Consider the following 57,671-nt stretch of genomic DNA (forward strand, 5'->3'; position numbering starts at 1 on the left):
CGGTGGCACCGCCGCCACCACGGGGCCGGGTGCGGGGATCCCGGGCATGTCCCGGTCGGTCTACGTCTCGAAACCGTCGGCGACCGATCCGGACGTCGCCCCCGCCGGCCACGAGAACCTCTTCGTGCTCGTGCCCGCCGCCGCGGACGTGGGGACGGGGCACGGGTCGGCCTACGCGGCGTCCGGAACCGGATCGGACCGTGTCGAACAGATCGCGGACGCGGTGGTGGAGCTCATCGCCGAGCGTGCCGGAATCCCGGATCTGGCGGAGCGGACCGTCGTGCGGCGGACCCTCGGGCCGGCGGACTTCGCCGACCGCTACCACTCGTGGCACGGCTGGGCCCTCGGACTGGCGCACACCCTGGCCCAGTCGGCGTTCCTGCGCGGAACGAACAACTCCCGGGCGGTGGCGAACCTGTACTACGCAGGATCGACCACCACACCGGGAGTCGGGGTGCCGATGTGCCTGATCAGCGCGGAGAACGTACTGGACAGGCTCGGCTGAGACCAGTGGAGACTAGTAGATGAAGACCTCGTCGCCGGGCTGGAGCTGGTCGAAGAACTCCTCCGAGTCGCCGTAGGAGAGGTGGATGCAGCCGGCGGACGGCACGTTGGTGTCGTCGGCGTGGAAGGCGTGGCCGGACCAGGTGAAGTACACGGAGTTCGGCATCGGGGCGTCGTTGAACTCGTGGCTGACCTCCTCCTTCACCTTGTAGGTGACGACGAAGGAACCGCGCGGGGTCTCGGTGTCCGGTCCGGGGCGGCCGGAGGAGATCGCGACGGGGCCGTAGTAGGCCTTGCCGTCGGACTGCAGCCAGGTGCGCTGACCGTCGATGTCGACACAGGCCTTCGCGGAGGCCGGGCACGGGGTGTCCGTGGTGTTGCTGAAGGCGTCCTGTGCGGCCTGGGCGGCGGCGGCCTCGGCCGCGGCCTGCTCGGCGGCGGCCTTCTCGTCGGCGCGCTGCTGCAGGGCACCCGGGGCGACGGCGTTCGTCAGGTCGGTCACGCCCTGCTCGAACTGGTCGCGGAACTGCTCCGGGACCTCGCCCGAGCGCAGCAGTGCCGCGTCGTGCGCGTCGAGGGCACCGTCGTGCACCATCTGCTGGATCTCCGCCTCGGACGGGATCTGCGGCTGGGACTCGTCCGCCATGGCGGCCGGGGCGCCGAGACCGGCGAGTGCGGCGGCGGAGACGCCGGCGACAGCGAGGTGGCGCCGGGTACGGGAGGTGCTGGCGGCGCGGTGACGACCGCGGTACTTGATGGTGGTGTGCATGTTCACGGGAGGTTACCTTAGCGGCGGGTACCGCCGGTGACCAGTTACGCCGCCGGGATGTCGGCGATCCCGTGCGGCAGATCAACGGAGAGTCACAGGTAACCTACAGGTGGACAGCACTGCATTCGCGGATTCGTACACCACACTCGGAGGTCATGACCGTGCCGCACCAGAACCATACGGCGAGCACCACGAAGGTGCTCGTCGTCGACGACGAAGCCAACATCGCCGACCTCATCAAGGCCCGCCTGGAGTTCCAGGACTTCGACGTCCGGACCGCCAATGACGGACCGACCGCACTGCAGATCGCGAAGGATTTCCGGCCGGACGCCTACATCCTCGACGTCATGATGCCCGGAATGGACGGATTCACCGTGCTGACCCGGCTCCGCGAATCCGGTGACGACGCCCCCGTCCTGTTCCTCACCGCGAAGGACGCCGTCGACGACCGGATCCACGGACTCACGATCGGTGCCGACGACTACGTCACCAAGCCGTTCGCGCTCGAGGAGGTCATCACCCGGCTCCGGGTGATCCTGCGGCGGTTCCAGCCGGAGGAGAGCGAGGACGAGTCGCTCATCAGCTACGCGGACATCACCCTGTCCGACGACATGCACGAGGTCACCAAGGCCGGTGAGGTCGTCGACCTGTCGCCGACCGAGTTCAAGCTGCTGCGCTACCTGCTCGTCAACGCCGAGGTGGTCGTGAGCAAGGCGAAGATCCTCGACGCGGTGTGGGAGTACGACTTCGGCGGGGACGGCAACGTCGTCGAGTCCTATGTCTCCTACCTGCGCCGCAAGATCGACACGCAGGAGCCGCACCTCATCCAGACCGTCCGCGGTGTGGGCTACGTGCTGCGCAAGCCGCGCGGCTAGCAGCGACAGGCAGCGACAGGCAGCGACAGGCAGCGACAGACAGCGACAGGCAGCGACAGACACAGGGTGATCACGAGGTGAATTTCAGGCCGGGCACGATCTCAGACCGCCTGCCGGGTCGCCGGCAGGGCCGGCGGAACCCCCGCAGCGGGCGTCGCCGCTACCCGGGTGTCTTCCTGTCCCACTTCCCGCTGCGCGTCTCCCTGGTCATGGTGATGACGGGGCTGGCCGCCCTGGGACTGGCGGTTTCCGGGCTGGTGGTGACCGGGCTGACCCAGCAGTTCCTCACCGACCGGGTCGACAGTCAGCTGCAGGACACGGCCGGCACCCTCGCGCAGAGTGACTCGTTGACGACCTGTACCGCGGCCTCGGGGGCGGCGTCCGGTGACGGGTCGTCACCGGAGATCGGGCTGGACCGGCCGCCGAGCAACGCCTTCACCGCGATCATCGTGCGGGGGGCGCCGGTCGTCTGCTATTCGCCGGACCCGGCCTCGGGGCCGGACATCTCCGCGCTGACCGACCCCACCGACCCGGTGACCGTCCCCGCCCAGGGCGGATCGGGCTCCTCGGTGCCGTGGCGGGCCGTGGCGGTGGAGAACTCGTCGGGGCAGACCGTGGTCGTCGCCCAGCCGATGAAGGGCGAGGCGGGGATCATGCACAACCTGATCACCGCCCTCGTGGCCATCACCCTCGGCGTGCTGTTCCTGCTGGTCATCGCAAGTTTCTATCTGGTCCGGCGCGCCCTGCAGCCGTTGAACCAGGTGGAGCAGACCGCCGGCCGGATCGCCGAGGGGCAGCTGGACCGGCGTGTCCCGGACTGGTCGCCGACGACCGAGGTCGGCCGGCTCTCGGTGGCGCTCAACCGCATGCTGGAGCAGATCCAGGGTGCGTTCATCAAGGTCAACCAGTCCGAGCAGCAGGCCCGTGAGGCCGAGCAGCAGGCGCGGTCGGCGGAGTCCTCGATGCGCCGCTTCATCGGGGACGCCTCCCATGAACTCCGGACGCCGCTGACCAGCGTCCGTGGCTACGCCGACCTCTACAAGTCCGGTGCCACCGAGGACGCGGACATGGTCATCGACCGGATCTCCTCGGAGGCCGGGCGGATGAGTCTGCTCGTCGAGGACCTGCTCACCCTGGTCCGGATGAACGAGGGGCGGCCGATGCGTTCGGACCTCGTCGACCTGCTGGAGCTGTGCATCGCCGCGGTGGACAACGCGCGGGCGGGGTTCCCGGGCCGGAGTATCTCGGTGCAGAACGAGACCGGCAGTATCCCGCTGACCGTCGGCGACCAGAACCGGCTGCACCAGATTGTCGGCAACCTGCTGACCAACGCGCTGCGCCACGGTGGGGAGGACGCCTCGGTCGTCCTGCGTCTCACCCGGCCGGACGCCGGCCATGTCGGCATCGAGATCGCCGACGACGGGGTGGGTATCGCCGCCGAGGACCTGCCCCACCTGTTCGAACGCTTCTACCGGGCGGATGTCTCCCGGTCGCGGGCCTCGGGCGGGTCGGGGCTGGGACTGTCGATCGTCAAGAGCCTCGTCGAGTCCCACGGTGGAACGATCACCGTGGAGAGCACACCGGGGGAGGGGACGACCTTCCGGATCATCCTGCCGGCCGCCGACATCGACGGCGGGGACGAGGTGGCGGCCGATGCCGCGGAGGACGTCGAGGTCATCGACGCCGAACCGGGTGACGCCGACGCTGACACCGAGGCAGACGGCACCGGCGGCACTGACGGGCCGGGCCCCCGGCACGATCCCGGCGCCGAGGGCTGGGGACGCTAGCCGTACCTCCCGCGGCGCCGCAGTTCAGTTCTCCAGGGCCGCGGCGACGAGGCGTCCGACCACCGGACTGTAGGGCAGCTGTGAGTGCAGCGGCGCCGGGTGGGCGGCGTCCCCGGGGACCGTCACGATGTCCACCGAGCCCCGGTGCGCCGGGGTGCCGGTCAGCGGATCATCGGCGGCCACCGCGCGCAGCCGGTCAGCCGGGATGACCCGGTCGGCCGGTGAGATGAGCTGGGTGACCGGAACCGTCGACCGTCGGGCGTAGATCAGCAGGTCCGCGAGATCCCGGGAGCCGACGAGATTCGTCGCCCACGCCGGCACCGGCCACAGCGGCAGCCGCCGCGGCCGGTCGGAGCCCCGGAAGTTCCCCGCGATACCCACGACCCGGCCGACCTTCCCGACCAGCTCCGGGGTTCCGGACGCGGCGAGGGCGATGAGTCCGCCCTGGGAGTGGCCGACGAGGTCGACGGCACCGGCGTCCTGCACGATGCCGCCGAGCAGCAGCCGGACCTCGTCGAAGTTCGACCGCAGCCGTCGGGTGCCGTGGCGGCCGTAGGAGACCGAGAGGACGGGGCGTCCGGCGGCGCGGAGGGCGGGGACGACCCCGGCGAAGTTGCCGCGGGACCCGGCGGCGCCGTGGATGAGCACCACCGGTCGGGGTCCGGTGCGGGGGTAGGGGCGGCGGTGCGGGGATTCGGGCCAGTCGATGCTCTTCACCCGGTCAACTCTGCCACCGCGGGGGTATGCGCCGGACCCGGCCCCGCCGCTGCCGGCGCTGCGACCAGGGTGCCGTGCTGTTAATGTGGCCCGTCGCACGTTTCACGATGAAAATCTCATAGTCTCGACCAGAAAGCGGGTGTCATGACCGACTTCACTCCCTGGACCCTGTTGACCGATGCCGGCCTGATCGGCCTGCTGCTGGTCATCGGGACCGTCCTGCGCGCCCGGGTGGGCTTCCTCCAGCGCCTCATGATCCCGGCGTCCTTCATCGCCGGCATCCTCGGCCTCGTCTTCGGCCCCTCGCTGCTCGGCTGGCTGCCGTTCTCCGACCAGCTCGGCACCTACTCCTCGGTGCTCATCGTCGTCGTCTTCGCCTGCCTGGCGATGAGCGACGACTTCAACATCCTCAAGGTGAAGGGTCCGGTCGTCGGATTCTCCGCCTACTCGGTGCTGATGTACGCCATCCAGGTCGCCCTCGGCATGGCCGTCGTCCTGGTGTGCGTCGGGCCGCTGCTGGGTGTCGGTGACGAATTCGGGGTGCTGATCTTCGCCGGCTGGGCCGGCGGGTTCGGCTCCGCCGCCGCCGTCGGCCAGGTGTTCAGCGACGCCGGCCAGCCCGAGATGCAGTCCCTGGCCTTCATGTCCGCCACCGTCGGTCTGCTCGCCGGCATCGTCGGCGGACTCGCCCAGGCGAAGTTCGGCGCCGCCCGCGGCCACGCGAAGGAATTCTCCGGCATGCACCGGATCCCGAAGTCCATGCGCACCGGTGTGCTCGATCACGACGACGAGCCGGAGGCCGTGGGCCACCACAAGTTCTCCGGGGCGAGCATCGAGTCGCTCGGTTTCCAGGTCTCGGTGATCGTCGCGGTCTCCGCCGCCGGCTACGGCGTCAGTGAGCTGCTGGGCGGCTGGTTCCCCGACATCGCCTTCCCCGTGTTCTCCATCGCCTTCGTCGTCGGCCTGGTCGCCCGCGGCCTGTTCCGCGCCACCCGCACGACCCGCTACATCGACCGTCGGTCACTGAACTCGATCTCCGGGACGGCGACGGACATCCTCATCGTCTGCGGTATCGCCTCGATCAAACTGGACATGGTCTCGGAGAACTGGGTGGCGATGGTGGTCCTGTTCATCATCGCCCTCGTCATCTGCCTGTTCCTCGGGCTGATCGTCGCGCCGCGTACCCTGCAGGACGGCTGGTTCGAGAAGCAGATCTTCACCTGGGGCTGGGCGACCGGCGGCGTGAACACCGCCATCGCCCTGCTGCGCGTCATCGACCCGAAACTTCGGTCCGGCACGATGGAGGACTTCGCGCTGGCCTATATCCCGGTGGTACCGGTGGAGGTCACTGCGGTGACGTTCGTGCCGAGCATGGTCCTCGCCGGGGCGGCGTGGGCGGTGGTCGGCATCTGGGGTGCGGTCTCGGTGGCGGCAGTCGTCGTACTGCTCGTGGTGGTGCGGGGTGCACGGTCCGCCGGCAGGACGCCCACCGCGGCGTCCTGACGCCACTCAGTCGCGGCGCCGGACGGGTGTCCGGTCGTGCCCGGTGACCAGGCCGACGGCGCCGCCGACGAGCCCGGCGAGCAGCGGCCCCACCAGCACGGTGAGCCCCAGCGCCGCCCACTGGTAGCCGGTGAGGTCGCCGAGTGCGCCGTCGAGTGCCGTGGGCAGGATGCCGACGACCACACCGGCGAGGGTCCCGGTCGCCGCGACCGCCACCGCCTGGGTGGCGGTGAACCGTCGGAGCAGCCCCGGTGCCGCGCCCATGGCGGTCACGGTGGCGAGGTCCCGCCGCGATTCGCCGGCGGCGAGGAGCACGACCAGCAGCACGGTGCCGAGGGTGAGCGCCCAGGTGAACACCACGGGCACGGCGAAGAGCAGGGCCTCCGCGCCGTCGACCGAGGGGGTCGAGACACTGATGAAGGAGGGGGTGGACGCCCGCAGGCTGATCTCCGCCGCCTTCAGGACGCCGAGCGGCCGGTCCCGGACGAAACCGCTGCCCTCGAAGACCGTCTGCAGCCCGGCCTGCTCCGCCATCTCCGGGGACACGGCGATCCCGCCGTGACCGCCGAGCGCGGGCAGGACGACCGCGGGCAGGTAGAGGCTGTCGGTCCGGGCGGGGATGCCCCCGGACCGGGAGGCGGCGGAACGGAAACCGTCGTCGTCGGGGGTCGGCACCGCGCCGTGCAGGACATCCCCGTCGCCGGGCCGGATGTCGAGGCGCACCTTCCCGTCGTGGACGAGGGCGGGGTCGCCGACGACCGCGGTGCCGGCGGCGAGCAGGTCCCGGGCCCGCCGGACATCGGCGGTGGTCACGCCGTCGTAGAGGTCGAGGGCGTCCCCGTCGGTGACGAGGAGCGGACCCCAGCCGACCTCCTCCCACCGTGGCGAGGAGGTGGACTTCCCGGTGGCGGACGCCGCGGCGGGCAGTCGTCCGGAGATGTTCCGGTCACCCGGGACGGTGCCCGCGTACAGGTCCACCCGGTGGTCGGCGCCGATGTACCCCGCGGCGCGGTCGAGGTCGTCGGTGTAGGCGTCACTGTCGCCGACCGCCGAGCCGCCGAGGTTCGCGGACGCGGTGACGACCGTGTCCTTCAGCGCGGTCTCCCGGGCGGTGAACTCCCCGGAGGGGTAACCGAGCAGCAACGTGGCCAGCAGCGTCACTCCGGACACGGCGGCGACGGCGGGGACGCAGCGGTGGTGGTTGCGGGTGTTGTCGCGGACCGCCAGGCGGGCGGCGGCGGGCAGCCGGGACCCCGCCAGACCGGTCAACCGCACGACGAGGCCCGCGGAGCAGATGACCCCGAGGACCATCAGGGCGATGCCGAAGGCGCGCCCCGTGTCATCGTGGGACGGCGGGGACAGCCACACGCCGAGGACGATCAACGGCAGACCGAGGAACGTGCGGATCCGCCACGGCGGAATGACCGTCGCCGACCCGTCGGCGAGGGCCTTCACCGGATCCTCCCGGCCCGCGCGGATCGCGGGGACCAGCGCGGCGGTCACCCCGCACAGCACGGCGACAGGCACGACGAGAGCCGCGACATCCCAGGCCCAGGCGTAACCGCCGGTCGAGAACACCCTGATCCCCAGTGCCCCGACCGCCACGGAGAGGACGAGGCCGACGGCGGACCCGAGGACGCCGACGAGCAGTCCCTCGGCGAGCATGACACGGCGCAGCTGCGACGGCGTCCCGCCGTTGGTGGCCAGCAGGGCGAGTTCGTGGCGGAGCCGGCGGGCGGAGACCGCGAACACCGGGGCGATGACCGCGGAGATGAGGGCGAGCGCGGCGACGGCCAGGGCGGCCAGGAGGAGCAGACCGCCGAGCGCGTCACCGTAGTAGTTGGCTCCCTCGGTCAGCGCGGTGAGGTCGAAATCCTCCCAGGGGACGAGGTGCTTCTCGGCCCGGTTGAGGCTCCCGGAGAAATAGACGTCGCCGCCGGTCTCCACATCCGCGTCGTCGACCGCGGACTGCAGCCCCTCATCATCGGGCAGGTACCAGGACAGGTCCACCGGGCCGTCCGGGCGCAGGTCGGCGGCATTGGCCGTCACCCCGACGTCGGAGCCGCCGTGGATGACGTCACTGACGGTCAGGTCGGTGCCGTCGGACGTGGTGACCGTGTCCCCGGGGGAGACGTCCAGCACGTAGGCGGCCTGCTCGTCGAGCACCGTGGTGCCGGGGGCGACCGACGGATACGCGTGACCGTCAGGACCGGTGGGGGTGTGCAGGGCCCGCATGCTCGTGGTGGAACTGCGGTCACCGGCGGTGACGGTGGTGCGGCCGCGTTCGGCGAGCACCATGCTGTCGGCGCCGCGGCCGAACTCGTCGTGGAGCCGGGCGGACTGGGCGGTGGCGTCCGGCAGCCGGGCGCTGTCGTTGAAGACGATGGAGGAGCGGCCGTTGACCGGGTCGGCGAGGACGGCGCGCTGGTCGGCCTCCTTCACCGAGCAGAACCCGACGATGAGCGCGACCGGCAGGGCGAACAGCAGCAGGGCGACCAGGGTCCGGGCCCGGTGCCGGGACAGGTCGCGCCGGGCGAGGCGCAGCAGGGGTGCGGAACGCATGTCAGGCACCTCCCAGCACGGCACCGTCACGCAGGTGGACCGTGCGGTCGGCGACGGCGGCGAAGCGGGGTTCGTGGGTGACCAGCAGTCCGGCGGCCCCGTCGCGGATCCGGGAGCGCAGCAGGTCCAGCACCGATTCGGCGGTCGCCGAGTCGAGGGCGCCGGTGGGTTCGTCGGCGAGGATGAGGTGGCGGTCGCCGATGAGTCCGCGGGCGATGGCGATGCGTTGGGCCTGACCGCCGGAGACCTCGGCGGGGAACCGGTCGGCGAGATCCTCCAGTCCGAGTTCGGCGAGGGCGGCCAGTGCCCGGCGGCGGGCGGTGCGGCGTCCGACGTGGTCGAGTTCGAGCGGCAGGGTGATGTTCTCCGCCACGGTGAGGGTGGGGATGAGGTTGTAGTCCTGGAAGACATAGCCGACGTGGCGCCGGCGGACCTCCGCACGCCGTGTCGCGGACAGCGCGGACACGTCCACCCCGCCGATCCGGACGGTGCCGGAGGTGGGGGAGTCCAGCGTGCCGGCGATGTTGAGCAGCGTCGACTTCCCGGACCCGGAGGGGCCCATCACCGCCACCAGTTCGCCGGGCTCGACGATCAGTGAGACATCGTCGAGGGCGGTGACCGTGGTCGGCCCGTCGCGGTGGACGCGACTGACGTGGTCGAGCTGCAGCGCCGGTGCGGTGGAGACCGGGGAGTTGCTGAGCTGCTGCGGGGACAGGGGAGAGGTGGTGTTGGGGCGGGTCATGGCTCAGTCCTCCGGGGTGGTGGGTGCGGGCGGCAGGGTCTCGATGTGGTCGAGCCAGCGGATCTGTGACTCCAGGTCGAAGATGCGTCGTTCGAGCAGGAGCCGGTCGGCACTGCGGACGGCCGGGGTGGCGGCCTTCTCTGTCGTCAGGGTGCGCAGTTCGTCGAGGGTGGCGAGGCGTTGCCGGTGGATCAGCAGGGTGAGGTCCTCGGGCAGCTGCCCGGGCGGGGAACTGGCGGCCATGGCGGTCTTGATGACGAGGTCGTCGCGGTCGTTGCGGGGTGGCAGGACGGGCGCCTCCCACCAGTCCCGCAGTTCGGCGAGTCCGGCGGCGGTGGGGGCGAAGAGGTCGGTGTGGCGCCCGGACTGTCCCGCTTCCGTGCCGGTGACCTCGACGAGACCGTCGCGGGTGAGCCGTTGGACGGTCTGGTACACCTGGCCGACGTTGACCGGCCAGGTGTGGCCGGTGCGTTCTTCGAAGGTGCTGCGCAGATGGCCGACGCTCGCGGGTGCCTCCGCCAGCAGGCTGAGCAGTGCGAATTTGATGGACATGTGGCTCGTCTCTGTTGCTTACCCGGTAAGTTGTGCTAGAGATTACCGGGTAAGTTACCGAGTAAGCAAGTGTGGGAGGAACACAAGGGAACCCTCGATCCCGACCACGTGACGGTCCTGCCCTCCTGCCGATGACGGCCGCGGTGCCACGACTTTGCGCCGATAAATCCGGCATTCCCTGCCACGGGATGCCGGATTTGTCGGCGCAGAGTCCGGAGACGGAGGGTGCCGGTCAATCGGCCGGGCCTTCGGGACATGATGCGTCAACATTATGCGTTCTCAACCGAGGCTGCCGACATGAAACCTGCAGGTGAAAGGGATTTCGGCGTTCCGTAGGACGCGCTACAGCACGCATAATGTTGAGGGCCGACCGGGAAAGTCCGGCCAAGACCGAGCAGCCCAAGGCCGGGCAGTGCAGGCCGGGCCCTACTCTCGCCCCTGCTCCAGCCCCTCGACCAGCTTCTCGTGCACGATGCGCTGCACGTCGGCGTCCGACGGCATGTCGTTGTGCAGCACCCGGCCCGCGCCGAGATCCTGCACGTACTCGTTGGTGACGGTCGCGTCCTCACCGGTGTCCGGCCCGAGGAAACCGGACTCCGGCGGCACCACCGTCGTGTCCACCTTCGTCACCAGGCACGTGTACCGCACCCCCGGCCGGATCTCCGGGGACGACGCGATGTCGCGCAGCAGCGGGGAGCCGACAACCTGCTGCATCCCGGCGACACCCATCAAGCGCACCACCGTCTGCTCCGCCACCTTCGCCGCCAGCCCGTTGGCGGTGATGAGGGACGCCAGCTGCGCATTCGTCGTCGTCCCGTGGTGCGGGGCGGAGAGCGTGACCAGATGGTGCACCCGGTCGGCGAAGTCCAGCTCATTGACCAGGTAACGCGCCAGCAGGCCGCCCTGCGAATGGCCGACGATGTCCACCTTCGCCGCACCTGTCGCCGCGAGAACCTGGTCGATGTAGGCGGCCACGTCCCGGGCGGACTGCCGGAACTCCGCGGTGCCGTGGTGACCGTAGTCCGGGGCGAAGACGACGAAACCGTCGTCGCGCAGCAGGGTGACGAGATCCTGCCACACCGTCTTCGAGGAGATGGTGCCGTGGATGAGCACCACCGGGTACGGCCGCCAGGCGTCCGGCCGGGCCCACCACAGATCGTCGACATAGCCGGCGAAACTCTGCCGCGCACCGACCGGCACGGCGTCCTGCCCCGCCGGATGGGGCGCGAGCTTGACCAGCCGGGAGGTGAAACCGAGGGTGTTGCGCAGCCCGTCGGAGAAGGACGCCAGCTGCTCCGACCAGGAGTGCTGGACCGGGTCGGCGCTCTCGGCCGCCGCGGCGGCGGTGAGGGCGTCGACGAACGTCGAGAGGTCCTCCGGTTCGTTCTCCGGCTTATTCGGCGACACGGTGGGTTACTCGCTCACCCCGGCGACACCCTGCGCCCGCAGTCCGGCACGGATCTTCTCCGCGGCGGCGTCCATCTGGGCCGGGTCCGTGTCATCCATCCCCATGATGTTCGACAGGTTGTAGCCCGACATGTCGGCGGCGGGGAAGACGTGGATGTGGGTGTGGGGGACCTCGAATCCGGCGATGAGGTAGCCGGCGCGCGGGGCGCCGAAACCGTCGACGACGGCCTTGCCGACCTGCTGGGCGACCTCGTTGAGATGCAGCCACAGGTCAGCGGGCACATCGGTCCACCTGTCGATCTCCTCGACCGGGACGACGAGGGTGTGCCCGTAGGCGATCGGTTCGATGGTGAGGAACGCGGCGACGGTCTCGTCCCGGTAGACGAAACGGCCCGGCAGCTCGCCGGCGATGATCTTGCTGAACACGGTAGTCATGGCCCCGATGGTAGCCGGTATCATCAGGGGCCATGCGCACACTCGTCATCGGCAACGGAGCCCGCGAACACGCCCTGGCCTACTCCCTCTCGCAGGATCCGGAGGTGACGGAGGTGCACGTCGCCCCCGGTAACCCCGGGATGGCGGGGGTCGCCACCCTGCACCCCGGCGTCAAGGGGGAGGACGCCGCCGCGGTCCTCACCCTCGCCGGTGAACTCGCCGCGGACCTCGTGGTCATCGGCCCGGAGATCCCGCTGGTCGCCGGGGTTGCCGATGCACTGCGGGACGCCGGGTTCGCGGTCTTCGGCCCGTCGGCGGACGCCGCCCGGATCGAGGGGTCGAAGGCCTTCGCCAAGGGCGTGATGGCGGCCGCCGGCGTCCGCACCGCCCACGCCGAGCAGGTCGGCCCGGGAGCCTCCGACGCCGAGATCGAGGCCGCCGTCGACCGGTTCGGCCCCACGTGGGTCGTCAAGGACGACGGTCTGGCCGGCGGCAAGGGCGTCGTCGTCACCCCCGACCGGGCCGCCGCGGTCCAGCACGTCCACGACGTGCACGCCGCCGGGAACCCGGTGCTGCTGGAGAGCTTCCTCGACGGCCCGGAGGTCTCGCTGTTCTGCCTGGTCGACGGTGAGACGGTTGTCCCGCTGCTGCCCGCCCAGGACCACAAGCGGGTGCGTGACAACGACGAGGGCCCGAACACCGGCGGGATGGGCGCGTACACGCCGCTGCCGTGGCTGCCCGCCGACGGGGTGCAGCGCATCGTCGACGAGGTCTGCGTCCCCGTCGCCCGTCAGATGGTGAAGGACGGCTGCCCGTTCTCCGGCCTGCTGTACGCGGGCCTGGCCTGGGGTGCGGACGGCCCGGCGGTCGTCGAGTTCAACTGCCGGTTCGGCGACCCGGAGACCCAGGCGGTGCTCGATCTGCTGAAGACCCCGCTGGGCGGCGTCCTCAACGCGGTGGCGACCGGCACGCTCGACCAGCTGCCGCCGCTGGAGTGGGAGGACGGTTACGCGGTGACCGTCGTCCTCGCCGCGGAGGGTTACCCGGAGAAGCCGGTGACCGGGGTGGCGATCTCCGGTGTCGCCGCCGGTGACGAGAGGCGTGGTGTGCGTGCCGCCGGTGTCGCGGAGAAGGACGGTGCACTGGTCTCCTCCGGCGGTCGGGTGCTCAACGTCATCGGCACGGGGGCGACGCTCGAGGCGGCCCGCGAGGCCGCCTACGCCGAGCTCGCCACCATCGACCTGCCGGGCGGTCACTACCGCACGGACATCGGGCTCGCCGCGGTCGAGGGTCGCATCAGTATCCCGGAGTAACGCGCGCCGGGCCAGGGACCTGCTGCCCGTCGCTCCACGATAGGCTGGACCGGTGACTGTCAGAGCTTTCTCCCGTACCCGCCGAGCCCGCCGTACCGTGCGCACCGTCGCCGCGGCACTGGCGGCGACCGGTCTGCTGTCCGGCGCCGTGGCCTGCGGCTCCGATGACGGCGACGACAGCAGCAGTACCGGCGCCGCCGGTGGCGACAGTTCCACCGCGCCGTCGTCGGCGGCGTCCGGCGATCCGTCGGATCTCATGCTCCAGAAGGCGGACGCCCCCGCCGGCTACGGCTGGAACAACGTCGCCGACGTCTTCGACGAGGATGACGACTCGGTCTCCGATTTCATGTCGCAACTGCGCGAGACCGGCGGCGACACGGTCGACCCGGCCGAGTGCAGCGGGATCGTCCCCGACGAGAACGCCCTGCTCCTGGAACTCCACGACCACCCGGACACGACCGCGGTGACCGAGTTCCTGCCGCACGACGACAACGACCGGACAGTCATCGACGGACTGGTCTCCACCGCCCACGACGCCGCGGACCAGGTCCCCGACGACCTCTCACGCTGCGCGACCTTCACCCGGACCTCCTCCCTGGATCCCTCGAAGCCCCCGGTCACCTACCATGCGCAGGCCTCCGACGGAGCCGTCGTCGGGGCGCAGGACGTGCACGTCATCACGGTCGTCGAGGAGGACCCGGCGTCCCCGGACAACGCCTCCGACCCGGTGATCATCGTCACCGGCACCGCCGAGGGGGTGTTCTTCCGGGTCAGCGCGGTCGGACTGAAGGAACCGCAGATCCTGCTGGACCTCGCGGACCGCCAGGTCGCCCGCATCACCGGTCAGCCGGCGACGAAGTAACAAGAAGAGAGCAGCATGTTCGGCAGGAAGAAACAGCGGAAGACCCGTCGGGAATGGCAGGACGCGCCCGACCCCGGCAAGGACGAGGTCGCCCCCGACTCCCACGCGGAACCGCGCCAGGTGACCTCGGTCGTCCAGCGCGTGCTCGCCGAGGCCGGCTGTCCCGCCGCACCGTCGGGGGCCTCGGAGGTCCGCACCGCCACGGGACCCTTCGAGGTCACCGTGGCGGTCGACGTCGCCCCGCTCGCCTTCTCTGTCGACGCCCTGTGGACCGGCGAACTGCCCGCCACCGACCGCTCGGTGCTGCACGCCCTCAACGAGTGGAACGCGGGACACACCGTGCAGCGGGTCCACGCCGAACTCGACGGGCGCGGCACGCTGCGGGTCCGGGCGGATTCGGTGCTCACCGCCGGCGCCGGGGTGACCGTCCGGCAGCTCGACGAATGGGTCCGCCGCGCGCTGGCGGGCCTGTCCTCGCTGGCGGAGTTTCTCGCCGCGCAGTGGCCGGACGTCCACGCACCGTTCCCGGAGGCGGACGATGTCTCCACGGGAATGGGCGCCTACACCGGTGACCTGCGCCTGCTCGTCACCCCGGGGAACCGTTACGGCCTGGCGGGCGGCCCGACCCCCGCTGTGTCGCTGGACCGGATGGCGGCGTGCCTTACCGCGGACGGGGTGCGGACCACCGCGACCCGCGAGGAGGGGGCGTCCGGACGCCGCGGGAACGGCTGGCTACGTCCTACCGGCCCTGACGGTGGGCCGGGAACCGGTGCGGACATCGCACTGCACGACGGCGCGTTGAGCGTCACCGCCGGCGCGGCCCTCGGGGAGATCGACGGGCCGACCGCCGACTGGGTGATGTCGCTGTGCGGCGCGACGAATGTGCTGCCCGGCGGTGTCGTCGCCGTGCTCGGCACAGCTGCCGGCGCCGGTGCGACCCTCACCTGCGCCCTGCACCGCCCGGTCGGGTCCGGTCTGTCGGAGGCGCAGCTCGCCGAAGTCCTGCACCACGACCGGGACCTGGTGTGGCGCCGGTACCGTGAACTGGGCGCGGAGATCACGGGGGAGACCGGTGCCTGAGGGGCATGTGATCCACCGGCTGGCGCACGGCCTGAGCGCACAGTTCGCCGGTCGGCCGGTGGCGGTGAGCTCGCCGCAGGGCCGGTTCGCCGACCAGGCCGCCGCCCTCGACGGCATGGTGCTCGCCGGGGCCGAGGCCTGGGGCAAGCACCTGTTCATCCACTTCGGCGGGGAGGACCGGCCGGATCCGCGCATCGTCCACATCCATCTGGGGCTCATCGGCACGCTGCGGTTCGAGCCGTTGGCGCCGCCGCACGGTCAGGTCCGGCTGCGGATCGCGGACGCAGAGGTCGCCGCCGACCTGCGCGGACCGCAACGGTGCGTGCTCATCGATCCGCAGGCGGAGGACGCCGCGGTGGCGAAGCTCGGACCGGACCCGCTGCTCCCCGTCGGTGGCGGGACCGCGGCCGGCCGGCTCAACGAGGGCAAGCTGGCGACGGCACTGGCGAAGACCCGTCGGTCGTCGAAGCCGGTGGGGGCACTGCTCATGGACCAGGGGCTGTACGCCGGGGTCGGCAGTATCTACCGCACCGAGGTGCTGTTCCGGCTCGGGATCGACCCGCGGCGTCCGGGGAAGGCGTTGTCCGCGGCGGAGCTCGACGCGGTCTGGGCGGACCTCGTCGGGCTGATGGCCGACGGCGAGGAGAAGGGGCGCATCGACACGGTGCGTCCGGAACACACGCCGGAGGCGATGGGGCGTCCGCCGCGCAGGGACGACCACGGGGGAGAGGTGTACGTCTACCGGCGCGCCGGGCAGCCGTGCCTGGTGTGCGGGACGCCGGTGGAGGTCGGGGAGCTGGCGGGCCGGAAAGTCTACTGGTGTCCGACGTGCCAGCGGGGTTGAGCTGACCCACCCCCGCGCATAGATTTGTGAGAGATAACACACTATTGTGTGGTCCGACATTTCTTGACCGGTCAAGTGCGTCCCGCCCGTGTCCGGTCTTCCATCCGACACCCACGGAGCGTCCATGTACCAACCTGACCTCGCCCCGGTCGCGGACAACACCTTCCTGTCCGCCCTGGTGGCCCTGCTCCCGCTGCTGACGGTCTTCGTCGGCCTCGGCCTGCTGCGCTGGAAGGCGCACTGGGCCGGGCTCGCCGCCCTCGCGGTCTCACTGCTCGTCGCGGCCCTCGTCTACGACATGCCCGTCGACCTTGCCGGACTGTCCGCCACCCAGGGAGCGGTCTTCGGACTCTTCCCGATCATGTGGATCGTCATCGCGGCCATCTGGTTCTACGAGATCACCGTGCAGTCCGGCAGATTCGAGGACCTGCGCGCCGTCATCGACAACATCTCCGACGACCCCCGCATCCAGGCGGTCCTCATCGCCTTCTGCTTCGGCGGCATGCTCGAGGCGCTCGCCGGATTCGGCGCTCCGCTGGCGATCACCGGCGTGATGCTGCTGGCCGTCGGCTTTCCACGGATGCGCGCCGCCGTCGCCGTCCTCGTCGCCAACACGGCCCCGGTCGCCTTCGGCGCCATCGCCACCCCGGTGATCACCGCCGGCAACCTCACCGGCATCGACTACGAGCACATCGGTGCGATCATCGGCCGGCAGACCCCCTTCATCGCACTGCTCGTCCCGATGTTCCTCTGCCTCATCGTCGGCGGACTCCGCGGTCTGAAGGAGTGCCTGCCGGTCGCCCTCGTCATCGGCGCGGTGTTCGCTGTCGCCCAGTTCGTGGCGTCCAACTGGATCTCGGTGGAACTCACCGACATCATCTCCTCGCTCTGCGGACTGGCCGCCGCGGTCATCATGCTGCGGTTCTGGCAACCGAAGGGGACGGCGGAGGCCCGCCGGAAACTCGGGATGGAGCGCGAGGAGGAGGACGCCGCGGCGTCCGACGAGAACGCGGAGATCGCCGCTGCCGCCGCACAGGGACGCGACACCGACCGGGAACTCACCGGCGGCCGCGTGTTCATGGCACTGTTCCCGTACCTGCTGGTCGTGGCACTGTTCTGCCTGGCCAAGCTGTGGACGCCGCTGAAGGACCTCCTCGCCGACACGGACGTCAGCATCTCCTGGCCGGGTCTGGACGGCAACATCCTCACCGCCGACGGCGAGACCTCGGGGGCGACGGTGTTCGACTTCCAGTGGCTGTCGAGCCCGGGCACTCTGCTGCTTATCGCGGGCGTGATCGTGGCGCTGGTCTACCGCTACCCGCTGACCAGTGCGGCGAAACTGTACGTGACGAACGTCGTCAAGATGCGCTGGACGATACTCACCGTCGTCTCGGTGCTGTCGCTGGCGTACGTGATGAACCAGTCCGGGCAGACCATCACGGTCGGCACGTGGATCGCCGGTGCGGGGGCGGCCTTCGCCTTCTTCTCCCCGGTGCTCGGCTGGCTGGGGACCGCGGTCACCGGCTCGGACACCTCCGCCAACGCCCTGTTCGCCACGCTGCAGCAGACCGCGGCGGAGGGTGCGGGTCTGGATCCGGCACTGATGGTGGCGTCCAACACCTCCGGAGGTGTGATGGCGAAGCTGGTCAGCCCGCAGAACCTCGCGATCGTCGCCACGGCGGTGGGGCTGGTGGGGAAGGAGTCCGTGCTGCTGCGCAAGGTCGTCGGCTGGAGTGCCGGCATGCTCGTGGCGCTGTGTCTGCTCAACGGACTGCAGTCGGACATATTAGAAGGTACGCTGCCCTGAGGTCAGGCAAGGCGTACCATAGTTTGACATGGTTACCCGTCAGCTCCCCCACCCGTCAGAGATCTTCGAACTCATGAAGTTCAAGAAGCCGGAGTTCAACGCGAAGAAACGCCGGCTGGTATCCGCCCTCACCATCTACGACCTGCGGAAGATCGCCAAGCGCCGGACCCCGGCCTCCGCCTTCGACTACACCGACGGCGCCGCGGAGGGCGAGATCTCCATCGCCCGCGCCCGCCAGGCCTTCGAGGACGTCGAGTTCCACCCGTCGATCCTGCGGGACGCCTCCCACATCGACACCACCACGTCCATCCTCGGCGGCACCTCCGCCCTGCCGTTCGGCATCGCCCCGACCGGATTCACCCGCCTGATGCAGACCGAGGGCGAGGTCGCCGGGGCCGGTGCCGCCGCGGCCGCCGGGATCCCGTTCACCCTCTCCACCCTCGGCACGACCTCCATCGAGGACGTGAAGGCCACCAACCCGGCCGGCCGCAACTGGTTCCAGCTCTACGTCATGAAGGACCGGGACATCTCCTACGGTCTCGTCGAACGCGCCGCGAAGGCCGGCTTCGACACCCTCTTCTTCACCGTGGACACCCCCGTCGCCGGCAACCGGATGCGCGACACCCGCCACGGCTTCTCCATCCCGCCGCAGCTCACCGCGAAGACCATTCTGGACGCCGTCCCCCGGCCCTGGTGGTGGATCGACTTCCTCACCACCCCGCCGCTGGAGTTCGCGTCCCTGTCCTCGACCGGCGGCACTGTCGGTGAACTGCTCGATTCCGCGATGGACCCGACCATCAACTTCCGTGACCTGGAGATCATCCGGGAGATGTGGCCGGGCAAGATCGCCGTCAAGGGCGTCCAGAATGTCGAGGACTCGGTGAAACTCGCCGAGCTCGGGGTGGACGCCATCGTCCTGTCCAACCACGGCGGACGCCAGCTCGACCGCGCCCCCGTCCCGTTCCAGCTGCTTCCCTCGGTACGGGACGCCGTGGGTGAGGACTTCGAGCTCATCGTGGACACCGGCATCATGAACGGTGCGGACATCGTCGCCGCCCTGGCCTCCGGCGCGGACTTCACGCTGATCGGGCGGGCCTACCTGTACGGCCTCATGGCAGGTGGACGCGAAGGCGTGGACCGCACCATCGAGATCCTGCGCTCCCAGATCGAGCGCACCATGAAGCTGCTGCAGGTCAACACGGTCGACGAACTCGTCCCGGAGCACGTCACCCAGCTCTCCCGCTTCAACCGGGTCGAGAAGCCGGGGCAGACGGTGGAGTAGACGGGTGCCCTGCGGTCACGCCACGTCGATGGTGCAGGTCCTGGCGCTGCCGGCGGCAGTGGTCGCCGTGACCTCGATGTGGTCGATGTCCTCGTTCGGTGTGCCGGTTACCAGGGACGCCCGACTACTGCCACCGCCGTAGCCCATGCCGCCGCCGGCTTCGGCGTTCCGTGCGGGATCGGTGAAGTGGAGGGTTGTCGTCAGTTCCGCCTCCGGGTAGCCGTCCGGAATGTTCCAGATCAGGGCCATCGTGGGACGTTCGTGGTCGATGTCGATGATGTCGGGATCGCAGCTGCCGTCGGCAGCCGTGTTGCCCAGGACGGGGACGGAGGTCAACTCCGCCGATGTTCCGGTGGAGGTCTCGGAGGGAGCGTCCTCGTCCGGGGAGCACCCGGCGAGGGCGAGGAGGATGACGGGTCCGAGGAACAGCGGGCGGTGAGGGCGCATGGCCCCACGGTACCGGTCGGCGTCCGGACGGACGCCGTGAAAAACCGGTCCGATTCTGCACGGTCGATACACCGGAGTCTGCAGAATCGGACCGGCTTTTCACGCCTGCTGCGGTGGAGGACGCCGCGCCCGGGAAAACTGCGTCCGGCCGGTGTGGGATACTGGTGACCGTGGCTGACAAGAAAAAGATCTCCAACGTCCTCGCTGACCGCTACGCCTCCCCCGAGCTGACCCGCATCTGGAGCCCCGAGGACAAGATCCTCGCCGAGCGCCGGCTGTGGATCGCCGTGATGAAGGCCCAGAAGGAGATGGGGGTGGACATCGCCGACGGCGCGATCGAGGACTACGAGCGTGTCATCGACAATGTCGACCTGGCATCCATCGCCGAGCGGGAGAAGGTCACCCGCCACGACGTCAAGGCACGCATCGAGGAGTTCAACGCCCTGGCCGGGCACGAGGACATCCACAAGGGCATGACCAGCCGTGACCTCACCGAGAACGTGGAGCAGCTGCAGATCCGCCGCTCCCTGGAGATCGCCCGCGACAAGGCCGTCGCCGTGCTCGCCCGCATCGGTGAGCGCGCCGCACAGTACAAGACCCTCGTCATGGCCGGCCGTTCCCACAATGTCGCCGCCCAGGCCACGACGCTGGGCAAGCGGTTCGCCTCCGCCGCCGATGAACTCATGATCGGTATCGAGCGGATCGAGGACCTGCTGTCCCGCTACCCGCTGCGCGGCATCAAGGGGCCGATGGGCACCAGCCAGGACATGCTCGACCTGCTCGGCGGCGATGTCGAGAAGCTCGCCGCCTTCGAGAAGAAGATCGCCGAGGAGCTCGGTTTCTCCCGCATCTTCGATTCGGTCGGCCAGGTCTACCCCCGCACCCTCGACTTCGACGCGCTCTCCGCCCTGGTGGAGACGGGTGCGGCGATGTCGTCGCTGTCGATGACGATCCGCCTGATGGCCGGCAACGAGACCGTCACCGAGGGCTTCAAGGAGGGTCAGGTCGGTTCCTCGGCGATGCCGCACAAGATGAACGCCCGGTCCTGCGAGCGCGTCGGCGGAATGCAGATCATCCTGCGCGGCTACATGACGATGGCCTCCGACCTTGCCGGGTCGCAGTGGAACGAGGGCGACGTCTTCTGCTCGGTGGTGCGTCGTGTCGCCCTGCCGGACGCCTTCTTCACCTTCGACGGCCAGTGCGAGACCTTCCTCACCGTGCTCAGCGAGTTCGGCGCCTTCCCCGCGATGATCGACCGGGAGCTGGAGCGTTACCTGCCGTTCCTCGCCACGACCCGTATCCTCATGGCCGCGGTGCGCACCGGCATCGGCCGGGAGACCGCCCACGAGATCATCAAGGAGAACGCGGTCGCCGTGGCGCTGAACATGCGGGAGAACGGTGGCGGGCAGGATCTCGTCCAGCGGCTCGCCGCCGATGAGCGTTTCCCGCTCGACGAGGCCGCGCTGGACGCCGCGCTGGCCGACCGGCACGCCTTCATCGGTGCCGCCGAGGACCAGGTTGACCGGGTGCTGGCCCGGATCGCCGCCGTGGTGGAGAAGTACCCGGACGCCGCCGCCTACACCCCGGGCGACATCCTGTAGAACTGCAGGACGCTGCGGGGAGGGCGCTCGACGCGAACTGACCCGGATCTGCCGTTCCGGTCCTGCCGGACGGACAGATCCGGGTCAGTTCGCGTCCGGGTGGGGTGGGCTCCGCCGTCACTACCGGGCGTCGAGTATCTTGCGCAGCAGCCGGGACAGTGTCTCCTGCTCGTCGGCGGTCAACGGTTCGAGTAGTGAGTGGTCGACCTCGCTGACCCGGTCAATTGTCGCGCGGAGCAGCTCGCTGCCTTGTTCGGTGAGGGTGAGGGCACGTCGCCGTCGGTCCTCCGCGGCGACGGTGCGTCGGACGAGTCCCTGGTTCTCCAGCCGGGAGAGCATGTCGGCGATGGTCGACCGGTCGGTGCCGGCGAGGGCTGCCGCGCGGTTCTGTTCGATCGAGGGCTGTTCCTGGATCACCTTGAGGACGGCGTACTGGGTCTTGGTGAGTTCGGGGATCTGAGCCGCCCACCGGGTCGAGTGGTCCTGGAGTATGAGCCGCATCAGGTGCGGTATCCGCTCTCGGAGGATTGACATGCCCCCCAGTGTAGCAGTATCGTCCGTACAGGGATCGTCCGTATACGGACGATTAGGTTCGAAGCTGGGAGTGGACATCATGAAACTGATTGTCGGGGTCACCGGGGCGACCGGTGCGCCGCTCGCCGTCCGACTGCTCGAATGTCTCGCGACCATCGACGGTGTCGAGACCTATCTCGTGATGAGCCGGTGGGCACGGACGACGATTGAACTGGAGACGCCCTACACCGCCCGGGAGGTCTCGCGCCTCGCGGATGTGGTGTACGGCCCGGGCGACCAGACCGCCCCGATCTCCTCCGGCTCATTCCGTGCGGACGCCATGATCGTCGTCCCCTGTTCCATGAAGACGCTGGCAGGTATCCGGGTCGGGTACGCCGATGACCTCATCGGCCGTGCCGCCGACGTCATGCTCAAGGAGCACCAGCCACTGGTCCTGGTGCCGCGGGAGACCCCGCTGAGTGACATCCACCTCGACAACATGCTCGCGCTGTCGCGGTCGGGGGCCCGGATCGTCCCGCCCATGCCGGCGTTCTACAACCTCCCGCAGTCCGTCGACGACATCCTCGACCACATCGTCGCCCGGATCCTGGACCAGATCGGTCTCGATCTGCCGGACGCGAAGCGCTGGACCGGACTCGCCGACGCCCGCGCGGCGCGGGCACACCTCGCCGACCGCTCCGAACCACAGTTCCTCAAGTGAAAGGTATCGCCATGGCATACGATGATCTACGAAGTTTCCTCTCCGCTCTCGCGGAGAACGGCCAGCTCCTCCACGTGAAGGACGAGGTGATGCCGGAACCGGACATCGCCGCGGCAGCCAACGCCGCCTCCCGGATGGGGGACAATGCCCCGGCCCTCTACTTCGATTCGGTGTACGGCTTCACTGACGCGCGGATCGCGATGAACGTCCACGGTTCGTGGGCCAACCACGCGTTGGCGCTCGGCCTGCCGCCGACCACCGGCACGAAGGAGCAGGTGCAGGAGTTCATCCGCCGGTGGGACCGGTTCCCCGTCGCGCCCGAGGTCCGGGACAACCCGCTGTGGGCCGAGAACACGGTCGAGGGCGACGACGTCGACATCTTCGACATCCTGCCGTTGATCCGTCTCAACGACGGCGACGGCGGCTTCTACCTCGACAAGGCGGCCGTGGTCTCCAAGGATCCGGAGGACCCGGACAACAGCGGCAAGCAGAATGTCGGCGTGTACCGCATCGAGGTCAAGGGGAAGCGCAAGCTCGCCCTGCAGCCGGTACCCATGCACGACATCGCGCAGCACCTGCACAAGGCCGAGGAGCGCGGCGAGGATCTCCCCGTCGCGATCACGTTGGGTAACGACCCGGTCATCTCCATCGTGGCGTCCACCCCGATGGAGTACGACCAGAACGAGTACGAACTCGCGGGTGCGCTCCGTGGCGCCCCCGCCCCGATCGCCTACGCCCCGGCCACCGGTCTGCCGGTCCCGTGGGGCTCCGAGGTCGTCATCGAGGGTGTCATCGAAGGCCGGCGCCGCGAGATCGAGGGCCCGTTCGGTGAGTTCACCGGCCACTACTCCGGTGGCCGGAACATGACCGTGATTCGCATCGACCGGATCTCGTACCGGACGAACCCCATCTTCGAGCACCTGTACCTGGGGATGCCCTGGACCGAGATCGACTACCTGATGGCGGCGAACACCTGCGTCCCGCTCTACAAGCAGCTCAAGCGCGATTTCCCCGAGGTGGAGGCGGTCAACGCCATGTACACCCACGGGCTGGTCGTGATCGTCTCGACCAGAAAGCGGTACGGCGGGTTCGCCAAGGCCGTGGGGTCCCGGGTGCTGAGCACACCGCACGGGCTCGGCTACGCCGCGACGGTGATCGTCGTCGACGAGGACGTCGACCCGTTCAATCTGCCGCAGGTGATGTGGGCACTGTCGACCAAGGTGAATCCCAGCGGTGACCTGCTCGTCCTGCCGAACATGTCGATTCTGGGGCTCGCGCCCCAGGCACAGACCCCCGGGATCACCGACAAGCTCGTCATCGATGCGACGACGCCGGTCGACCCCGATGCCCGCGGCAACTACGGCAACCAGGTCCGGGACCTCCCCGAGACCGGGGAGTGGCTCGCCCGGCTGCAGAAACTCGCGAAGGAGAACCGATGAGCACCACCGACGACAAGGAGAACACCATGGAATGCCCGCGCTGCGGTTTCGACCACATCGAGACCCTGACCAGCTCGCCGGTACCGGGGGCCTGGGAGGTGCTGCAGTGCACGCAGTGCCTGTACTGCTGGCGCACCACCGAGCCGGCCCGCCGGACCCGGCGGGAGGACTACCCGGAGAACTTCCGGATGACCGTCGAGGACATCCGGGACGCCCCGCTGGTCCCCGCTGTCCCCCCGCTGCTCGGGAGTGCGGGACGGTGAGTGCCGCCGACACCCTCATGTGGGAGGCTAAGGCGGCCCCGGGGAAGCGGGACGCCCTGTTCGACTGGGCACGGCGGGCGCTTCCGCCCCTGACGGGGCCGGACGTGGCCGGTGACGGACGGCAGGTGGAACTGTTCGCCGACGCCGGTGAACGGATCGTCGTCATCCTGCCGCTCGCCGGGGACCACCGGATCCCGGATCCGCCGGCCGGACTCATCGCCCGGCCGCCGCACCAGTGGCGCTTCACCTTCCGGGGGACCGCCGGCCGCTGAGGGGTGTGACCGACCGGGTCCGGCCGGCGTGCCCGCTCCGCCCGACAGTTATTTCCGAAAAACCTTGACAGCGTGTCCCGCATCACATAATACTGGGAAGTATTCCAGGTCAACGATGTGAAAGGGACTGAGATGAAGAGTTTTGCAGGACAGGTCGCCGTCATCACCGGCGCCGGTGGTGGACTGGGCCGGGCACACGCCCTCGCCCTGGCGTCCCGCGGCGTGAAGGTCGTCGTCAACGACCTGGGTAATGCACAGGGTGTCGTCGACGAGATCACCGCCGCCGGCGGGGAGGCCGTCGCGGACAGCACCGACATCGCCGACCGCGCCGCCGCCGCGGCGATGATCGCGGCCACCGTCGACCGCTGGGGCCGGCTCGACATCCTCATCAACAACGCCGGCATCCTCCGGGACAAGAGCTTCGCCAAGATGGACCTCGACGACTTCGACAAGGTCATCACCGTCCACCTCACCGGCTCGGTGAACTGCACGAAGGCCGCCTGGCCGCACATGGTGGAGCAGGGCTACGGCCGGATCCTCATGACCACCTCGGCCTCCGGCATCTACGGCAACTTCGGCCAGGCCAACTACGGCGCCGCCAAGTCCGGCCTCGTCGGCCTCATGAACGTCCTGGCCATCGAGGGGGAGAAGAAGGGGATCCGCGTCAACGCCCTCGCCCCGACCGCCGCGACGCAGATGACCGACGGCCTCATCCCCGAGGAGGCGGCGAAGCGGCTCGGCCCGGACACGGTCGCCCCCGCCGCCGAATTCCTCGTCTCCCCGGACGCCCCGACCGGCGTGATCCTCGGTGCCGGCGGTGGCGTCTTCGCTGTCTCCCAGATGCGCGAGGCCACCCCGGTGGCCCTCGACGCGGAGCACTGCACCGCCGAGGGCATCGCGGAGCGCTGGGACGAGATCTCGGACATGTCGGAGAGTCACCACCTCGCCGCGGCCTTCGACCAGACCGACCTCTACGTACGGACCGCGGTCGCCGCCGCCGGGGAGCAGGCATGACCGACCACGCCGCCGGGGCCCCCGCCCCCTTCGACATCGCCGGACGCACCGTCCTGGTCACCGGCGGCGCCCGCGGCATCGGCCGGATGCTCAGCGAGGGACTGCTGCGCGCCGGCGCGACCGTCCTGTTCTCCGCCCGGAAACCGGACGCCGTCGCCACCGCCGAACAGGAGCTCCGCGATCTCGCCACCGGCATCGACGGTGCCGGTGAGGTGCACGGTATCGCCGCCGACATCGCCACCGAGGAGGGCTGTCAGGCCCTCGTCGCCGCGGTGCGCGACCACACCGACCGGCTCGACGGTCTCGTCAACAATGCCGGGGCGACCTGGGGCGCGCCCTTCGACGAGTTCCCGCCGGCGGCCTGGGACAAGGTGCTGGGCGTCAACGTGAAGACCCCCTTCCGCCTCGCCCAGCTGCTGCGTCCCCTGCTGGACGCCCGGGCCGCCGCCGGCCTGGACCCCGCACGCATCATCAACCTCGGCTCCATCGACGGTCTCGCCGTGCCGAACTACGAGAACTACTCCTACGCCGCCTCGAAGGCCGCGGTGCACCACCTGACGAAGGTGCTGGCCAAGACCCTGGCCCCGGGCATCCTCGTCAACGCGGTCGCGCCCGGCCCGTTCCCCACGAAGATGATGAAGTGGGTCCTCGACGACCACGGCGAGGAGATCAACCGTGCCAACCCGCTCGGCCGGGTGGGGCGTCCCGAGGACATCACCGCGTTGGTGACGTTCCTGCTGGCACCGGGCAGCTCGTACCTGACCGGGCTGACCATTCCGCTCGACGGCGGCCTGACATCCACGATGTCGGTCGCCATGTACGACAACGACTGACAGCAACCGACACCGACTGATCCGACAGTGAAAGCAGGAACCATGAGAGAAGCAGTGGTCGTCTCGACCGCCCGTACCCCCATCGGCAAGGCGTACAAGGGCGCCTTCGCGGACACCCAGGGCCAGGAACTCGCCGCGCACGCCATCGCCGCCGCGGTCGACCGCGCCGGCCTCGACGGCTCCGAGGTCGAGGAGGTCATCCTCGGCTGCGCGATGCAGGAGGGCTCCACCGGCTACAACACCGCCCGCCAGTCCGCACTGCGCGCCGGGCTGCCCGTCAGCGTCCCCGGCATGACCGTCGACCGGCAGTGCGCCTCGGGACTGATGGCGATCGCCACGGCCGCCAAGGAGATCATCACCGACGGCCTGCAGATCGCCGTGGGTGGCGGAGTGGAGTCCATCTCCCTGGTGCAGAACGAGCACCGCAACAGCTTCCGCGCCGAGGACCCGTGGCTGAAGGACAACGGCCACGACATCTACATCCCGATGCTGCAGACCGCGGAGATCGTCGCGGAACGCTACAACGTCACCCGGGAGGTCCAGGACGCCTACGCCCTGGAATCCCAGCGGCGTACGGCGGCGGCCCAGGAGGCGGGGATCTTCGACGAGGAGATCGTGCCGTTCGGCGGACTGAGCCTCGACGAGGGCAACCGGCCGTCCACGACCGCCGAGGGACTCGCGAAGCTCAAGGCGGTGCTGCCGGACAGCGACGGTCACGCCGCCACCATCTCGGCGGGCAACGCCTCCCAGCTCTCCGACGGCGCCGCCGCGGTCGTGCTCATGGAGCGCGCGGAGGCCGAACGCCGTGGCCTGGAGCCGATGGGCACCTACCGCGGTATCGCGGTGGCCGGGTGTGAACCCGACGAGATGGGCATCGGCCCGGTCGTCGCGGTCCCGAAGCTGCTGGCGCAGCACGGTCTGACGGTCGACGACATCGACCTGTGGGAGCTCAACGAGGCCTTCGCCTCGCAGGCGGTGTACTGCCGGGACACGCTCGGCATCGACCCGGCGAAGTACAACGTCAACGGTGGTGCGATCGCCATCGGGCACCCCTACGGGATGAGCGGTGCGCGGATGGTCGGCCATGTCCTGCGGGAGGGCCGTCGCCGCGGCGCCCGCTATGTCGTGGTCACCATGTGCATCGGCGGCGGTATGGGCGCCGCCGGACTGTTCGAGCTGTAGGCGGCGCCACCATGGACCGGGACGCCACTCACGACGCCGCCCACGACGCCGCCCGTGCGCAGATCCTGGACGCCGCGTCCACGGTGTTCCAGGTCCGCGGTTTCGACCAGGCGACCATCGACGACATCGCCGAGGCGATCGGCGCCACCAAGGGCCGGGTGTACTACTACTTCCGGTCGAAGTTCGACATCTACCTCGCCGTCTACGAAGAAGGCATGCGACGGGTGACCGCCATCATCCGGCCGCTGGCCGAGGCACCGGGCACCGGCCTGGAGCGGCTCCGGGAGATGTCGGTGCGCCACCTCGTCAACCTCATGAGCGACCCCGGCTACCACGACGTCATCACCCAGGGGGTGGTCGCCGGCCGGTCGAGGGCGCTCAAGGACCGCCAACGTCAGGCCCTCGTGGAACTCAACGACATCCGGCAGCGCTACGAGGAGATGTTCCGGGTGGTCGTGGAGCAGGGGGTGGCGGACGGTTCGCTGCACACCGCCGATCCGCGCCTGGCCACCCGCTTCCTGCTGAGCAGCCTCAACGGCACCGCCGTGTGGTACCGCCCCCGCGAGGACCAGGACGCCACCGCCGTCGCCGACCTGGCCGGACAACTCACCGGTCTGGCACTCCACGGGATCGTCGGACCCACCGCATCTGCCGGACCCACCGATACACAAGGAGAATGATGGACACGAGAGAATCACAGGTCCTCGACGCGCACGACCTGGAATTCTGCCTCTACGACTGGCTGGACGCCGACGGTCTCACCGGCTTCGACCGGTACACCGACCACAGCAGGGAGACCTTCGACGGCGTCCTCGATCTGGCACGCGAGCTGGCGGAGAACCGCTTCGCCCCGCTCAACCGCCCCGGTGACCTCGCCGAACCCCGGCTGGTCGACGGTAAGGTGGTGCTCCCCGAGGAGCTGAAACTCGCCCTCGACGCCTATGCGGAGGCCGGCTTCCCCGCGGCGACCATGTCGGCGGAGGAGGGCGGGATCGATCTGCCGAACCTCGTCTACCGGGCCGCGTTCCTGTGGTTCCAGGCGGCGGACATCGGTGCGGTCTCCTACTCGCTGCTCACCACCGGGGCGGCGAACCTCATCCGCGCGCACGCCTCGGCGGAGCTGCAGGAGCGTTTCCTCCCGCCGATGCTCGACGGCCGCTGGTTCGGCACGATGAACCTGTCGGAGCCGGCGGTGGGGTCCTCGCTCGGGGACCTGACCACCACGGCGACCCGCGCGGCGGACGGCACGTACCGCATCCGCGGCGACAAGATGTGGATCTCCGGCGGTGACCAGGAGATCTCGGAGAACATCGTCCACCTCGTCCTCGCCCGCACCGGCGGCCCCGGCACCCGCGGACTGTCCCTGTTCATCGTGCCGAAGTGGCTCGGCGGGCCGGAGGAGCTGGGCGAGCGCAACGGGGTGAGCCTCGTCGGCCTGAACCACAAGATGGGCTACCGCGGCACCACCAACGCTGCCCTGCGCTACGAGGACGCCGTCGGGTACCTCATCGGTGACGAGGGCCGCGGCCTGAAGTACATGTTCCACATGATGAACGAGGCCCGCATCGGCGTCGGTGCCGGGGCCGCGGCACTGGGCGTCACCGGGTACCTGCACGCCCGCGACTACGCCCGCGAACGCATCCAGGGCCGGCCGCTCGAGGCGAAGGACCCGTCGACCGCCCCGGTGCCGATCATCCGGCACCCCGACGTCCGCCGGATGCTGCTCACCGCCAAGTGCTACGCGGAGGGCTCCGTCGCCGTCATCCTCTACGCCGCCCGACTGCTCGACGACGCGACCGCCGCGCCGGACCCCGCCACCCGGGACGCCGCCGCGCTGCTCGTCGACGTGCTCACCCCGGTCGCCAAGAGCTGGCCCTCCCAGTGGGGTCCCGCCGCCGACGACCTGGCCATCCAGGTGCTCGGCGGCGCCGGCTACACCCGCGACTACCCGGTGGAACAGTTCTACCGCGACAACCGGCTCAACCCGATCCACGAGGGCACCCACGGCATCCAGGGGCTCGACCTGCTGGGGCGCAAGGTGCTCCTCGACGGGGGCAGCGGCTTCCGTGACCTGCTGGGGAGGATCGCCGCGACCTGCGATGCGGTGGCGGCGTCCCGCCCGGGGCTCGCGGACGCCGTACGGTCGCGCGCCGACCGGCTCGCCGCGGTCACCACCGCCGTCTGGGAGACCGGCGACCCGCTCACCGCACTCGGGGACGCCACCACCTACCTGGAGGCCGCCGGCGACATCGTCGTCGGCTGGCTGCTGCTCGACCAGCTCCGGGCGCTGGGGGACCGGACAGACCCCTTCGCGGCGTCCAAGGAACTCACCGCGACGTTCTTCATCGACCACCTGCTGCCGCGGGTGGACGCCCAGCTTGATCTCGTCGCCGCCACCGACCACCTGCTCACCGACCTGAATGAGGACCTGATCTGATGCGTAGATTCACCACCGCCGACGAACTCCGTGCCGCTGTCGGCGAGGATCTCGGCACCAGCGACTGGCTGACCATGACCCAGGCCCGGGTCAACACCATGGCGGACGCCATCGACGACCACCAGTGGATCCACGTGGACGAGGAGCGGGCCAAGGACGGCCCCTACGGCGGCACCATCGCCCACGGCTATCTCACCCTCGCCCTGGTGCCGACCCTGGCCGGACAGGTCTTCGACTTCTCCGCCTGGGGGACGCTGATCAACTACGGGCTGGAGAAGGTCCGGTTCCCGAACCCGGTGCGGGTCGGCGACCGGGTGCGCGCTCGGGTCCGGCTCGCCGACGTGGCGGACAAGGCCGGCGGCATCCTCGTCTCCCTCGACCTCACCATGGAGATCGAGGGGCAGGAGCGGCCGGGCTGCACCTCCCGGGCGCTGATCCTGCTGCTCGACTGAGCGGTGCTGCTGTGTCCCGTCCCGGCGCATAGTAGGCTGACGGGCATGAACACCGAGCCTCACGCATCATCCCGCCATGCCGGGGAACCGCACGCCCGCAGCGAGAACAACCGCCTCAACCGGCTGCGTGCCGGCGTCCTCGGCGCCAATGACGGGATCGTCTCCGTCTCCGCGATGCTGCTCGGCATGGTGGGTGCGGGCACGAGCAACGCGGTGATCCTCACCGCCGGCCTGGCCTCCACCATCGCCGGTGCGGTCTCGATGGGCCTGGGGGAGTACGTGTCGGTCTCCGCCCAGCGGGACACCGAACGGGTGCTCATCGGCAAGGAATCCGACGAGCTGCACGAGATGCCCGACGAGGAACGCGATGAACTCGCCGGCATCCTGCAGGGCTACGGCATCTCCCCGGAGACGGCGGCGCAGGCGGCCCAGGAGATCAGCGACGGCGATCCGCTGCCGGCGCACCTCCGGCTGGAACTGGGGCTGGACACCCACGACCTGGTGAACCCGTGGTCGGCGGCCGGCTCCTCGGCACTGTCGTTCGTCCTCGGTGCGGCGCTGCCGATGCTGTCGGTGCTGCTGTCCACCGGCGCGCTGCAGGGCTTCGTCCTCACCGTCGTGACGCTGGTCGCTCTGGCCTGCACCGGCTTCGCCTCGGCGAAGATGGCGGGCACGTCGGTGCGGCGCTCGATGGTCCGTCTGGTCGTCGGTGGTGCCGCCGGTCTCGCCGTCACCTACGGGGTGGGAGTGCTGTTCGGTGCCTCCGCCTGACGGAGCTGACCGGGAAGAACACCTAGAACAGGGCGTCCAGCAGCAGCCAGGTACCGAAGCCGGTGAGGAAGACCCCGGAGACCACGCTGACGGCGGTGGCGAGCCGCGGCCGGTCGGCCAGCAGCGCCCGGGCGGCGACGGCGACGCCGGAGTAGACGACGAGGATCTCGAGGATGAAGATCCCGCCGAGCAGCCCCATCTGGATGCCGGAGGGCCAGCCGCCGTCGGTGAGGAACTGGGGGAGCAGGGCCAGCAGCAGCATGAGGCCCTTCGGGTTGATGCTGCTGACGCCCATACCGCGCAGGTAGCTGGACAGTCCGCTGTACTGCGTGGCCGGTCCCGCTGTGCCCGCTGTGCCCGCCGTGCCCGGGACCAGGGAACCCGCGCCGCCGCGCAGCTCCAGCAGCGTGCTCACCCCGAGCCAGATGATGTACGCCGCACCGATGACCGTGAGGACGGTGAGGATGTCCGGGTTCGCCGTCACCAGTGCGCCGACGCCCACGGCGATGACCGTGACGACGATGACGTAGCCGCTGGCGAGGCCGAGGATCGGCGGGACGATCGACCGGGGGCGCAGGCCCGCGCCGATGGCGTAGGCCCAGTCGGCGCCGGGCATGACTGCGAACAGGGCGGCGGTGAGGGTGAACTGGAGGACGAGGGCTGTTTCCACAGCTCACAAGCTTATTCCGGACGCCCTGAAATGTGCTTCGAAGTTTCTCGCACATCGGGGCGTCCGATGCAATAATAATCGCCATGGACGCGATCGACCGGAAAATTATTGCACTCCTGCGCGAGGACGGCCGGATGAGTGTCACCGACCTCGCCCAGCAGGTGCGGTTGAGCATCTCCACCTGCCACCGGCGGCTGCGGGACCTGGAACGCGGCGGGGTGATCCGCGGCTACCGGGCGGAGATCGACCCGGCGGCGATGGGCCTGCACTTCGAGGCACTGGTGATGGTCACGATGGGGCGGACCGACCGGTCGACCATCGCCGCCTTCGAGGAGGCGGTCGTCGCCGAGCCGGCGATCGTCTCCGCCGAGCGGATGTTCGGGGAGACGGACTACATGCTGCGCACCCTGACCGCCGACCTCGCCGGCTACCAGGAGCTCTACGACACGGTGCTCGGCACGCTGCCCGGGGTGGAGCGGCTGACCTCGACGATGGTGATGAAGCGACTGTGACCGGCCGGTACCGGCAGGTCACAGCCGGTGCTACTCGACGACGACGAGCAGGTCGCCGCCCTCCACCTTCGTCGGCTGGGTCATGACGACCCGGGCGACCTTCCCGGCCACCGGAGAGGTGATGGAGGCCTCCATCTTCATGGCCTCGATGACGGCGACCGCGTCGCCGGCGGCCACCTCGTCGCCGACCTTCGCGGTGACGGTGACCGCACCGGCGAACGGTGCCGCGACCTGGCCCTCGACCGAGGGGTCGGCCTTCTCCGCGGCGGCGGTGACCGACTCGACGGACCGGTCGCGCACCCGCATCGGCCGGATCTGACCGTTGACGTTCATGACGACCTGGCGCATGCCCTTCTCGTCGGGCTCACCGACGGCGTCCAGCCGGACGACCATCGGCGGGTTGCCCTTGATCCGCACCGCGGTCTCCTCACCCTCCTTGAGACCGTAGAGGAACTGGCGGTCGGTGAGGACCGAGACATCGCCGAACTGCCGCTCGTGCTCGGCGAAGCCCTTGGACTCCTTCGGGAACAGCAGCCGGCTCAGCGCACCACGGCGCTCGTCCGAGGACGCCCCGTTGAGGTGCGCCTCCTCCTCGGCCGGGACCTCGGTGACCCGCGAGGCGGTGGAGGCGCGGCCCTCGAGGGCCTTCGTGCGCAGCGGCTCCGGCCAGCCACCGGGCGGGGTGCCCAGCTCACCGCGCAGGAAGGCGATGACGGAGGCCGGGATGTCGTACTTCTGCGGGTCCGCGGCGAACTCCTCGACGGTCACCCCGGCACCGACGAGGTGCAGGGCGAGGTCACCGACGACCTTGGACGACGGGGTGACCTTCGTCGGCCGGCCGAGCAGCTTGTTGACACCCGCGTAGGCGTCCTCGATGAGCTCGAACCGGTCGCCGAGGCCGAGGGCGGTGGCCTGGGTCCGCAGGTTGGACAGCTGACCGCCCGGGATCTCGTGGGTGTACACCCGGCCGGTGGGCCCGGGCAGACCGGACTCGAAGGGACCGTAGAGGGCACGGACGGCCTCCCAGTACGGCTCGAGCGAGTTCACGGCGTCCAGCGACAGGCCGGTGTCCCGGTCGGTGTGGGCGAACGCGGCGACGATCGCGGACAGTGACGGCTGGGAGGTGGTGCCGGCCATGGCGGCGGAGGCACCGTCGACGGCGTCCGCACCGGCCTGGGCGGCGGCGAGGTAGGTCGCCAGCTGGCCGCCGGCCGTGTCGTGGGTGTGGACGTGCACCGGCAGGTCGAAGTTCTTCCGCAGTGCGGTGACCAGGGTGGACGCCGCCTGCGGGCGGAGCAGTCCGGCCATGTCCTTGATGGCCAGGACATGGGCGCCGGACTCGACGATCTGCTCGGCGAGCTTCAGGTAGTAGTCGAGGGTGTAGAGGTCCTCGGCCGGGTCCGACAGGTCGCCGGCGTAGGCCATGGCCACCTCGGCGACACCGGTGCCGGTCTCCAGTACCGCGTCGATGGCGGTGCGCATCTGGTCGATGTCGTTGAGTGCGTCGAAGATGCGGAAGATGTCCACCCCGGACTTCGCCGCCTCGGCGACGAAGGAGCGGCAGACGACGTCCGGGTACGGGGTGTAGCCCACGGTGTTCCGGCCGCGCAGCAGCATCTGGATGTTGGTGTTCGGCATCGCGGCGCGCAGCTGGTCGAGCCGCTCCCACGGGGACTCGTGGAGGAACTGCAGCGCGACATCGTAGGTCGCGCCACCCCAGGCCTCCACCGACAGCAGCTCCGGGGTGAGGCGGGCGACGGCCTCGGCCGCGTCGACGAGGGAGGCGGTTCGCACCCGGGTGGCGAGCAGCGACTGGTGGGCGTCCCGGAACGTCGTGTCGGTGACGGCCAGCGCCTCCCGGGCACGCAGCCGCTTCGCGAACTCGGCGGGGCCGACCTCGAGCAGCAGGTCGCGGTTGCCGCGGGGCAGCGGCGGCAGCTCCACGTCGTCACCGGCGGTCTTCGCGTTGTGCTGGATGACCGTCGCCGGCAGCTTCCGGTGCGGGACGATGTCGGTGGGGCGGACGCCGTTGGGCCGGTTCACCGTGACGTCGGCGAGGTAGTCGAGCAGCCGCCCGGCCTCGTCGTCGGCCGGCGGGGCCTGCAGCAGCCACGGGTGGTCCGGGATGAAAGCGGTGGAGATCCGCTTGTTCCGGAAGTCAGGCTCACGCAGCAGGGCGCGCAGGAAGCCGATGTTGGTGGCCACGCCCGAGATGGTGAACTCGTTGAGGGCACGCTGGGCGCGGGTGACGGCCTGGTTGAAGTCGGCACCGCGGCAGGTCATCTTCACGAGCATCGAGTCGAAGTGCGCGGTGATCTCGCCGCCGAGGGAGGCGGCGCCGTCCAGCCGCACCCCGGCGCCGCCCGGGGAACGGTACGCGGTGACGGTGCCCGTGTCCGGGCGGAAGCCGTTGTTCGGGTCCTCGGTGGTGATGCGGGTCTGTAGGGCGGCACCGCGCAGCACGATGCTGTCCTGGCTCAGTCCCAGGTCCGCCAGCGACGCCCCGGCGAGGATGTCCATCTGCGACTTCACCAGGTCGACGGAGGTGACCTCCTCGGTCACGGTGTGCTCGACCTGGATACGCGGGTTCATCTCGATGAAGACGTGGTTCTCGTTCTCGTCGACGAGGAACTCCACGGTGCCGGCGCCGTAGTAGTTGATCGACTCACAGAACTTCACGGCGTCCGCGCAGATACGCTCGCGCAGCTCGGCGGAGATGTGCTGGGCCGGGGCGATCTCCACGACCTTCTGGTGGCGGCGCTGCAGCGAGCAGTCGCGCTCGAAGAGGTGGATGATGTTGCCCTGCGTGTCACCGAGGATCTGGACCTCGATGTGCTGCGGGTTGATGACGGCGCGCTCGATGTAGACCCGGCCGTCGCCGAAGGCCGCGGCGGCCTCGCGGGACGCCTCGGCGGCCTTCTCCGCCAGCTCGTCGGGGGATCCGACGAAGCGCATGCCGCGTCCGCCGCCGCCGGCGACCGCCTTGATGAACAGCGGGTAGGTGCGGCCCTCCGCCATGGCGACGATCTCGTCGATGTCCTCGCTGGGCTCGGAATCGTCGAGGATCGGCAGGCCGGCCTTCCGGGCGGCGTCCACGGCGGCGGCCTTGTCACCGGTGAGGTCGAGGGTCTCCGGGGACGGGCCGATGAAGGTGATGCCGTTCTCGGCGCACTTCCGGGCCAGGACGGCGTTCTCGGAGAGGAAGCCGTAGCCGGGGTAGACGGCGTCCGCGCCGGTCTGCTTCGCAGCGCGGATGATCTCGTCGATGTCGAGGTATGCCTTGACCGGCGAGCCCTCCACACCGATGCGGACCGCCTCATCGGCGAAGGCGCGGTGGAAGGAGTTGCGGTCCTCGCGGGGGTAGACGGCGACGGTCCTGGCGCCGGTCTCGTAGGCGGCGCGGAAGGCGCGCACCGCGATCTCGCCGCGGTTGGCGACGAGGATCTTGTCGAAGGAGGGGAGAGCCATGTGAGGCGTCCTTTCTTGATGGCCTTGTCGGCCGTGCGAAGGTGGGGCGACACGAACCGCCCGCGTCGGCCCGGTTGATCCGGGTCCGCCGCGGGCGGTGGACGGAGGCGGGGCCTGTTACGCCGTGACGGAGCGCTGCGGCTCGCCGTTGTAGGCCGAGAGCGGGCGGATCAACGCGTTGTTCTCGTTCTGCTCCGCGATGTGGGCGGTCCAGCCGACCACGCGGGCGATCACGAAGATCGGGGTGAAGAACGGGATGTCGATGCCGAGCATGTAGTAGGTCGGGCCGGCGGGGAAGTCCAGGTTCGGCAGGATGCCGGTGCGCTTCTCCATGGCGGCCTGCATGTTCTCGTACATGCGGACCCACTTCTCGCCGTCGTGGTTGGCGGCGGTGCGGCGCATGGCGGCCTCCATGGAGGGGACACGGGAGTCGCCGCGCTTGTACACGCGGTGGCCGAAGCCCATGATCTTCTCCTTGTTGGCGGCCTTGTCGAGGACCCACTGTTCAGCCTTCTCCGGGTCATCGACCTCGAGGAAGTTGTGCATGACGGCCTCGTTGGCGCCACCGTGCAGCGGGCCCTTCAGGGCACCGATCGCACCGGTGACCGCGGAGTAGGTGTCCGCGGTGGTGGAGGCGATGACACGGCCGGTGAACGTGGAGGCGTTGAAGGAGTGCTCCGCGTACAGGGTCAGCGACTGGTCGAAGGCCTCGACGTCGGCCGGCTTGGTGGCCGGCGAGTCCTCGCCGTCGCCGAAGGCCATGTACAGGTAGTTCTCGGCGATGGACCGCTCCGGGTCCGGGGCGATGAACTCCTGGCCGCGGCGGCGGCGCATGTCGTAGGCGACGACGGTCGGCATCTTGGCCAGCAGGCTCAGGCCGATGCGGCGCACACCGTCACCGGAGCGGTCGTTGGCCTCCGGGTCGGCGGTGCCGAGCCAGGAGGCGGCGGTACGGCAGACGTCCATCGGGTGGCAGTCCTTCGGCAGACCGTCGATGATGTCGATGAGGGCCTGCGGCACCTCGCGCTGGGAGCGCTCGGCCTTCTCGAACTCGGCCTTCTGCTCGGCGGTCGGCAGCTCGCCGTTCCACAGCAGGTAGGCGACGTCCTCGAAGGTGCAGTTGGCGACGAGTTCCTGGACCGGGTAGCCGCGGTAGGTCAGGGAGTTGGTCTCCGGGACGACCTTGGAGACGGCGGTGTAGTCGACGACGACGCCGGCGAGGCCCTTCTTGATGTCAACGTTCTCTTCAGCCATGGTGATGGCTCCTCTCTCAGGGTGGTGGTGGTCCGGTGGTGCCGGGTGGTGCCCCGGCGACCGGTGTCCGGTAGGGGGTGGTGCGCTACTTGGTCGGGTCGTAGTTCTCGCGGGAGTACGTGAAGACGCTGGTGTCGAACTCGTTGTACTCGGAGTAGCGGAGGAGCTCGTAGAGGCGCGACCGGTGCTGCATACGCTCCAGCCACTCCTTCTGCGTGCCGGTCTCGGCGATCTCGCCGAGCGCCTCCTCGACCTGGCCCATGGCGATGCGCAGGGTGGTTACCGGGTAGATCACGGCGTTCATGCCAAGATCCTGCAGCTGCCCGGCGGACAGCAGCTCGGACTTGCCGAACTCGGTCATGTTCGCCAGCAGCGGGATGTCGACCGCCGCACGGAACTTCTCGAACTCCGCCGGGGTGTGGAGGGCCTCGGTGAAGATGAGGTCCGCGCCGGCGTCGGCGTAGGCCTTGGCCCGCTCGATGGCCGAGTCGATGCCCTCGACACCGGCGGCGTCGGTCCGGGCGCAGATGACGAACTGGTCGTCACGGCGTTCCTTCACGGCGGCGCCGATACGGCGGAGCATGACGTCGGTGGGGACGACCTCCTTGCCGTCGAGGTGGCCGCAGCGCTTCGGGTTGACCTGGTCCTCGAGGTGGCAGCCGGCGATACCGGCGTCCTCGAGCTCGGAGACGGTGCGGGCGGCGGACATCGGCTCACCGAAGCCCGTGTCGGCGTCCACGAGGACCGGCAGGTCGGTGGCGCGGGCGATCTGGCGCGCCCGGCCGGCGACCTCGGTGAGGGTGGTCAGTCCGATGTCGGGCAGGGCGAGGTCGGCGGCGACGACGGCGCCGGAGACGTACACGCCCTCGAAGCCCTTCTCCTGGATCGCGCGGGCGACCAGCGGGGAGAATGCGCCGGGCAGCCGGGTGATCTCCGGGGAGTTCAGCGACTCACGGAAGGCACGGCGGCGGTCGGTCGGGGTGACGTTGCTGGAGTAGAGGCCCGCCACTAGAGCACACCGCCCGGGATCTGCGGGGCCTTGGCGAGGACGTCCTCGTCGAAGGTGACGGTGAGCTGGCCGAAGTCGGCGGCGCTGAGGGAACGGGCGTTGCGGGCGGCCTCGAGGAAGCGCTCCTGCTCCTTCTCGGCGACCAGGCCGTCGGCGAGCTTGCGGAACTTGTTCTCGTACTGCTCGCGGGTGAACGGGTGGGCGCCCAGCGGGTGGGCGTTGGCCACGGCCAGCTCGTCCTCCAGGACGGTGCCGTCCTTGAGGGTGACGACGGCGCGGGCGCCGAACGCCTTCTCCTTCGGGTCGTTGGAGTGGTAGCGGCGGGTCCACTCGGGGTCCTCGACCGTGGTGATCTTGTTCCACAGTTCGATGGTGGAGGGCCGGTGGGCGCGCTCGGGGGAGTAGGAGTCCCGGTAGTCCCACACGCCGTCCTCGAGGGCCACGGCGAAGATGTACATCACCGAGTGGTCCAGGGTCTCGCGGGAGGCGTCCGGATCGAACTTCTGCGGGTCGTTGGCGCCGTTGCCGATGACGTAGTGGGTGTGGTGGCTGGTGTGCAGCACGATGGACTCGACCTGCGACAGGTCGCCGATGCGGTCACGCAGGCGGAAGGCCAGGTCGATCGGGGCCTGGGACTGGTACTCCGCGGAGTGCTCCTTGGTGTAGGTGTCCAGGATGCCGCGCTTGCCCTCGCCCTTGGCGGGCAGCGGCACGGTGTACTCGGCGTCCTTGCCGTCGAGCATCCAGGCGATGAAGCCGTCCTCACCCTCCCAGATGGGGGCGGGGGCGCCCTCGCCGCGCATCGCGCGGTCGACGGACTCGATGGCCATCTTGCCGGCGAATGCGGGGGCGAAGGCCTTCCAGGAGCTGATGAGGCCCTTGCGGGACTGGCGGGTGGCGGTGGTGGTGTGCAGCGCCTGGCCGATGGCCTGGTAGATGGTCTCGGCGTCGAGGTTCAGCATGGCGCCGATACCGGCGGCGACCGACGGGCCGAGGTGCGCGACGTGGTCGATCTTGTGCTCGTGCAGGCAGATGCCCTTGACGAGGTCGACCTGGATCTCGTAGCCGGTGACGATACCGCGGACGAGGTCTTCACCGGTGAGGTTCTTCGCGGCGCCGGTGTGCTGGGCGACGGCGAGGATCGGCGGGATGTTGTCGCCGGGGTGGGAGTACTCGGCGGCGAGGAACGTGTCGTGGAAGTCCAGCTCGCGCACGGCGGTGCCGTTGGCGAGGGCCGCCCACTCCGGGGCGTAGGTGCCGGGCACACCGAAGACCGTGGAGCCGGGGGTCACCGGGCGGGTCAGCGCCTGGGCGCGGGCGGTCGACGGCGGGCGGCGCAGCACGGAGGCCACGGCGACGGAGGCGTTGTCGATGATACGGTTGACCGCCATGTCGGCGGACTCGTCGGGAACGGCGACCGGGTCAGTGGCGACCTCGGCGATCTTCCATGCGAGGTGCTCGTTCTTCGGGAAATCCTCCGCTGAGGGGTGGACGCGGACGATGTGGTTCTCCACGGACGGGACTCCTTAGTGTGATAGCGGACACAGGCTTTGTGCAGGGTCCACTATGCCATCGTCCCCGGAGGCCACGTTCATCTTCGAAACAACGGGGGTGACGTGCATTACAGCGGTTGCGCGCCGGGGGTGCCGTTCCTGTGGTCTGACCGGTGGCGGTCCTGCCGCCGTCGGCTGCAGGTCGCAGGGGAATTTCCCGGGGCAGGACGCCGCCACCGGACGTTCCGGCCACGCCCCGGACAATAATTCGCCGACGGGGGTGGCGGATATCACAGTGCCTGTGGTATCAAGAACGACCGTCCCTCAGCCCTGGTGCAGCGCGATCGATCCGCCGGGGATCGAGGCCAGCAGCCGGGCCGTGTACTCCTGCTCCGGATGGTCGAACAGCTCGTCGGTCTCGCCACGCTCCACGATCCGGCCACGCTGCATGACCAGTGTCTCGTCCGCGATCTGCTTGACCACGGCGAGGTCGTGCGTGATGAACAGGTAGGTCAGCCCCATCTCCCGCTGCAGGTCGTTGAGCAGCGCGAGGACCTGGGACTGCACCAGCACGTCGAGTGCGCTCACCGCCTCATCGAGGATGAGCGCCTCCGGGTCCAGCGCCAGCGCCCGGGCGATCGCCACGCGCTGCCGCTGACCGCCCGAGAGCTCCCCGGGGTACCGGGACATCATCGACGTCGGCATCGCGACCATGTCGAGCAGTTCCCGGACCCGCTTCTCGCGGTCCTTCCCGGACCCGACACCGTGGATCTTCAGCGGCTCGGCGATGGTGTTGAACACCGAGTACATCGGGTCGACCGACCCGTAGGGGTTCTGGAACACCGGCTGCACCCGCCGGCGGAACGCCAGTTCCTTCCGACGGTCCAGGGCGGTGACGTCCTCCCCGTCGAACATGACGCGGCCGCTGCTCGGCGGGAGCAGCCCGAGGACCATCTGGGCGACGGTCGACTTGCCGGACCCGGATTCCCCGACCAGCGCGAGGGTGTGCCCGCGCCGCAGGAAGAAGTTGATGTCCTCGGCCGCGGTGAAGGTCTTCTTCCGCCAGGGTCGGTCCCCCTTGACCTCGAAGGACTTCGTCAGGTGCTCGACCTCGATGAGGTGGTCGGACGCCGCCCCGGCCGGGCCGGCGTCCTGCGGTTCCGCTGTGGCCTCCGGGGCCTCCGAGACATGGATGTCGGCGCGCCGGGCGGCGACCGACGGTGCGGCGGCGACGAGCTTCTTCGTGTACGGGTGCTTCGGGTCCTGGAGGATCTCCAGTGCCGGGCCGGACTCGACGACGCGGCCCTGGCTCATGACGATGATGCGCTGGGCGCGTTCGGCGGCCAGCCCCAGGTCGTGGGTGATCAGCAGGACCGCGGTGCCCAGCTCCCGGGTGAGGGAGCCGAGGTGGTCGAGGATCTGCTGCTGCACCGTGACATCGAGGGCGGAGGTGGGCTCGTCGGCGATGAGCAGACCCGGCCGGGCCGCGAGGCCGCAGGCGATGAGGGCGCGCTGGCGCATGCCGCCGGAGAACTGGTGCGGGTACTGGCCGATCCGGTCGGCGGGGTCGGGGAGCCCGGCCTCGGCCATGAGGTCGATGGCGCGCTTCTCGGCCTCGGAGCCGGTGGCGATGTTGTTGTAGCGCAGCGCCTCCTTGACGTGGTGGCCGATCGACCACACCGGGTTGAGGTTGCTCATCGGGTCCTGGGGGACGAGCCCGACGTGGGCGCCGCGCAGTTCGGTGTACCGCTTCTGGCTCGCGTGGGTGATGTCCTCACCGTCGAAGATGATCCGCCCGCCGGTGACATGTCCGTCGCCGGGCAGCAGGCCGAGGATGCTCATCGCGGTGGTGGACTTGCCGGAGCCGGATTCGCCGACGACGGCGACGGTCTCGCCGGGCCAGATGTCGAGGTCCACACCGAAGACGGTGGGCAGCGGCTTCTTGTCGGTGCCGAAGGCGATGTCCACACCGCGCATCGACAGCAGGGGTCGGTCGTTCATCGGGTCCGCTCCTTGGGGTCGAGGGCGTCCTTGAGGGTGTCGCCCAGCAGGATGAACCCCAGCACGGTGAGCGCGAGCGCGCCGGCGGGGTAGAACAGGATCTCAGGGTCCACGCGGAGAGTGTGCTGGGCGGCGGAGATGTCGTTGCCCCAGGAGACGGTGTCCGGCGGCAGGCCCACACCCATGTACGACAGCGTCGCCTCGGCGACGATGTAGATGCCGAGGTTCGTGGTCATCATGACGATGATCGGGGCCAGGCAGTTCGGCAGGATGTGCTTGAACAGGATGCCCGCCCGGGACAGGCCGAGGGCGCGGGACGCCTCGACGTACTCCTCGTTCTTCGCGGCGAGCACGGCACCGCGGATCTGGCGGGCCATCTGCGGCCAGCCGAACAGGGACAGGACGAGGACGACCGTCCACACGTTGCGCACGTCGAAGGCCTGCATGAGGACGATCGCGGCGAGCAGCAGCGGAATGGCGAAGAAGATGTCGGTGAGCCGGGACAGCACCGCGTCCACCCAGCCGCCCAGGTAGGCGGCGACGGAGCCGACGATCACGCCGATCACGGCGACGGCGACCGTGGTGAGCAGTCCGGTGACGACGGAGGCGCGGGCGCCGAAGATGGTGCGGGCGTAGACGTCGTAGCCCTGCTGGGTGAATCCGAAGGGGTGCCCGGACCGGGCGTGCGCCAGTGAGTCCTCCAGAGTCGCGGCCTTCGGGTCGGTACCGGAGAACAGGCCGGGCACGACGGTGACCAGCAGGACGAGCAGGATGATGACGGCGGCGACCCAGAACAGCGGGCGGCGTCGCAGGTTGACCCACGCGGTGCCCCAGAAACCCCTCGGGGCCTCGTCGGGGAGCAGCTGGTCGCGGGTGAGAATGTCGGTGGTCTCGACCTCGGCGACCCAGCGTTCGTCGCGGGGGAGCGGGGTGACGGAAGTTGTGTCAGGCATAGCGGATCCTCGGGTCGAGCAGGGCGTAGAGCAGGTCGATGATGAGGTTGGCCAGCACGAAGATGATCACCAGGACGGTGACCACGCTGACCACCGTGGGTGCCTCGCCGAGGCTCACGGACTGGAAGACCAGACCACCCACGCCGTGGATGTTGAAGATGCCCTCGGTGACGATCGCGCCACCCATGAGGGCGGCGAGGTCGGCACCGATGAAGGTGACGACCGGGATCATGGAGTTGCGCAGCACGTGGTTGCGGATCACACCCCACCGGGTCATGCCGCGGGCCGCGGCGGTGCGCACGTAGTCGGCGCGCATGTTCTGCGCCACCTCGGAGCGGGTCAGCCTGAGCACGTAGGCGAAGGAGACGAGGCCGAGGACGAACGCGGGCAACAGGAGTTTGGTGAACGAACCGTCGGATCCCACGGTGGGCGGGACCACGCCCCACTGGATGCCGAACAGGTACTGGCCGACGAAGCCGATGACGAAGACCGGGACGGCGATGATGAGCAGGGAGATGACCAGCAGGGTCGAGTCGAACCAGGAACCCTTCCGCAGGCCGGCGACGATGCCGAAGCCGACACCGAAGACGGTCTCGATGACCAGGGCCATGACGGCCAGCCGGATGGTGATGGGGAACGACTCGCCGAGGACCTCGGTGACGGGGCGTCCGGAGAAGGTCATGCCGAGGTCACCCTGGAAGATCCCGCCGAGGAACATGACGTACTGGACGAGGAAGGGCTTGTCGAGGTTGTACTGTGCGCGGATCTGGTCGAGGACCGCGGGGTCCGCGGCCTTGTCCCCGGCCAGCGCGGTGACCGGGTCACCGGGGGTGAGGAAGACCATCGCGTAGATGAGGAAGGTCGCCCCGAGGAAGACGGGGATGAGCTGGAGGATCCGTTTGCCGAGATACCACCACATGTCAGTTACCGTCCTTCGTGATCTCGGTGAAGACGGGCATGCCCTTCCAGTTGGACTCCACCCCGTGCAGCTTCGGGTTCCAGGCGGTGGACGCCGCGTAGTACCAGAGCGGGATCTGCGGGAGGTCCTTCATGAGGATGGTCTGCGCCTGGTTGAAGTACGGGCGGGCCTTGTCTCCGTCGGGCTGTGCGGAGGCCGAGTCCAGGGCCTTGTCGAACTCGGGGTTCGAGTACTTCCCGTCGTTGGACGCCGCGCCTGTCCTGTAGTTCGAGGTCAGGAACGAGTCGATGGAGGGGTAGTCCGCGTTCCAGCCGGAGCGGAAGGCCGCGCCGACGGTGCCGTTGACGACCGCGTCCCGCATGGCCTTGAAGGTGGGGTAGGCCTTGCCGGAGGCGTCGATGCCGAGCACCTGGCGGATGCTGTTGGTGACGGCCTCGACCCACACCTGGTGGGAGGCGTCCGCGTTGTAGGCGATCTGGAACTTCCCGCCGTTCCACGGGTGGATTCTGTTCGCCTCGTCCCACAGTTCGCGGGCCTTGTCCGGCTGGTAGGTGAGGACCTCCTTGCCGGGGATGTCGGGTATGCCGCCGGGCAGGGTGGGGGCGCCGAAGTCCTCGGCGATCCGCCGGGCACCGAAGTAGACCTTGTCGATGACGAGCTGCCGGTCGATGGCCATGGAGACCGCGGCCCGGCGCAGCCGGCCCTCCTCGTCGGTCCGGAAACCGGGGAGGTTCTCGGGGATGGTGAAGTTCTGGATGGCCGCGTAGGGCTTGTCGTCGTTACTGTCGGGGAAGTCCGCCCTGTAGGAGGGGTAGGCGTCCGCGCCGACATCCTCACGCATGTGGTCGAGGTCCCCGGACTGCAGGTCCGCGTAGGCGGTGGTCTGCGAGGAGTACATGGTGAAGGAGATGCCCGGGTTCTTCGGCTTGTCGGTGCCGGCGTAGTCCGGGTTGGCCTTGAGGGTGATGGCGACGTTGTGCTGCCAGGCATCGTCCCCGTCGAACATGTACGGGCCGTTGCCGACCGGGTGCTCGCCGAAGGCCTTCATGTCCTCGAAGGCGACCTTGGGCAGCGGGTAGAAGGTGGAGAAGCCGAGCATGTTCGGGAAGGCGACGTTCGGGGCACTCAGGGTGACCGTGAACTCCCGGTCGTTGACCTTGTGGAGACCGGACATCGTGTCGGTGGTCGGCTCCTTTGTCACGTTCCCCTCCTCGTCGGTCTCGCCGGCGACGTCCTTGTAGCCCTTGATCGGCTCGAAGAAGCTTGACTGGAGCTGGGCGTTCTTGACGTTCGCGCCGAAGTTCCACGCGTCGATGAAACTGTCGGAGGTGACGGGCTCCCCGTCGGTGAAGGTCCACCCGTCCTTGAGTCTGATGTCGAACTGCGTGGAGTTGGCGTTCGGGGTGATCGATTCAGCGACACCCATGGTCACCTCGCCGTCGGGGGTGTACTGGGCGAGGCCGGTGAAGAGGGTGTCGATGACGGTGCCGCCGTTGTTCTCGTTGGTGTTGGTCGGGATCAACGGGTTCTGCGGTTCGCCGGAATAGAAGGAGATGTAGTCGGCCGGGGCGGTCCGGTGGTCCGGGACGCAGGCCGTCACCCCCAGGACGAGCGCCACACCGGTGAGGAGCGCGGCTAGTGCTCTGCGGGGTCGGATGTTCATGGTCGGGTTCTTTCGTGCACTGGTCGGTGAGCCGTGCAGGCTCCGGAAGAAACGTCGGAAGAGCTCAGCTGTGCGGATGCCGATGTGGCACCAGACACATCCACTCTATGACGGTGTGAACGTTCACGGTAGAAGACGCGGATTTCCGTGGTGTGTCACCGCTGGTGGGCAGCTCACCGGGGCCGGTGGACCGCAGGTGGGCGGCAGGTGCACGTCCGCATGGAGTTCAGCTCACCGGGGGTCTAGAGTGTGTCCCCATGCGACCTGACTTGTCCGAGTACACGCACTTCTCCGCCGGGAAGGTGCGGGAGATCTACGAGATCGACGAGACCACCCTGCTCATGGTGGCCACCGACCGGATCTCCGCCTTCGACTTCGTCCTCGAGACCCCCATCCCCGACAAGGGCCGGGTGCTCACCGCGATGAGCGACTACTTCTTCCGCCGGATCGACTTCCCCAACCACCTGGCGGGCGGGGCCGACGACGAGCGCATCCCCGAGACGGTCGTGGGACGCGCCCAGGTCTGCCACAAGCTCGACATGCTGCCCTTCGAATGCGTCGTCCGCGGCTACCTCACCGGGTCCGGGCTCAAAGAGTACCGGGCGAACGGCACCGTCTGCGGTGTGGAACTGCCCGAGGGCCTCACCGAGGCCTCGAAACTGCCCGAGCCGATCTTCACCCCGGCGACCAAGGCCGAGATCGGTGACCACGACGAGAACGTCAGCTTCGACCGGGTCGTCCTCGACCTCGGCGCGGAGCGTGCGGAGGAACTGCGCGCCGCCTCCCTCGAGATCTACCGCCAGGCCGCGGCCATCGCCGCCGAGCACGGCATCATCCTCGCCGACACGAAGTTCGAGTTCGGGCTGGACGCCGCGGGCAACCTGGTCCTGGGTGACGAGGTCCTCACCCCGGACTCCTCCCGCTACTGGCCGGCGGACACCTACGAAGAGGGCAAGGTGCAGCCCAGCTTCGACAAGCAGTACGTCCGCAACTGGCTGACCGGCCCGAAGTCCGGCTGGTCGCCGAAGGACGGCACCCCGCCGCCCGAGCTCCCCGGCTCCGTCGTCGAGGCCACCCGGGAGCGCTACATCGAGGCCTACGAGCGCATCTCCGGCAGCCGGTTCGCCGACTGGATCGGCACCTGCTCCGACCGCTGACCCCGGCGGTTACGATCGGGGGTCATGGAATCATCGACCCCGACAGCGCCGACCACCGCGCCGGTCGCGAAGACCGTCCCCTCCGAGCGGACCTTCCACGGCCGCACCGTCGCCGACCCCTACGAGTGGCTGCGCGACAAGGAGAACCCGGAGGTCCGGGAGTATCTGGAGGCGGAGAACAGCTGGACCGCCGCGCACACCACCGGGCTCGCCGACCTCGAACACGACATCTTCGAGGAGGTGCGGGCCCGGGTCCAGGAGACCGACATGTCGGTCCCGGTCCGGTCGGGGGACTGGTGGTACTTCTCCCGGACCCAGGAGGGGAAGAGCTACGCGACGATGTGCCGGCGTCCCGTCGACACCGGCGATGACGCCACCTCCTGGACGCCGCCGGAGATCGATCCGACGGACGCGCCGGGCACCCCCGACGGCGAAGAGGTCATGCTCGACTGCAACGCGCTGGCCGAGGGCCGCGACTTCTTCAGCCTCGGCGCCGCCAGTGTCACCCTGGACGGCCGCTTCCTCGCCTACTCCGTCGATGAACTGGGCGACGAGCGCTACACCCTGGTCGTCAAGGATCTCACCACCGGTGACCTGCTCGACGACCGGATCACGGACATCTCCGCCGGCGCGACCTGGGTCGGCGACGACCACCTGTTCTACCAGCGGGTGGACGAGGCCTGGCGGCCCCACGAGGTGTGGCGCCACCGCATCGGCACCCCGGTCGACGACGACGTCTGCGTGTTCCGGGAGGAGGACGAGCATTACTGGGTGGGTGTGGGCGTGACCCGCTCCGAGCGCTTCCTCATCGTCAGCAGTGCCTCGAAGACCACCAGCGAGACCTGGTACCTCGATCTCGGCGACGGCACCGACCCGACCGCCGCCGAGGGGGCGTTGACGTGCATCCGGCCCCGGGAGCAGGGCGTCCAGTACGACGTCGACCATGTCGTGGTCGACGGCCGGGACTGGTGGCTGGTGCTGCACGACAGCCTCGCCGAGCGTCCCAACGGCGAACTGGGACGCTGCCCGGTCGGCCCGATCTTCGCCCTCGACGACCTCGAGGTCATGGTCGCCCACCGTGACGACCGGCGGATCGAGGGCGTGGACTGCTTCGCCGACCACATCGTCCTCGCCACCCGCGACAACGCCATCGAGAAGCTGGCGCTGATGATGCTGCCGGCCACGGAATCCGGCCACGGCTGGGGCACTTTCGAGCCGGTTACCTTCGACGAGGAGCTGTACTCGGCGGGGACGACGGGGAACTCGGAGTGGGAGTCCCCGGTGCTGCGCGTCGCCTACACCAGCTACGTCACCCCGTCGCAGGTGTGGGAGATCGACCTGGCGTCCGGGGAGCGGACGCTGCGGCGCGAGCAGACGGTGCTCGGCGACTTCGACCGGACGCGGTACACGGCGTCCCGCCGGTGGGTGACCGCCGCCGACGGCGCGCGCATCCCGGTCTCGCTGATCCACCGGGCCGATGTGCCGCTGTACGACGTCGACGGCGGTAACCCGGTGCTGCTCTACGGCTACGGCTCCTACGAGGCGTGCATGGACCCGTACTTCTCGGTGTTCCGGCTGTCGATGCTGGACCGCGGGGTGGTCTACGCGGTCGCCCACGTGCGCGGCGGCGGCGAGATGGGCCGGGCCTGGTACGAGCAGGGCAGGGAGCTGAACAAGAGGAACACCTTCACCGACTTCATCGCGGTCGCCGACGACCTCATCGCCGCCGGCCTGACGACCCCGCAGAAAATGGTGGCCGAGGGCGGGTCCGCCGGTGGGCTGCTCATGGGTGCGGTGGCGAACATGGCCCCGGACCGGTTCGCCGGGATCGAGGCGGTGGTGCCCTTCGTCGACCCGCTGACCTCGATCCTCAAGCCGGAACTGCCGCTGACGGTCACCGAGTGGGAGGAGTGGGGCGACCCGTACCACGATCCGGAGGTCTACGACTACATGGCGGGCTACGCACCGTACGAGAACGTCACGGACCAGGTGTATCCGCCGATCCTGGCGATCAGCGGGTTCAACGACACCCGTGTGCTGTACGTGGAGCCGGCGAAGTGGATCGCGAAGCTGCGGGCGACGGCTGCGCCGGAGTCGGGGGAGTTCCTGCTGAAGACCGACATGTCCTCGGGGCACGGCGGGGTCTCCGGACGCTACGACCGGTGGCACCAGTCCGCGTTCGAGATCGCCTGGGAGCTCGACCGGATGGGGGCCCGGGAGCGGGTCTGACCGGGCTCCCGACCTGTTCGGCGCCGCCGGACGGCTGTTCGGCGGCACGGAAATTCCCCCCTCATGCCGGGATGGTCCGCGCAGCGGCCACGGGATGCAGCGGTTATCCCGAATAGCGGGATGACCTTGGAGGTGAATGTGAGTCACCGCCGGTCGGGTGAGGTGCCTCATACCCGATCGGCGGGGGGAGTGGGACAGTAATCACAAAATACCTTTTGGGTGCCCCGCCGCACGGGGGTAATTTTCTCCGTCATGAGCAGTCCCCAGCCGCCGGAAGAAGCGACCGCGACCACCGCGACCACCGCGGCCGCCGCAGCCGCGAACAAGAAGAAGACTAACAAGAGCCACTGGCTCTACATCACCGTCATCATCGCGATCATCGCCGGTGTCATCCTCGGGCTCGTGTCGCCGACGGCAGGTGAGAACGTCAAGTTCCTCGGAACGATGTTCGTCAACCTCATCAAGATGATGATCCCCCCGATCATCTTCTGCACCATCGTCGTCGGCGTCGGCCACGTCCGTGAGGCCGCCACCGTCGGTAAGGCCGGCGGCCTCTCGCTGGTCTACTTCATCATCATGTCCACCTTCGCCCTGGCCATCGGCCTGGTCGTCGGCAACTTCCTCGAGCCGGGCTCCGGACTCACCATCACCCCGGGCGACTCCGACAAGTACCCCGCCGACGAGCAGAAGAGTGAAGGCGTCCAGGGCATCATCGAGGAGATCATCCCGGACACGATCGTGTCGTCGATGACCTCCGGTGAGATCCTCCAGGCCCTGTTCATCGCCCTGATGGTCGGCTTCGCCGTCCAGGCCATGCCGAACAAGGTCGCCGGCCCGGTGCTCTACTCCGTCGAGCTGGTGCAGCAGGTCGTCTTCAAGGTCATGTCGATGGTCCTGTGGGTCGCCCCGGTCGGCGCCTTCGGCGCCATGGCCGGCGTCGTCGCCGGCAACGGCCTCAGTGCGGTGGGAAGCCTGCTCAAGCTGATGCTCGCCTTCTGGATCACCTGTATCCTCTTCATCGTCATCATCCTGGGCGTCATGCTCCGGACCGTCGCCGGGCTCAACATCTTCAAGCTGCTGCGGTACCTCGGCAGTGAGTACCTGCTCATCTTCGGTACCTCGTCGTCGGAGTCTGCGCTGCCCCAGCTCATCGACAAGATGAACTTCGCCGGAGTGGACAAGTCCACCGTCGGTATCGTCGTGCCGACCGGCTACTCCTTCAACCTCGACGGCACCGCCATCTACCTGACGATGTCCTCGCTGTTCATCGCCGAGGCGATGGACATGCCGATGAGCCTCGGCGAGCAGGTCAGCCTCATGGTCATCATGATCATCGCCTCCAAGGGTGCCGCCGGTGTCTCCGGTGCCGGTATCGCCACCCTGGCCGCCGGCCTCCAGGCCCACGAGCCGCAGATGCTCTCCGGTGTGGACACCATCCTCGGTATCGACAAGTTCATGTCCGAGGCACGTTCGCTGACCAACTTCACCGGTAACGCCGTCGCCTGCTTCCTCGTCGGCAAGTGGACGAAGTCGATCGACATCCAGCGGGCCCGCGACGTGATGGACCGGAAGGTCGTGTACGAGGTGGGTGCCGGCAAGGACGTCGCGCCGGCCCAGGAGTTCGTCGGTGCCGCCCCGCAGCCCGTGATCCAGGAACCGCAGACCGAGGTCTGGAAGCCGTAACCCGGGCCACCCCACCCCGTTCCCCGAGACCGTCACCGATTGTCCCGACAGCCGCCCGCGGCGTCCGGAATCGGTGACGGTCCCGGGGAACATTTGTCTGTGGCGTGCCGGCAACCCTCAGGTTCGCGCTGACCGGCCCACCCGGTAGTATCGGACCTGCATAAACTCCCAACATCTTCAGGAGAAGAAGACCGTGGCCCGAGTCGTTGTCAATGTCATGCCGAAGGCGGAGATCCTGGACCCCCAGGGCCAGGCCGTCGTCCGAGCCCTGGGGAGGATCGGTGTCTCCGGCGTGTCCGATGTCCGCCAGGGCAAGCGTTTCGAGCTGGAGGTCGACGGCGTGACCTCCGACGAGATCGAGCGCATCGCCTCCACCCTCCTCGCCAACACCGTCATCGAGGACTACGACATCGTCTTCTCCGAGGTGGCCGAGTGAGCGCGCGCATCGGGGTCATCACCTTCCCCGGCACCCTCGACGACGTGGACGCCCTCCGCGCCGTGCGGGTCGCCGGCGCCGAGGCGGTCGGGCTCTGGCACGCCGACGCCGACCTGAAGGACGTGGACGCCGTCGTCGTCCCCGGCGGCTTCTCCTACGGCGACTACCTGCGCTCCGGCGCGATCGCCGCGCTGGCGCCGGTCATGCGCTCCGTCGTGGACCGGGCCGCGGCCGGGATGCCGGTGCTCGGTATCTGCAACGGCTTCCAGATCCTCACCGAGGCCGGCCTGCTCCCCGGGGCGCTGACCCGCAACGAGGGCCTGCACTTCCACTGCGAGGACACGTACCTCGAGGTCGAGAACACCACCACCGCCTGGACCTCCACCTTCACGCAGGGCCAGAAGATCCTCATCCCCGCCAAGCACGGCGAGGGCCGTTTCCAGGCGACCCCGGAGACCATCGAGGAGCTGGAGAAGGACGGCCGGGTGGTCTTCCGCTACACCGACAACTTCAACGGCTCGGTGAACTCCATCGCCGGGGTGAGCTCCGCCGACGGCCGCGTCGTCGGGCTCATGCCGCACCCCGAGCACGCCGTCGAGGAGCTCACCGGCCCCTCGCTCGACGGTCTCGAACTGTTCCTGTCCGCCGTCGGCTCGATCGCCGCCTGATCGTTTCCCCAGGGAGAACCATGACTGTCGCCAGAGTTGTCAACGACACTGTCGCCAACGCCGCCGCCACCCCCGACCTCGAGCAGCCCTGGGCGGAGCTCGGCCTCAAGGAGGACGAGTACGGCCGGATCCGGGAGATCCTCGGTCGCCGCCCCACCGCCGCCGAGCTCGCCATGTACTCGGTGATGTGGTCGGAGCACTGCTCCTACAAGTCCTCCAAGACCCACCTGCGCTACTTCGGTGAGACCACCACCTCCGAGATGCAGTCCAAGATGCTCGCCGGCATCGGCGAGAACGCGGGCGTCATCGACATCGGCGACGGCAACGCCGTCACCTTCAAGGTCGAGTCCCACAACCACCCGTCCTACGTCGAGCCGTACCAGGGTGCGGCCACCGGCGTCGGCGGCATCGTCCGCGACATCATGGCCATGGGCGCCCGCCCCGTCGCCGTGATGGACCAGCTGCGCTTCGGCCCGGCGGACGCCGCGGACACCCAGCGCGTCCTGCCCGGCGTCGTCGCCGGCGTCGGCGGCTACGGCAACTGCCTCGGCCTGCCGAACCTCGGCGGCGAGACCGTCTTCGACGCGTCCTACGCCGGCAACCCGCTGGTCAACGCCCTGTGTGTCGGCACCCTGAAGGTCGACGACCTCAAGCTCGCCTTCGCCTCGGGCACCGGCAACCGCGTGATCCTCTTCGGGTCCCGCACCGGGCTCGACGGCATCGGCGGCGTGTCCGTCCTCGCCTCCGACACCTTCGAGGAGGGCGCCGAGCGCAAGCTCCCCGCCGTCCAGGTCGGCGACCCGTTCGCCGAGAAGGTGCTCATCGAGTGCTGCCTCGACCTCTACCGCGCCGGTGTGGTCGTCGGCATCCAGGACCTCGGCGGCGCCGGCCTGTCCTGTGCCACCGCGGAGCTCGCGGCGGCCGGTGACGGCGGCATGCACATCAACCTCGACAACGTCCACCTGCGTGCCGAGAACATGACGGCCGCGGACATCCTGTCCTCGGAGTCCCAGGAACGCATGATGGCCGTGGTCACCCCGGACAACCTCGACGCGTTCTTCGACATCTGCGCGAAGTGGGAGGTCATCGCCTCCGACCTCGGCGAGGTCACCGACGGTGAGCATCTCGTCATCGAGCACCAGGGTGAGGTCGTCGTCGACGCGGACGCCTCCTCCATGGCCGACGAGGGCCCGGTCTACGAGCGGCCCTGCGCGAAGCCCGCCACGCAGGACGCCCTCAACGTCGCCCCGGAGCTGGCCCGCCCGACCTCCGTCGACGAGCTGAAGAAGACCGTGACCGACCTCGCGGCGTCCCCCGCGCTCTGCTCCCGCGCCTACATCACCGAGCAGTACGACCGCTACGTCCGGGGTAACTCGGTGCTAGCGGAGAACGCGGACGCCGGCGTGCTGCGCATCGACGAGGAGACCGGCCGCGGCATCGCCGTCGCGACGGATGCCTCCGGCCGCTACACGAAGCTGGACCCGAACACCGGTGCCCGGCTCGCGCTGGCCGAGGCCTACCGCAACGTCTCGGCCACCGGTGCGACCCCGGTCGCCCTGTCCAACTGCCTCAACTTCGGCTCCCCCGAGGACGCCGGCGTGATGTGGCAGTTCCGCGAGGCCGTCCACGGCCTGGCCGACGGCGCCGTGGAGCTGGGTATCCCGGTCACCGGCGGCAACGTCTCCTTCTACAACCAGACCGGCTCCGAGCCGATCCTGCCGACCCCGGTCATCGCCGTACTCGGCACCATCGACGACGTCGCCACGCGCATCGCCGCCCAGGCGCCGGCGGGGGAGTACACGCTGCTCCTCGTCGGCAGGGAGACCGCCGACGAACTCGGCGGCTCGATCTGGCAGCAGGTCGCCCACGACACGCTCGCCGGCCTGCCCCCGCAGGTCGACCTGGGTGCGGAGCAGAAGCTCGGCGAGGCGCTGTCCGCACTGCGCGGCACCGTCGCCGCCGCCCACGACCTGTCGGAGGGCGGCCTGTCCCAGGCACTCGTCGAGTTCGCGGTACAGTCCGGTGCGGCGGTCTCCGTCGACCCGGCCGCCGCCCTCGCCGCGGACGCCGCCACCGGCTCCCCGGTCGCCGACGTGTTCACCGGCCTGTTCTCCGAGACCGCGACCCGCGTCCTCGTCGCCGTCGCCGCCGACAAGGTCGCCACGGCGGAGTCCGTCTTCGCCGACCACGGTGTGCCGGTCGCCCGGATCGGCGGGACCGTCGTCTCCGGCGACACCGCCGACACCGAGGGCCAGGTCATCGAGGTGACCACCGAGGGGGCTCAGTTCACCCTGCCGGTCGCCGAGGCCCGTGCCGCGTGGGAGGGCACCCTGCCGGGGCTGTTCAACCACGCCGTCGGCGCCAACGCCGTGGTGGAGTAGATCCCCCCCTGCCCCTGCCCCGGTCAGTTGACCGGGTACTGGGCCTCGTCCCGGAGCGGCTGGAACAGCGGCTCCGGGGCGTACTTGTTCCGCAGCTCGCGCAGGTTGGACGCGTGCTGCTCCAGCCGCTTGTCCTCCGGGGTCTGCGGCGTGTACTTCCGCGCGGCGAGCGGGTTGCCGTCGATGTCCACGCCGATGTAGGTGGTGGAAGCGTGGATGGCGACCGGCAGGTTGCCGACGCCCTCCTTCGGATCGCCGGCGCGCAGATGCACGGTGACGGCCATGCTGCGGACGTCGGTGCGGATGATCCGCGCCTCGACCTCGACGAGATCGCCGATGTGGACCGGCCGGTAGAACCGGAACCCGCCGGCGTAGACCGCCACGGTGTTCTCCCCCGACCAGGCCATCGTGCAGGCCGTCGCCGCCTCGTCGATCCACTCCATCGCCGTCCCGCCGTGGACGTTGCCGCCCCAGTTGACGTCGGTGGGCTTGGCCATGAAACGGTGCGTCATCTTCGGCGCCGTCGAGTCGTCGGTGTAGCTCTGCCGCAGCATCTCCTCCTCGATGGCCTTGCGCAGCTTCACCCGGGTCAGCGCGGCCCCGGCGACCCGCCGCTCCTCGTCGTTGCGCGGTTCGAAATGGGGGACCGGGGTCGACTTCCGGTTCTCGTCCTGTGCGACGAAGATGACGAGGCAGTCGCAGGCCCGGGTGAAGATCAGTTCCCGGGGGTCGGCGGAGAGCACCTCGTTGACGATGTGCATCGAGGAGCGGCCGGTGTACGCGATGCGGGACCGCACCTCCACGACGTGGCCGGACGGGATCGGCCGGGTGAAGTGGATGTGGCCGACGTAGGCGGTCACACAGTAGGCGCCGGACCAGCCGGCGGCGCAGGCGTAGGCGCCTTTGTCGATCCACTCGAGGACGCGTCCGCCGTGGACGCCGTTGGCGCCCTGCATGAGCACGTCCGTCGGCGCCGCCATGAACCGGAGGGTCACCTCCGGACTCGGGGTCCGTTCGGATCCGTCCGGGTTCTTGGGCCCTACCGGGGTCTCGCCTGTTGCTGCCACTGCCTCGCCTCCGCCGCTACGTCCGTCGTCATTCACCCCCATACTATGACCCCGGCGCCGTCGGTGCCCGAAATCGACGTCGCAGCGTGCGCGGGGACTACGATCCGGGGACATGGCAAGCCGTTCCGACGTCACCGATCCCGCCGCCCTGCGCGCCGCGCTGCAGGGCGTCCTGCCGTGGCTGCAGGACCCGCAGGGCGTCCCGCGGCCGTCCCGCTCGGCGGTCGCCGCCGCGTGCCGGCTCAGCATCGCCAAGCTGGGGGAGGACGCCCCGGGTCACAGTGTGGAGGTCCGCGTCCCGCCGTTCGCGGCGGTGCAGTGCGTCGCGGGATCCGTGCACCGCCGGGGGACGCCGCCGAACGTCGTGCAGTGCGACGCCCGGACCTGGCTCCGGCTGGCCACCGGGCTGGACACCTGGGAGGGGGCGGCCGGACTGGACGTGTCGGGTGCCCACGCCGACGAGGTCGCCCACTGGCTCCCGGTGGTGGACCTGACCCGCTGACCAGGTAGGGTGGTTGCGTGACTGAGACAGACGCAAGCTCCCTCCCCGACAACTCCGGTCAGACCGGCGCGAGCTACGCCGAGGCCGGCGTCGACATCGAGGCCGGTGACCGGGCGGTGGAGCTCTTCGCCCCGCTGGCGAAGAAGGCGACCCGACCCGAGGTCCGCGGCGGACTCGGCGGGTTCGCCGGGCTCTTCGCCCTCGGGGAGTACGAGAAGCCACTGCTCGCCGCCGGGTCCGACGGGGTCGGCACCAAGCTGGCCGTCGCCCAGGCGATGAACAGGCATGACACGATCGGCCGCGACCTGGTGGCCATGGTCGTCGACGACCTCGTGGTCTGCGGCGCCGAGCCGCTGTTCCTGCAGGACTACATCGCCATCGGCAAGGTCGTGCCGGAGCATGTCGCGGAAATCGTCTCCGGCATCGCCGCCGGCTGCATCGACGCCGGCTGCGCCCTGCTGGGCGGCGAGACCGCCGAGCACCCCGGCCTCATGGAACCGGGCGAGTACGACGTCTCCGCCACCGCGGTGGGCGTCGTCGAGGAGGACGACGTGCTTGGCCCGGACCGGGTACGCAACGGCGATGTCGTCATCGCGATGGCCAGCTCCGGCCTGCACTCCAACGGCTACAGCCTCGCCCGCCACGTCCTGCTGGAGAAGGCCGGGCTGCCGCTGGACGGCCACATCCCGGACTTCGGACGCACCCTCGGCGAGGAACTGCTCGAGCCGACGCGCATCTACACGAAGGACTGCCTGGCACTGGCCGCCGAGTGCGAGGTCCACACCTACTCGCACGTCACCGGTGGCGGGCTGGCCGCCAACCTCGCCCGGGTGATCCCGGAGGGCCTCACCGCGGAGCTGGACCGCGGCACCTGGACGCCCGCCCCGGTCTTCCGCACCATCGCCTCGCTGGGCAAGGTCGCCCAGGAGGAGATGGAGAAGACCTTCAACATGGGTGTCGGCATGGTCGCGGTCGTCGCCGAGGACGATGCGGAGCGCGCCCTGGCGATGCTCACCGCCCGCCACGTCGACTGCTGGACGATCGGCCGCGTGCGCCTGGCGGAGGACTCCGACAGCGGCCGCGCCGTGCTCGTCGGCGAGAACGGCCGCGGCTAGCAGCCCGGCTGTCCGGTACAGTCGACAGACCCCGCCACCCGGCGGTGTGAGGATTGCGAACCGAGGGGTCGGTCCGCTCCTGCGGACGTCGGTTTTGCGAGCCCGGGTGCTGCTCTGAGACAGGAAAATAGACCTGTCGGTTCGTTCCGTGGACATCGAGGCCGGCCGACCGGCACAGTCGACAGACCCCGCCACCCGGCGGTGAAGCCGGGTGACGGGGTCTGTCGGGTAGATGGTCCGTCACGTGGGGACGGTCAGCGGTCCCCGCTGTCCTCGGGACCCCAGCCCTCATAGCTGCTGTAGTCTTCCGCCGAGCTGGAGGAGTTGTCGTTGTTGAGCTCGCGCTGCAACCTCTCCAGATCCATCTCGGGAGAGTTGTACTTCAGCTGACGAGCAACCTTGGTTTGCTTAGCCTTGGCACGGCCGCGACCCATGGCCTGACCCCCTCGGGTAGTCCTAGGAGCGGTCGGGGATTTCGGCCGCTCGCGCGTGTTTCCTGTTCTGGGACCACCATAGCCCGATCGGCGCGATTTTTCAGAAACGACCCCCACGACCACCCCACGGTACCGTCGCATTTCGGACGATACCGCTGGTCAGGCGGGGGTCAACGGAAATCGGGGAAAACGGTGTCTGTCACGCCTTCCCTCGGAGCCGGTCCACCGCGGCACGACCGGGTTTCACGCTGCCGTCGACGCGGAGGTCGTCCGGGTCCACGGCGGCAGCCACCCCGTCGGCCTCCAACGGTGGCGCGGTGCCGGCCGCCACCGCCTCGATCACCTGACGTTTGACCAGGGCGAGGGCGACCGGCCCGAAGTCGGCGTCCTGGACCGTGCGGCCGATCCGGCCGACCGTCCGGCCCCCGGCGGTGATGTCGGCGCCGACGGCGGGCAGCTGGTTGAGCGACCCGTCGAGCTGCAGCAGCACGAGCCGACGGGGCGGCTGGCCGAGGTTCTGGACCCGGGAGACCGTCTCCTGACCCCGGTAGCAGCCCTTGTTGAGGTGCACCGCCGCGGAGGTCGGCCCTTCGGCGACGTCCGCCAGCCGGGTCGCCTCCGCACCGACGGTGCCGAGGAACGCCGGTACCTCGTGGGGGATGAGCCGGGCGTCCGTGTCCACGCCGAGCAGGGGCCGGCGGTCGCGGAGCCGCAGTGCGTCCGCCGCCATGCCACCGGTGGGCTCCGCCCCGGCGGCGACGAGCGCGTCCCAGGCGGCCGCCACCCCGTCCCGGGGCACCCACAGGTCGGTCACCGGCAGTGTGCCGGCCGTCCGGGTCGTCCAGTACACCGCCGACGGCACCACGGCCGGCGCGTCGGTCCCGGACCGGCCGGGGCCGGGACTGTCGACGCCCGGCAGGGTTCCCACGACGCTCAGCCGGGCCAGGGCGGGGCGCTGCACCGTCACGTCGGCCCAGAAGATCATCTTCGTCAGGAAGTCCTGCAGGGCGTCCGCCCGCTCCGCCGCGACGTCGAGCAGCAGCACGCCGTCGGCGGGGGCGGCGATCCCGA

52 protein-coding genes (2 of these 52 only partly in view) are annotated in these 57,671 nt (G+C 69.6%); 31 read left to right on the forward strand and 21 right to left on the reverse strand.

The window, feature by feature from the left end; genetic code table 11:
* Positions 1–505, forward strand: the end of a protein-coding gene (gene crtI / locus FSW06_RS12465) for a phytoene desaturase family protein (protein WP_029449353.1). Its footprint begins 1,112 nt before the window's first position; only the last 505 of its 1,617 coding nucleotides appear in the window; its start codon lies beyond the left edge, outside the window; its stop codon occupies positions 503–505.
* Between the two features lie 12 nt (positions 506–517).
* Here crtI and FSW06_RS12470 read toward each other — a convergent pair whose 3' ends face one another.
* Positions 518–1,273 carry a L,D-transpeptidase gene (locus FSW06_RS12470; protein WP_029449351.1) on the reverse strand — a complete coding sequence of 252 codons (756 nt, stop codon included), beginning with the start codon at positions 1,271–1,273 and terminating at the stop codon, positions 518–520.
* Between the two features lie 155 nt (positions 1,274–1,428).
* Here FSW06_RS12470 and FSW06_RS12475 point away from each other — a divergent pair, with 155 nt between their 5' ends.
* Together FSW06_RS12475 and FSW06_RS12480 are read left to right on the forward strand one after the other, a co-directional pair.
* On the forward strand, positions 1,429–2,148 hold the full coding sequence (locus tag FSW06_RS12475; protein ID WP_010120046.1) for a response regulator transcription factor: 720 nt from the start codon (positions 1,429–1,431) through the stop codon (positions 2,146–2,148).
* Between the two features lie 77 nt (positions 2,149–2,225).
* Positions 2,226–3,935: a sensor histidine kinase gene (locus FSW06_RS12480; RefSeq protein ID WP_010120045.1), complete on the forward strand. Its 1,710-nt coding sequence runs from the start codon at positions 2,226–2,228 to the stop codon at positions 3,933–3,935.
* A 24-nt stretch (positions 3,936–3,959) separates the two neighbouring features.
* Here FSW06_RS12480 and FSW06_RS12485 read toward each other — a convergent pair whose 3' ends face one another.
* Positions 3,960–4,652 carry an esterase/lipase family protein gene (locus tag FSW06_RS12485; protein WP_010120044.1) on the reverse strand — a complete coding sequence of 231 codons (693 nt, stop codon included), beginning with the start codon at positions 4,650–4,652 and terminating at the stop codon, positions 3,960–3,962.
* A gap of 144 nt (positions 4,653–4,796) precedes the next feature.
* Between FSW06_RS12485 and FSW06_RS12490 the strand changes: the two genes are divergently transcribed.
* Positions 4,797–6,155, forward strand: coding sequence for a sodium/glutamate symporter (locus FSW06_RS12490; RefSeq protein ID WP_010120043.1), 1,359 nt, complete (start codon positions 4,797–4,799; stop codon positions 6,153–6,155).
* Positions 6,156–6,161: 6 nt separating this feature from the next.
* Here FSW06_RS12490 and FSW06_RS12495 read toward each other — a convergent pair whose 3' ends face one another.
* The 5 genes from FSW06_RS12495 to FSW06_RS12515 form a co-directional block, all read right to left on the reverse strand.
* Positions 6,162–8,717, reverse strand: a complete 2,556-nt coding sequence (locus tag FSW06_RS12495) for an FtsX-like permease family protein (RefSeq protein WP_010120042.1) — start codon at positions 8,715–8,717, stop codon at positions 6,162–6,164.
* Position 8,718: 1 nt separating this feature from the next.
* On the reverse strand, positions 8,719–9,459 hold the full coding sequence (locus FSW06_RS12500; RefSeq protein WP_010120041.1) for an ABC transporter ATP-binding protein: 741 nt from the start codon (positions 9,457–9,459) through the stop codon (positions 8,719–8,721).
* A 3-nt stretch (positions 9,460–9,462) separates the two neighbouring features.
* On the reverse strand, positions 9,463–10,011 hold the full coding sequence (locus FSW06_RS12505; protein ID WP_010120040.1) for a PadR family transcriptional regulator: 549 nt from the start codon (positions 10,009–10,011) through the stop codon (positions 9,463–9,465).
* A 426-nt stretch (positions 10,012–10,437) separates the two neighbouring features.
* Positions 10,438–11,418 (reverse strand): esterase/lipase family protein, encoded by a 981-nt coding sequence (locus FSW06_RS12510; protein WP_010120039.1) that lies wholly within the window; start codon positions 11,416–11,418, stop codon positions 10,438–10,440.
* Between the two features lie 6 nt (positions 11,419–11,424).
* Entirely contained in the window at positions 11,425–11,853 is a 429-nt protein-coding gene (locus FSW06_RS12515) for an HIT family protein (RefSeq protein WP_010120038.1), read from the reverse strand.
* 32 nt (positions 11,854–11,885) lie between these two features.
* Between FSW06_RS12515 and purD the strand changes: the two genes are divergently transcribed.
* From purD to FSW06_RS12545, 6 genes are all read left to right on the forward strand, one after another.
* Positions 11,886–13,166 (forward strand): phosphoribosylamine--glycine ligase, encoded by a 1,281-nt coding sequence (purD, locus tag FSW06_RS12520; protein ID WP_010120037.1) that lies wholly within the window; start codon positions 11,886–11,888, stop codon positions 13,164–13,166.
* A 52-nt stretch (positions 13,167–13,218) separates the two neighbouring features.
* The gene (locus FSW06_RS12525) at positions 13,219–14,028 is read left to right on the forward strand and encodes a hypothetical protein (protein ID WP_139024439.1); all 810 of its coding nucleotides are present in this window, start codon (positions 13,219–13,221) and stop codon (positions 14,026–14,028) included.
* Between the two features lie 15 nt (positions 14,029–14,043).
* The gene (locus FSW06_RS12530; RefSeq protein WP_010120035.1) at positions 14,044–15,108 is read left to right on the forward strand and encodes a YbjN domain-containing protein; all 1,065 of its coding nucleotides are present in this window, start codon (positions 14,044–14,046) and stop codon (positions 15,106–15,108) included.
* Positions 15,101–15,952, forward strand: a complete 852-nt coding sequence (locus tag FSW06_RS12535) for an Fpg/Nei family DNA glycosylase (protein WP_029449341.1) — start codon at positions 15,101–15,103, stop codon at positions 15,950–15,952. The genes FSW06_RS12530 and FSW06_RS12535 overlap by 8 nt, the downstream gene beginning before the upstream one ends.
* 124 nt (positions 15,953–16,076) lie before the next feature.
* Positions 16,077–17,759, forward strand: coding sequence for an L-lactate permease (locus FSW06_RS12540; protein WP_010120033.1), 1,683 nt, complete (start codon positions 16,077–16,079; stop codon positions 17,757–17,759).
* A 28-nt stretch (positions 17,760–17,787) separates the two neighbouring features.
* Positions 17,788–19,041, forward strand: coding sequence for an alpha-hydroxy acid oxidase (locus tag FSW06_RS12545; RefSeq protein ID WP_010120032.1), 1,254 nt, complete (start codon positions 17,788–17,790; stop codon positions 19,039–19,041).
* A 15-nt stretch (positions 19,042–19,056) separates the two neighbouring features.
* Here the strand turns inward: FSW06_RS12545 and FSW06_RS12550 are convergent, their stop codons facing one another.
* The gene (locus FSW06_RS12550) at positions 19,057–19,488 is read right to left on the reverse strand and encodes a hypothetical protein (RefSeq protein WP_010120031.1); all 432 of its coding nucleotides are present in this window, start codon (positions 19,486–19,488) and stop codon (positions 19,057–19,059) included.
* A 170-nt stretch (positions 19,489–19,658) separates the two neighbouring features.
* Between FSW06_RS12550 and purB the strand changes: the two genes are divergently transcribed.
* Positions 19,659–21,089 (forward strand): adenylosuccinate lyase, encoded by a 1,431-nt coding sequence (gene purB, locus FSW06_RS12555; protein WP_010120030.1) that lies wholly within the window; start codon positions 19,659–19,661, stop codon positions 21,087–21,089.
* Positions 21,090–21,209: 120 nt separating this feature from the next.
* Here purB and FSW06_RS12560 read toward each other — a convergent pair whose 3' ends face one another.
* Positions 21,210–21,623 carry a MarR family winged helix-turn-helix transcriptional regulator gene (locus tag FSW06_RS12560; RefSeq protein WP_029449338.1) on the reverse strand — a complete coding sequence of 138 codons (414 nt, stop codon included), beginning with the start codon at positions 21,621–21,623 and terminating at the stop codon, positions 21,210–21,212.
* Positions 21,624–21,702: 79 nt separating this feature from the next.
* Between FSW06_RS12560 and FSW06_RS12565 the strand changes: the two genes are divergently transcribed.
* The 11 genes from FSW06_RS12565 (at position 21,703) to FSW06_RS12615 (ending at position 30,986) form a co-directional block, all read left to right on the forward strand.
* The gene (locus tag FSW06_RS12565; RefSeq protein WP_029449336.1) at positions 21,703–22,323 is read left to right on the forward strand and encodes a non-oxidative hydroxyarylic acid decarboxylases subunit B; all 621 of its coding nucleotides are present in this window, start codon (positions 21,703–21,705) and stop codon (positions 22,321–22,323) included.
* Between the two features lie 11 nt (positions 22,324–22,334).
* On the forward strand, positions 22,335–23,762 hold the full coding sequence (locus tag FSW06_RS12570) for a non-oxidative hydroxyarylic acid decarboxylases subunit C (RefSeq protein WP_010120027.1): 1,428 nt from the start codon (positions 22,335–22,337) through the stop codon (positions 23,760–23,762).
* Positions 23,759–24,025, forward strand: a complete 267-nt coding sequence (locus FSW06_RS12575; protein ID WP_010120026.1) for a non-oxidative hydroxyarylic acid decarboxylases subunit D — start codon at positions 23,759–23,761, stop codon at positions 24,023–24,025. Before FSW06_RS12570 ends, FSW06_RS12575 begins: the two co-directional genes overlap by 4 nt.
* Complete coding sequence (locus FSW06_RS12580) at positions 24,022–24,297, forward strand: hypothetical protein (RefSeq protein WP_010120025.1); 276 nt, start codon at positions 24,022–24,024, stop codon at positions 24,295–24,297. Before FSW06_RS12575 ends, FSW06_RS12580 begins: the two co-directional genes overlap by 4 nt.
* A 132-nt stretch (positions 24,298–24,429) precedes the next feature.
* A complete protein-coding gene (locus FSW06_RS12585; protein ID WP_010120024.1) occupies positions 24,430–25,311 on the forward strand; it encodes an SDR family NAD(P)-dependent oxidoreductase in 882 nt (293 codons plus the stop codon).
* On the forward strand, positions 25,308–26,144 hold the full coding sequence (locus tag FSW06_RS12590) for an SDR family oxidoreductase (protein ID WP_010120023.1): 837 nt from the start codon (positions 25,308–25,310) through the stop codon (positions 26,142–26,144). The genes FSW06_RS12585 and FSW06_RS12590 overlap by 4 nt, the downstream gene beginning before the upstream one ends.
* A 42-nt stretch (positions 26,145–26,186) precedes the next feature.
* On the forward strand, positions 26,187–27,326 hold the full coding sequence (locus tag FSW06_RS12595) for an acetyl-CoA C-acyltransferase (protein ID WP_010120022.1): 1,140 nt from the start codon (positions 26,187–26,189) through the stop codon (positions 27,324–27,326).
* An 11-nt stretch (positions 27,327–27,337) separates the two neighbouring features.
* Entirely contained in the window at positions 27,338–28,006 is a 669-nt protein-coding gene (locus FSW06_RS12600; protein ID WP_010120021.1) for a TetR/AcrR family transcriptional regulator, read from the forward strand.
* A complete protein-coding gene (locus FSW06_RS12605; RefSeq protein ID WP_010120020.1) occupies positions 28,006–29,763 on the forward strand; it encodes an acyl-CoA dehydrogenase in 1,758 nt (585 codons plus the stop codon). The genes FSW06_RS12600 and FSW06_RS12605 overlap by 1 nt, the downstream gene beginning before the upstream one ends.
* The gene (locus FSW06_RS12610; RefSeq protein WP_010120019.1) at positions 29,763–30,215 is read left to right on the forward strand and encodes a MaoC family dehydratase; all 453 of its coding nucleotides are present in this window, start codon (positions 29,763–29,765) and stop codon (positions 30,213–30,215) included. Before FSW06_RS12605 ends, FSW06_RS12610 begins: the two co-directional genes overlap by 1 nt.
* A 45-nt stretch (positions 30,216–30,260) precedes the next feature.
* Complete coding sequence (locus FSW06_RS12615; protein ID WP_010120018.1) at positions 30,261–30,986, forward strand: VIT1/CCC1 transporter family protein; 726 nt, start codon at positions 30,261–30,263, stop codon at positions 30,984–30,986.
* Positions 30,987–31,008: 22 nt separating this feature from the next.
* Here FSW06_RS12615 and FSW06_RS12620 read toward each other — a convergent pair whose 3' ends face one another.
* Positions 31,009–31,656, reverse strand: coding sequence for a LysE family translocator (locus tag FSW06_RS12620; protein ID WP_010120017.1), 648 nt, complete (start codon positions 31,654–31,656; stop codon positions 31,009–31,011).
* An 83-nt stretch (positions 31,657–31,739) separates the two neighbouring features.
* Between FSW06_RS12620 and FSW06_RS12625 the strand changes: the two genes are divergently transcribed.
* Positions 31,740–32,168 carry an Lrp/AsnC family transcriptional regulator gene (locus tag FSW06_RS12625; protein WP_010120016.1) on the forward strand — a complete coding sequence of 143 codons (429 nt, stop codon included), beginning with the start codon at positions 31,740–31,742 and terminating at the stop codon, positions 32,166–32,168.
* Positions 32,169–32,198: 30 nt separating this feature from the next.
* Here the strand turns inward: FSW06_RS12625 and FSW06_RS12630 are convergent, their stop codons facing one another.
* The 8 genes from FSW06_RS12630 to FSW06_RS12665 form a co-directional block, all read right to left on the reverse strand.
* A complete protein-coding gene (locus FSW06_RS12630; RefSeq protein ID WP_010120015.1) occupies positions 32,199–35,636 on the reverse strand; it encodes a pyruvate carboxylase in 3,438 nt (1,145 codons plus the stop codon).
* A gap of 117 nt (positions 35,637–35,753) precedes the next feature.
* Positions 35,754–36,890, reverse strand: a complete 1,137-nt coding sequence (locus tag FSW06_RS12635; protein WP_010120013.1) for a bifunctional 2-methylcitrate synthase/citrate synthase — start codon at positions 36,888–36,890, stop codon at positions 35,754–35,756.
* Positions 36,891–36,975: 85 nt separating this feature from the next.
* Positions 36,976–37,899, reverse strand: a complete 924-nt coding sequence (prpB, locus tag FSW06_RS12640) for a methylisocitrate lyase (RefSeq protein WP_010120011.1) — start codon at positions 37,897–37,899, stop codon at positions 36,976–36,978.
* Entirely contained in the window at positions 37,899–39,413 is a 1,515-nt protein-coding gene (locus FSW06_RS12645) for an MmgE/PrpD family protein (protein WP_010120009.1), read from the reverse strand. The genes prpB and FSW06_RS12645 overlap by 1 nt, the downstream gene beginning before the upstream one ends.
* 303 nt (positions 39,414–39,716) lie before the next feature.
* Positions 39,717–41,393 carry a dipeptide ABC transporter ATP-binding protein gene (locus FSW06_RS12650; RefSeq protein ID WP_010120008.1) on the reverse strand — a complete coding sequence of 559 codons (1,677 nt, stop codon included), beginning with the start codon at positions 41,391–41,393 and terminating at the stop codon, positions 39,717–39,719.
* A complete protein-coding gene (locus FSW06_RS12655) occupies positions 41,390–42,346 on the reverse strand; it encodes an ABC transporter permease (protein ID WP_010120007.1) in 957 nt (318 codons plus the stop codon). The genes FSW06_RS12650 and FSW06_RS12655 overlap by 4 nt, the downstream gene beginning before the upstream one ends.
* The gene (locus FSW06_RS12660; protein WP_010120006.1) at positions 42,339–43,265 is read right to left on the reverse strand and encodes an ABC transporter permease; all 927 of its coding nucleotides are present in this window, start codon (positions 43,263–43,265) and stop codon (positions 42,339–42,341) included. The genes FSW06_RS12655 and FSW06_RS12660 overlap by 8 nt, the downstream gene beginning before the upstream one ends.
* 1 nt (position 43,266) lies before the next feature.
* Positions 43,267–44,928: a peptide ABC transporter substrate-binding protein gene (locus FSW06_RS12665; protein WP_029449328.1), complete on the reverse strand. Its 1,662-nt coding sequence runs from the start codon at positions 44,926–44,928 to the stop codon at positions 43,267–43,269.
* A 257-nt stretch (positions 44,929–45,185) separates the two neighbouring features.
* Between FSW06_RS12665 and FSW06_RS12670 the strand changes: the two genes are divergently transcribed.
* The 6 genes from FSW06_RS12670 to purL all read left to right on the forward strand — a co-directional run bounded on the left by FSW06_RS12670 (position 45,186) and on the right by purL (position 53,482).
* Positions 45,186–46,085: a phosphoribosylaminoimidazolesuccinocarboxamide synthase gene (locus FSW06_RS12670; protein ID WP_010120004.1), complete on the forward strand. Its 900-nt coding sequence runs from the start codon at positions 45,186–45,188 to the stop codon at positions 46,083–46,085.
* Between the two features lie 24 nt (positions 46,086–46,109).
* The gene (locus FSW06_RS12675; protein WP_010120003.1) at positions 46,110–48,314 is read left to right on the forward strand and encodes a S9 family peptidase; all 2,205 of its coding nucleotides are present in this window, start codon (positions 46,110–46,112) and stop codon (positions 48,312–48,314) included.
* Positions 48,315–48,566: 252 nt separating this feature from the next.
* A complete protein-coding gene (locus FSW06_RS12680; RefSeq protein WP_010120002.1) occupies positions 48,567–49,997 on the forward strand; it encodes a C4-dicarboxylate transporter DctA in 1,431 nt (476 codons plus the stop codon).
* Positions 49,998–50,190: 193 nt separating this feature from the next.
* Positions 50,191–50,433 (forward strand): phosphoribosylformylglycinamidine synthase subunit PurS, encoded by a 243-nt coding sequence (gene purS / locus FSW06_RS12685; RefSeq protein WP_010120000.1) that lies wholly within the window; start codon positions 50,191–50,193, stop codon positions 50,431–50,433.
* Positions 50,430–51,101 carry a phosphoribosylformylglycinamidine synthase subunit PurQ gene (gene purQ, locus FSW06_RS12690; protein ID WP_010119998.1) on the forward strand — a complete coding sequence of 224 codons (672 nt, stop codon included), beginning with the start codon at positions 50,430–50,432 and terminating at the stop codon, positions 51,099–51,101. The genes purS and purQ overlap by 4 nt, the downstream gene beginning before the upstream one ends.
* Positions 51,102–51,121: 20 nt before the next feature.
* Positions 51,122–53,482: a phosphoribosylformylglycinamidine synthase subunit PurL gene (purL, locus tag FSW06_RS12695; RefSeq protein ID WP_010119995.1), complete on the forward strand. Its 2,361-nt coding sequence runs from the start codon at positions 51,122–51,124 to the stop codon at positions 53,480–53,482.
* A gap of 23 nt (positions 53,483–53,505) precedes the next feature.
* On the opposite strand, the gene FSW06_RS12700 is transcribed toward purL, so the two are convergent.
* A complete protein-coding gene (locus tag FSW06_RS12700) occupies positions 53,506–54,462 on the reverse strand; it encodes an acyl-CoA thioesterase (RefSeq protein WP_010119993.1) in 957 nt (318 codons plus the stop codon).
* A 199-nt stretch (positions 54,463–54,661) separates the two neighbouring features.
* Between FSW06_RS12700 and FSW06_RS12705 the strand changes: the two genes are divergently transcribed.
* Positions 54,662–55,051, forward strand: coding sequence for a sterol carrier family protein (locus FSW06_RS12705; RefSeq protein WP_010119992.1), 390 nt, complete (start codon positions 54,662–54,664; stop codon positions 55,049–55,051).
* Positions 55,052–55,068: 17 nt separating this feature from the next.
* Complete coding sequence (gene purM / locus FSW06_RS12710) at positions 55,069–56,166, forward strand: phosphoribosylformylglycinamidine cyclo-ligase (protein ID WP_010119990.1); 1,098 nt, start codon at positions 55,069–55,071, stop codon at positions 56,164–56,166.
* Positions 56,167–56,420: 254 nt separating this feature from the next.
* Here the strand turns inward: purM and FSW06_RS12715 are convergent, their stop codons facing one another.
* Positions 56,421–56,600: a DUF3073 domain-containing protein gene (locus FSW06_RS12715; protein WP_010119988.1), complete on the reverse strand. Its 180-nt coding sequence runs from the start codon at positions 56,598–56,600 to the stop codon at positions 56,421–56,423.
* A gap of 199 nt (positions 56,601–56,799) precedes the next feature.
* A protein-coding gene (gene ygfZ / locus FSW06_RS12720; RefSeq protein ID WP_010119986.1) for a CAF17-like 4Fe-4S cluster assembly/insertion protein YgfZ crosses the window boundary here: on the reverse strand, positions 56,800–57,671 show its 3' portion. The gene runs 334 nt beyond the window's last position; the window shows 872 of its 1,206 coding nt (coding positions 335–1,206); its start codon lies off the right edge, out of view; its stop codon occupies positions 56,800–56,802.

Origin of the sequence: Corynebacterium nuruki S6-4, from assembly GCF_007970465.1 — a bacterium.
Taxonomy (GTDB): Bacteria; Actinomycetota; Actinomycetes; order Mycobacteriales; family Mycobacteriaceae; genus Corynebacterium; species Corynebacterium nuruki.

Coding starts and splice junctions, on each gene's coding strand:
- FSW06_RS12470 (WP_029449351.1), bottom strand. CDS start 1,273: ATGCACACCACCATCAAGTACCGCGGTCGTCACCGCGCCGCCAGCACC.
- FSW06_RS12475 (WP_010120046.1), top strand. CDS start 1,429: ATGACCGTGCCGCACCAGAACCATACGGCGAGCACCACGAAGGTGCTC.
- FSW06_RS12490 (WP_010120043.1), top strand. CDS start 4,797: ATGACCGACTTCACTCCCTGGACCCTGTTGACCGATGCCGGCCTGATC.
- FSW06_RS12495 (WP_010120042.1), bottom strand. CDS start 8,717: ATGCGTTCCGCACCCCTGCTGCGCCTCGCCCGGCGCGACCTGTCCCGG.
- FSW06_RS12500 (WP_010120041.1), bottom strand. CDS start 9,459: ATGACCCGCCCCAACACCACCTCTCCCCTGTCCCCGCAGCAGCTCAGC.
- FSW06_RS12505 (WP_010120040.1), bottom strand. CDS start 10,011: ATGTCCATCAAATTCGCACTGCTCAGCCTGCTGGCGGAGGCACCCGCG.
- FSW06_RS12515 (WP_010120038.1), bottom strand. CDS start 11,853: ATGACTACCGTGTTCAGCAAGATCATCGCCGGCGAGCTGCCGGGCCGT.
- purD (WP_010120037.1), top strand. CDS start 11,886: ATGCGCACACTCGTCATCGGCAACGGAGCCCGCGAACACGCCCTGGCC.
- FSW06_RS12530 (WP_010120035.1), top strand. CDS start 14,044: ATGTTCGGCAGGAAGAAACAGCGGAAGACCCGTCGGGAATGGCAGGAC.
- FSW06_RS12540 (WP_010120033.1), top strand. CDS start 16,077: ATGTACCAACCTGACCTCGCCCCGGTCGCGGACAACACCTTCCTGTCC.
- FSW06_RS12545 (WP_010120032.1), top strand. CDS start 17,788: ATGGTTACCCGTCAGCTCCCCCACCCGTCAGAGATCTTCGAACTCATG.
- FSW06_RS12550 (WP_010120031.1), bottom strand. CDS start 19,488: ATGCGCCCTCACCGCCCGCTGTTCCTCGGACCCGTCATCCTCCTCGCC.
- FSW06_RS12560 (WP_029449338.1), bottom strand. CDS start 21,623: ATGTCAATCCTCCGAGAGCGGATACCGCACCTGATGCGGCTCATACTC.
- FSW06_RS12565 (WP_029449336.1), top strand. CDS start 21,703: ATGAAACTGATTGTCGGGGTCACCGGGGCGACCGGTGCGCCGCTCGCC.
- FSW06_RS12570 (WP_010120027.1), top strand. CDS start 22,335: ATGGCATACGATGATCTACGAAGTTTCCTCTCCGCTCTCGCGGAGAAC.
- FSW06_RS12575 (WP_010120026.1), top strand. CDS start 23,759: ATGAGCACCACCGACGACAAGGAGAACACCATGGAATGCCCGCGCTGC.
- FSW06_RS12585 (WP_010120024.1), top strand. CDS start 24,430: ATGAAGAGTTTTGCAGGACAGGTCGCCGTCATCACCGGCGCCGGTGGT.
- FSW06_RS12590 (WP_010120023.1), top strand. CDS start 25,308: ATGACCGACCACGCCGCCGGGGCCCCCGCCCCCTTCGACATCGCCGGA.
- FSW06_RS12595 (WP_010120022.1), top strand. CDS start 26,187: ATGAGAGAAGCAGTGGTCGTCTCGACCGCCCGTACCCCCATCGGCAAG.
- FSW06_RS12600 (WP_010120021.1), top strand. CDS start 27,338: ATGGACCGGGACGCCACTCACGACGCCGCCCACGACGCCGCCCGTGCG.
- FSW06_RS12605 (WP_010120020.1), top strand. CDS start 28,006: ATGGACACGAGAGAATCACAGGTCCTCGACGCGCACGACCTGGAATTC.
- FSW06_RS12610 (WP_010120019.1), top strand. CDS start 29,763: ATGCGTAGATTCACCACCGCCGACGAACTCCGTGCCGCTGTCGGCGAG.
- FSW06_RS12615 (WP_010120018.1), top strand. CDS start 30,261: ATGAACACCGAGCCTCACGCATCATCCCGCCATGCCGGGGAACCGCAC.
- FSW06_RS12625 (WP_010120016.1), top strand. CDS start 31,740: ATGGACGCGATCGACCGGAAAATTATTGCACTCCTGCGCGAGGACGGC.
- FSW06_RS12630 (WP_010120015.1), bottom strand. CDS start 35,636: ATGGCTCTCCCCTCCTTCGACAAGATCCTCGTCGCCAACCGCGGCGAG.
- FSW06_RS12635 (WP_010120013.1), bottom strand. CDS start 36,890: ATGGCTGAAGAGAACGTTGACATCAAGAAGGGCCTCGCCGGCGTCGTC.
- FSW06_RS12650 (WP_010120008.1), bottom strand. CDS start 41,393: ATGAACGACCGACCCCTGCTGTCGATGCGCGGTGTGGACATCGCCTTC.
- FSW06_RS12655 (WP_010120007.1), bottom strand. CDS start 42,346: ATGCCTGACACAACTTCCGTCACCCCGCTCCCCCGCGACGAACGCTGG.
- FSW06_RS12660 (WP_010120006.1), bottom strand. CDS start 43,265: ATGTGGTGGTATCTCGGCAAACGGATCCTCCAGCTCATCCCCGTCTTC.
- FSW06_RS12665 (WP_029449328.1), bottom strand. CDS start 44,928: ATGAACATCCGACCCCGCAGAGCACTAGCCGCGCTCCTCACCGGTGTG.
- FSW06_RS12670 (WP_010120004.1), top strand. CDS start 45,186: ATGCGACCTGACTTGTCCGAGTACACGCACTTCTCCGCCGGGAAGGTG.
- FSW06_RS12675 (WP_010120003.1), top strand. CDS start 46,110: ATGGAATCATCGACCCCGACAGCGCCGACCACCGCGCCGGTCGCGAAG.
- FSW06_RS12680 (WP_010120002.1), top strand. CDS start 48,567: ATGAGCAGTCCCCAGCCGCCGGAAGAAGCGACCGCGACCACCGCGACC.
- purL (WP_010119995.1), top strand. CDS start 51,122: ATGACTGTCGCCAGAGTTGTCAACGACACTGTCGCCAACGCCGCCGCC.
- FSW06_RS12700 (WP_010119993.1), bottom strand. CDS start 54,462: ATGGCGGCGCCGACGGACGTGCTCATGCAGGGCGCCAACGGCGTCCAC.
- FSW06_RS12705 (WP_010119992.1), top strand. CDS start 54,662: ATGGCAAGCCGTTCCGACGTCACCGATCCCGCCGCCCTGCGCGCCGCG.
- FSW06_RS12715 (WP_010119988.1), bottom strand. CDS start 56,600: ATGGGTCGCGGCCGTGCCAAGGCTAAGCAAACCAAGGTTGCTCGTCAG.